Raw genomic sequence first — 56,448 nt, 5'->3', positions numbered from 1 at the left:
CGAGCGTGGAGCACGGTGGGATCGGGCGGCGGATGCCGCGGCGCTTCGTGCGTCCGCGCCCATTTACTGGATCAGTGGACCGAACGGCCCCTGATCAGTCCTGCCCCCCATCGTCCGGAGGCTGTCAGCTCATCAACGAACCCGCGGGCAGCGAGCATGGTCTGGAACCGTGCCTGCCGCTGTTCAGGAAAGGACTCCAGAATGTCTTCGGAGAGCTTGCCGTCGTGTCGGGCCGTCACTGTCACCAGCCACGACTCGTCAGCTTCGTGAGGTTCGTGGGGGTAGGAGATGTGAACGATGCAGGCACCATCGGCTGACATAGGACAACCGTAAGTGGCGGATTTTGCTAACTGCTGTTTGCAACCTGAGCTCGACCGGTCTCGGCTTCCGAACTGTGCATCTGGGGCATGCCCTAGATGCACATCCTGGGCCGGTCCGCAGCGCGCATCAAGAGTCCGATCGTCGGCTTTGTGACAGATCTGATCGAAGGTCTAAACATGTGGGAGCGCGTCGCGGGGTACGCGCGCGGGTGAGTTCGGTCGACCAAACCCCTCATCGCCAGCTGCACGGCAGTCGGCGACGTCGACGAGGCCCGAACCGATCGCGCCAGCGGCCGCAGCCGTGACGGCATGCGGTCACGCTCTCAGCTGGAGCGGGCGAATTTCTCAAGGCGGGCCGCGATGTCCTCCACGGCCACGAGGCGCCCTTCGGCCACGTCCATCGCGAGTTCGAACTTCTGGTCGTCATCAGCGGTGAACGTGTAGCCGTTGAGGGCGTAGAACAGCCGGAGCGCACCGAGCCCAAGTCGCTTGTTGCCGTCCACCAGAGCGTGGCCCTTCACCACCGAGTGCAGCAACGCCCCGGCTTTGAAGTGGATGTCGGGGTAGACGGGCTCGCCGAACACGACTGCCCGCGGACGGCCCGCGGCGGCTTCGAGGATGCCGTAGTCGCGCACCTGAGGACGGCGGCCTAGATACGCCGTGCCGACGGCGAGGATGTCCTCCAGGGTCAGGAACTCGGTCGGCTCGTCGTCTTTCACGCGTCCGCCAACCTCTCGATCACGGCGCGGTCCTCCGCCACGAGAGTGCTCAGCAGCTCGTCGCGCAGGCGCACGCGACGGGAGGTGTATTCCTCGATCGCTCGAACGGCGACAGCCTGCATCGACAGACCTTCCCGTTCGGAGGTCTGTCGTAGAGCTTCGGTCAGTTCGTCCGTCATCCTCAAGGTCATGGCCATGCCACCATGATACCGACCGATACCAAATGCAGGGGAAGACTTCGATCCCGCGCCAGGGTGCGAGCGGTCCAGAAGCCGCAAAGCGGTGCGCGCGCACTACTGCCGCCAGAGCGACCCCCTGACATGATGCCGACGCCACCGACCGCGTTCTTCACCCCCGGTCGGGTCATCGGTCGGTACTGACCATTAACGCCGGCGCGGCTGCGTCGTCTTAGTCGGCGGGTCGATCGTCGCGCAGGATGGTCACGGTGGGGAAAGCCTGGTGGCCAGCCGACTCCACTCGGCAGTGGTGGAGCCGACGCGGTCGAGGGCCATGTTCAGTTCTCCGGTCATGTCGGCATCGAGCCCGATTCCCTAGGAAAAGGTGACGGTATGTCGGGCATCGGGGGTGGTGCGGCTGACCTCAGACCGGCCGCCGCGCCGTTTGAGGGGCTGGCCCGTTCGAGCTTGCGCAGCTCGATGGAGGTCCATTCCGCTTGGGTCGCTTCCCTTCACGCGGCAGGGTGCCAGCGCACGCGGTCCGACGCGGCGGCGAGTGAGCGCGCAGGATGGGGTCGAACGCCGGGAGGGCGTACACCCGGGTAGAAATCGAAGGAGCAACAGGATGTGGGCGAAACGCTCGGACATGATCGTGCACGAGCAGGACCCCTACAACGCCGAACCGCCCCGTAGTGGCCTGGCCGAGGCGATCACGCCCCAGAATTCGTTCTACGTACGCAACCACGGTCCCGTGCCCGAGCCGGACCTCGCAGGGTGGCGGCTCAGCGTCGGCGGCATGGTCGAGCGGGCGCTGGAGATCTCGCTGACCGACCTGCAGCGGCGCTGGCCCCAGCACAGCGTCGTCGCCACCATGCAGTGCGCCGGGAATCGGCGCGCGGGTCTGATCGAGGTGCGTGACATACCTGGTGAGGACCCGTGGGGGCCGGGGGCGACGTCGACCGCCCTGTGGACGGGGGTACGGCTCCGCGACGTCCTGGCGGAGGCGGGCGTCCGCGAGGAGGCCCGGTATGTCGCGTTCGGCGCGCCCGACGTGTCGCAGCTCGCCGACCCGCCACAGCAGTACGGCGGATCGATCGACCTCGCGAAAGCGACCAGCGGCGAAGTGCTGCTGGCCTGGCAGATGAACGACGCACCACTCCCTCGGGTGCACGGCGCGCCGGTACGCGTCGTCGTACCCGGGTACATCGGTGCCCGCAGCGTGAAGTGGGTCGACCAGATCCTCGTTCAGGACGTCCCGTCGGCCAACTACTTTCAAGCAACCGCCTACCGACTATTACCCGCTGAGGCGGACCCCACGAACGCCGGCCCCGGTGACGGGCTGGCGCTGGCCGCGGTCGCCCTGAACGCCGACATCGTGTCGCCCGAGGACCATTCACAGGTCGCGGCCGGCCCGGTGCAGGTCAGCGGATACGCGTACGCCGGGCAGGACCGCACCGTCGCCCGTGTCGACGTCTCCGTCAACGACGGAGTGACGTGGGCGCAGGCCGAACTCGACGACGCGCAGTCGTCGTGGGCCTGGCAGCACTGGCGGGCGAGCATGGAACTGACGCCCGGACAGTGCGTGCTCACCGCCCGCGCCTGGGACAGCAGCGGCGCGAGCCAGCCCGAATCGCCGCGCCACCTGTGGAATCCCAAGGGCTACGTCAACAACTCATGGGCGCGCGTGGAGGTAGAGGTCGTCTGAGGCCGGCGCTCACCATCTCGGCCGGCGAGCGGTGACGATCCGGTGCGCTGATTGGATCTGCGGGCGGTGCAGGCGGGGGCTCGTCCCCGAGCTCGGATGTCGAGTTGGACTCGTTTTCTGGAACGTGGCCACCGAAGCCACTACCGCGGGCTTCGGACTGCTACACCTCAGGGATGGGGGAGCGATGGGGCAGCCAGGTACCGGCTGCTGCCGGTGGGGACATGGCCGCGTTCGCGCACATCTACGACCTGACGGCGACTCTGGTCTACGCCCAGCTGGTCGCGCTCCACGTCGATGGCGCCGAAGCGCGTTTGCAGGAGGCGTATCTGCAGTACTGGAGGCAGTTGCCCGGGCTGGTGCAACATCGGTCCTTGTCCAGCGTTGTGGTGTGGCTTGTGGGGGCCGCAACCCAGACGCAGCGAGGTCTACGGTCGGTCGACGACTGAAGAAGAGGCACCGTCACACGGGAGGCCATCGATCGCTCACAGGAGAGCTCATTGAGGCCCGTGCTTTCACGCGGTGGACCTGGATCCGACGTTCCGCAGATCTCGAGAGGAACACGCCAGGGCATTGACGTGCGCCGCGCGACGGCCGATCCGGGCACAGTCGATCGGCCGATACGTCGAACACCGTCGTCGCGCACCCGCGCCGGGTTCGGCGGTGCGAAAGGGCGTGTCGCGGGGCCGAGTGCGCGGGCGGCAGGATGGCCGGTATGACGATCTCTCACCCGTCCACACCGCCCCGCCGCGGCGTCCTAGTCACCGGAGCGTCGCGCGGAGTCGGCGCCGAAGTGGCCCGACTCTTCGCGGCCGCGTGTGGTGACCGAGTTGCCGTGCACTACCGCTCGTCTCGTGCTGAGGCCGAGGCCGTGGTGGCCGGACTCGAGGGCGACGGACACACCGTGGTGCAGGGCGACCTGGCCGACCCGCAGCAGGTCGAGCGGCTCGTCCGGGAGGCCGCCGCTGCTCTCGGGCGGATCGATGTGCTCGTCAACAATGCCGCGTTGTTCGCCGAGGACCCGGCCACGCAGGGGCGACGACTCGATCTGAGTGTCGAGCACTCGTCGTACGAGGATTGGGTGCAGGGATGGCGCCGCACGACCGACGTCAACCTGTTGGGCACGGCCAACGTCACCTATCTCGTGGCGCGGCACATGCTCCAGGTCGATCCTCCAGACGGCTTGCCCCGGGGACGTGTCGTGACGGTCGGGTCGCGGGGCGCCTACCGGGGTGAGCCGCAGGTGCCGGCCTACGGCGCGAGCAAGGCCGGAGTGCATGCGATGACCCAATCGCTCGCGGTCGCGTTGGCACCTCACGGGATCGGGTGCGTCGGCATTGCCCCCGGGTTCATCGCCACCGACATGGGGGCAGCTGTGCTCGACGGGCCGGAGGGCGATGCGGTGCGCGCCCAGAGTCCCTTCGGCCGGGTGGCCACACCCCAAGAGGTCGCCGCAGCGATCCTGGCGCTGGCTCAGCCGGGCGCCGAGTGGGCCTCGGGCGCGATCGTCGACTTCAACGGCGCCTCGTACCTGCGCTGACGCGCCGCCTCGCGCGAGTGCATGACCCCACCGTCTTCAGGCGACGAACGAAGGCGGGAGCGGCGCCCCGTCGTCAGGTGAGCAGCAAGCGCGCGTCGTGGAAGGCTTCGCCGAGTGAGGTCATCGTGAGCCCTTCGAGGGTGGGTCGAGTCACGACTCGTGTCTGTGTCGTGTCCCGGTCCGTGATTGCCAGTGTCGGCACACCGGCTGCGGTGGCTGAGCGAATCCCCGGTTCGGAGTCCTCGATCGCGAGGCAGTCAGCTGGGCGGAACCCAAGGCGTTTTGCCGCGGTGCGGTAGGGCTCGGGGTGGGGTTTGCCGTGTTGCACCGACTGCCCGTCGATCACCACGGTGAAGGTGTCGCGCGGCAGGTGACCGATCGCGGCCTCGATGAAGGCTGGCCACGCGCTGGTGACGAGAGCCTGAGGTATGCCGTGCGCGGTGAGGTGGTCCAGGAGGTCAGGTGCCCCGGCACACCAGGGGACGCGGTGCGTGAGCCGGGTGATGACCCCGTCGATGATGCGGTGACTGACCTCGTCGACGTCTGATGTCGGTGGTCGGGGGGAGCGGGACAGCAGATAGATGCTCGACTCGGTCATCGTCATACCTATCAGCGCGCGCCGGTCGGTCGCGGTCCAGATGCCGCCGGCCCGCTGGACGAATTGCTGCTCTTCCGCGTGCCAGAGCGGTTCGCTGTCGATGAGGGTTCCGTCCAGATCCCAAAGGACCGCCCGTGGCGTCTCGATCCGGCCGATCCTCACTGCGTCCACCCGGGACATCATGCCCAACCAGCACACCGCTCATCAGCCTTCTGAAAGCTTCCCGGCGGACGATCGGCTTAACGAACGCCTCTGCTACGCGGGCGGATTCGTCAGCCTTCGCTCATGATCTACGTCAACCGGCGGCCCTGGCGGCCGCCTCGATCTCCTCGCGCCGCTTCGTCCAGAAGACTGAATCGTGCCGCTTAGCGGCCATGGCCTCGGCGTCGATTCCCACCGCGCCATCGAGCTGTTCGCGCAGGATGTCGGCGTGGCCAGCGTGCCGACTGGTTTCGGCCAGCAGGTGCACGAGGATGTTGAACAAGGGCACCTCGGCGTTCTGCCACCAGGCCACCCGGCCCATGGAATCAGAGTGAGGGCATTCACCGTGGCGTCGCTGTGATCCCACACCCGTCGGTAGCGGTCGACGACGTCACTGCGGGACTCGTCCGCGGTCACCCACATGTCAGCCAATAGTTCGGCCTCGACATCCCACCGAGGCAAGCGTTCCGGAAAGGGACGGTCGAAGACATCGCCGAGGTACCTCGCCTCCCAAGTCGTCAGGTGTTTCACCAAGCCCAGCAGATTGGTCCCGGTGACGGTCAACGGACGACGAATCTCGTACTCGGACAACCCGTCGAGCTTGGCCAGCACCGCCGTGCGTTCGTACTGCAAGTAGCCATACAGGTTGGCCTTTGCGATGTCGTCGGTCATGGGACAGCACCCTGCCACGAGCGCTTCAGGCAGTCCGTTTCCTGCGACAGCTGCGCATTCGGGCCGGCTGCTCGATACTTCGCCTCATGATTCGTCGTGTGTGGTGGGTCCTTGGTCTCGTGCTGATGGGCGGTGGCGTTGCGATCGCGCTGTTGTCTCAAGCCCGCACGAGTGATGTCGGGTGGTTCGCCTACACGCCGCTGAACGACGGCTCCGGCGGGCATCTGGGTGGGATCGATTCACCGTGGGGCGGGTCGGCGTTCATCATCACCCGATGGCAGATCGTCGGTACTGCTGTTGCGGCCCTCGGACTGATGGTTTTGGCGGCCGGGATCGGTTTTCGACTGGGGTGGCGACGGGCAATTCCCAAGGAGCGGCTCTAATGCGTTTTGCCGCGAGCGACGGTCCCGACCGGGATCACCTGGTGAGGGCGAGCCTGATCGGGCGGCCGACAGAAGCACGCATTGGCCCCTGCGCCAGAAACGCGCAGGCATGATGCTTACTCGACAGCACACGGACGAGGAGCAATTCCATGCCCTGGGGCAAGAGCGACGAAGACAAGCAGGCTGAAGTCGAGCAGAAGAAACTGCAGGCCCAACAGAGAGAAGAACAGCAGGCTCAGCAGGCATACCTGCGTACGCCGGTGGGTCAGGCTGTCGCGGCCAAGGAACGCGGTGATCGTTTCTTCGAGGTGCAACTCGATGCGGCTCAATTGAAAGGTGCGGCCAGCGCGTTCGGGTCCTCTGACAACAAAGTGCACCGTAATGGCAGCGCTCCGGACGTGCTCGGTCAGATCGAGGAGATCGGTTGGCGGTTGGAACACGTCAGCCACGCCTTCATCGAGACTGGTGCGACCACGACCAACCGAGTGCTGGGAACCGGTCAGGGCATGGTGACCCGTGGCGTGGTCACCGGTTTCTACCTGTTCCGCAATGCCAACTGACTGACGAACTGCGCGTAGGACCGATGCCGTTTGCTGATCGGTCACCCGGCACCGGTGACTGATGCTTCGGTCGGTGCGTTCTCGGCTGCGGGGCGGTCGGTCAGCGGAGCAGGTGCAGCACCGCCTTGCCCGTGAAGCTCCGGTTCATCAGCCCATGCGCGATGTCGCCGATGTTGTTCCAGCCGCCTTCAGCTTCGATTGGGATGTGTAGCCGCTGGTCAGCGACCATCTCGGCGAGTAGCTGCAGGTCCTTGCTGGCGGGGCGAATCAGCAGTTCGTTGTACATCCGCAGGCCGTAGAGAGTGCCGCCGCCGACAGCGAGGAATTCTCGCAGGTCGAGCTCAACGTGCGCAGACGCCGACCAGCCGAAGGAGACGCACATGCCGCCGGGCACCAGCATCCCCATGGCTTGCGCGAGTGCGGCGCCGCCCAGCGACTCCACGACGAGGTCGTAGGGGCCGAAGGTACGTGCGGCGGTGAGGTCCTCACCTACGACGACCTCATCAGCGCCAAGATCCCGGACCGCTGCCTCGTGACGCGGCTGCCGGGAGGTTCCGACGACGAATGCGCCGCTGCTTGTGGCGAGTTGATGGGCGAACAGGCCGACACCGCCGGTCGAACCGGTGATCAGCACCCGCTTGCCCAGGAGCGATCCACCCTTCTCCACCGCGCGGTGGGCGGTGAGCCCGGCAGTTGGCAACGTCGACGCCTGCGCGAAGGACACGGCGTCGGGCAACTCGGCCAGTCGGTCGGTGGCGGCAGCCACCTGCTCGGCCCATGCTCCGGAGTCGAGCAGCCCGACGACCCGGCTGCCCGTTGTGGGTCCGGTGCCGTCTGCGGCCTCGGCGATCACCGTTCCCGCAATGTCGTGCCCGGGTCGCCAACCAGCCTCGGCAACTCGCGCGGCGAGCAGGTCCCCGCGGTTCAGCGAGGTCGCTTCGACCTGAATCAGAGCTTGCTTCGGGCCGGGTTCGGGCCGGTCCACCTCGCCAATGCCGAGCCCCTCCGGGAGGTTGGGGTCGACGACGATCGCGCGTATTGAACTCACAGCTGTTCCTCTTCCATGACGGCTTGACCACACGCTGTCGGTGGCCTGCGACGAGAGAGCACCGGAACCGGGTCTCACCGCGTACCCATCACGCTAGAATCTAGAGTGCGCTCTAAGTCAAGACCGGGCGGCACTCAGGAGCGGGAGACGGTGCCCGACCACACGTCGACACGCGGACGGGATGAACGTGGATCGTCAATCCGGGCAGGACCTTGATGCCCCCACTGCTGGGCCGGGCGACGGGGTGTCCATCGCCGAGGCTGCCCGCCTCAGCGGCGTCAGCGTGCACACTCTGCGTTACTACGAGCGCTCCGGAATGATGCCCACCACGCCGGCGCGTACCAGCGGGGGGACGCGGCGGTATCGCAAGGCCGAACTTGAGTGGATCCACACGTGTACGAAGCTGAGAAGCCTCGGTATGTCCACGGACCTCATCCGGCGCTACGTGGACCTCGTACGCGCCGGGCCGGGCAACGAGGCCGATCGACTGCATCTGCTCGAAGCGCAGCGCGAGCGCGTGCTGGCTCAACAAGCCCAGTTGTCGATGGACCTAGAGATGATCAACGGCAAGATCCAGACATATCGAGAACGCCTCGAGCAGGGATCGGCGGACGGGATCTGGTCCGTTCCACGCGAACCCTGAGCTGCGCGAGAATGACGTACGCCGGCCGCCTCGACCTCGTCGCCGTACCCGACATCGAGACCCGAACAGCCGATGACCCTCGATCAGGGTGAGCGCCTCGGGCCGGGCTGGGCGGTGCAGGCCTCAGATCAAGGGAGCATCCACGACAGCACGCTGGTGGACTGCAGATACACGAGAAGGCACATGAAGAGCAGGAACCCGACCGTCCACCCGAGGATCTTGCGCAGAATGACCCCCTCTTGTCCGGCCAGGCCCACGGAAGCGGCGGCGATGGCCAGGTTCTGCGGGGAGACCATCTTGCCGAGGACACCTCCGGAACTGTTCGCAGCCGTCATCAGGACGGGAGACAGGTGCGCCTGTTGCGCGGCGGAGACCTGCAGAGTGCCGAACAGCGCATTGGACGACGTGTCGGACCCGGTGACGGCGACTCCGAGCCACCCGAGGATGGGCGCCAGGAAGGCGAACACCCCGCCGGCCCCGGCCATCCACCGGCCGATCGTGATGGTCTGCCCGGACAGGTTCATCACATAGGCGAGGGCGAGCACCCCGGCGACGGTCAGAATGGCCCACTTGAGCTGATCCAGGGTCTTGAGATAGTCGCGCGCAGCCGTCGCGGGCTTCACCCCGAGCACGATCATGGTGATGACCCCGGAGATCAACAGCAGCGTGCCGGCGGCGGGAAGCCAGCCGAACGCGAACGTGACGGCGGACGGGGTCTTCCCGGCTGGTGTCTGGATGTGCAGACCAGGCCAGGCGAACTTGGTGGCGCCCTTGGCCAGCAGCTTCATGACGAACCCGACCTGGGCGAGGGAGAAGACCACGATGATGATCAGGTACGGCGCGTAGGCCCTGACGATGTCGCCGCGGGAATCGGGCGCCCTCTCAGCGGACGCACCCGTCGAGCCCGATCCATTGGCCGCGCCACCCGTCGAGGAGGCGGTCCGGCGCGCCCCGGCGCCCGTGGACGAAGAACCCCGGCTGCCGCCTAGCTCCACCGCGTGCGCGGATGCCGTGGCGGCCGCGAGGTGGGTCTGCACGTCGTCCTCGCTCAGGCTGTCCACATTGAGAACCTCCCTCGGGTGCCACACGCGCACGAACAGCACGACTGCCAACGCTGAACCGAGCGCCGCGACGATGTCGGTGAGGGGGATGGAGATGTAGTTGGAGCAGAGGAACTGCAGCACTCCGAAGACGGCACCGCCGAGGAGAGCGACCGGCCAGGTCTGTTTGAGTCCACGCTTGCCGTCCACCATGAAGACCAGGGCCAGGGGGACGAAGATCGCCAGAACGGGGGTCTGGCGCCCGACGACGGAGGCCAGGTCCTGCTCGGGCAGGTTGCTGATCTTCGCGAGAGTGGTGATCGGGACAGCGATGGCACCGAAGGCGACCGGAGCGGTGTTGGCGACCAGGGCCACCGTTGCTGCCTTGATCTTGGAGAAGCCGAGCGCCAGCAACATCACCGACGTGATGGCGACCGGCGTACCGAAACCGGCCAGCGCCTCCAGGAGGGCACCGAAGCAGAACGCGATGAGGATGGCCTGGATCCGCTGATCCGGGGACACGGAGGCGAAGGAACGCCGCAGCACATCGAAATGCCCACCCGTCACCGACATCGTGTAGACCCAGATCGCGTTGACCACGATCCACATGATCGGGAAGAGGCCGAACGCGGCCCCCTCCCCGGCAGCCGAGAAGGTCTGGCCGACCGGCATGGAGTACACGGCGATGGCAACGACGATGGACACGGCCAGAGCTATGAGGGCGGCCCACTGGGCGGCGAGCTTGAACACCGCGAGGAGGACGAACACGGTGAGCAGCGGCAGCGCCGCGAAGATCGCTGACAGGCCGAGGGAATGGTTGACGGGATCGAAGATCTGGTCGTACAAGGCGACACCTCCGGGTGCGAGAAACCAGGTGAGAAGAGCAGCGGCGTACCGGTCGGTGGTCTAGGGCACGAGGGGGTTGATTCCGCGAATGGAGAAGTCCACGAGCTGCACCGGGTGGTAGAGCTTGACCTCGGGGTCGAGATACCGCCGGATCTGCAGCAGACACCCGGGATTGGCGGTGGCGATCATGTCCGGCTCGACACTGACGATGTTCGCCACCTTGCGGCGACCCAACTCCTCGGCCGGCTCGGGTTCGACGAGGTTGTAGATCCCCGCGGATCCGCAGCACAGGTCCGTCTCGGGAATGTCGACGACCTCCAGTTGCGGGATCTTGCCCAGCACGGCGCGCGGTTGCGACCGGATCTGTTGGGCGTGTGAGAGGTGGCACGCGTCGTGGTAGGCGACACGGCCCGGGATCGGATGACGCGGCGCGACCGGGCCCAGCTCGTCCAGCAGTTCGTTGACGTCTCGCACCTTGGCGGAGAACCGCGCGGCCTTGTCGGCGTACTGCGGGTCGTCGCGCAACAGCGTGCCGTAGTCCTTCATGGTCGAGCCGCAACCGGCGACGTTGACCACGATGCTGTCGATCTCGAGTGTGAGGAACCGGTCGATCAGGGCACGGGCACGGTCGAGCGCCTCGGGCTCGCGGCCCGCGTGGACCGACAGGGCACCGCAGCACTTCTGGTCCGCCGGCGCGACGACGTCGCAGCCCTCTGCTGCCAGCACGCGCGCCGTGGCGGCGTTGACCTCTGAGAAGAACACCTGCTGCGCGCACCCGGTGAGCATCGCTACGCGGTGCCGGGTCGGACCGACCGCCGGAGTGTGCTCATCGAGGCGGGTCCGGATGTCCCGCAGAGCCATCGGCGGTAACAGCGCCTCGAGGGCCCGCAGCCGCCCGGGCAACTTGTCCAGGAGCCCCGACCTGTGCAGTGGTTTGCGGAGGGAGCGTTGATACAGCGTGCCGAACACCGCTGCGGCCCGCAGCCGGTTCGGGTAGGGGAAGAGGGAGAAGATCGCGGCCCGGAACATCCGGTCGCCCCGGTCGCGGGTGTAGTTGCGCTCGATCTGGGGCCGCACCGCCTCCAGCAGCTGGTCGTACTGCACGCCGCTGGGGCATGCGCTGACGCACGCCATACAGCCCAGGCAGGCGTCGAAGTGGCTGGTGAAGGTCTCGTCCATCTCGACCGTGCCCTCACGGCCGGCCTTCATCAGGTAGATGCGACCGCGCGGAGAGTCCATCTCCTCCCCCCACAAGGTGTACGTCGGACAGGCGGGCAGGCAGAACCCGCAGTGCACGCAGTCCGAGATCATCTCGTCGGTGGGTGGATGGAAGGCGTCGAAGACTCCCGTGTCCCCGTGGTCCTGCACCTGGAGAGCGGTGTCGGGCAGCTGGTTCGCAGGTGCGGGGGTGGTGTCGTGCGACGACGTCGTCTGATCGCTCATGCCAAGGTCCGTTCGGGCCGGTCGGGGTGGTGTCGGGCGAAGATCGAGGGTTCAGTACCAGCCGCGGAACCGCCCCGGTGCGCATCGTTCGAACGGGTCCAGCTGGAGCTTGACAGCGCGCAGCAGCGCCGCGGTGGATGGTGGCGTGCCGAACGGGGCGAGTTGGTCGGCGACCGCCGCGGGGCGAGATCGCAGCGAGCAGCTGCCGCCGACGGCTTCGACGCTGTGGCGCCATTGCCGTGCGACGTCCGCCTGTGCCTTCGCGGGGCCGCGCAGGACCGCGGTGTGCAGCCCGAGCCCGATGCTGCTCGCGACTGCCGCGGACACTCCGTGCTCGTCGGCGAGGGTGTGCAGCGACTCGACGAGTTGCGCTGACCTGTCGGGCAACGCCCCACCCCGTACGACGCTGTCGTCCGGTCCGCCGGTGGCCGCCTCCGCCACTGCGGCCCATCGACGGTCGGCTTCGTCCTGGTCGAGGAGGTGGGGTGACAGGCCTTGGTCGGTCAGGAGTTTCGCGACCCGGGCCGACCCTGCGGCCGTGCCGTGGGCTCTGCCGTCGAGCCGGACGAGCAGCGTCGGGTCGTCGTCGGGACCGGCAGGATCGAGCCATTCCACAGCTGTGGGCTCCACGCCGGATCGGCTCAGCTCAAGTGCGGCGACGGTGGCCTGAGGTGCGGTGGCGCCGGCCACCACCGTCGCGCTCGACGCCGGCAGGGGATGGAGCCGCAGGATGACTTCGCCGATGAGTCCGAGGCTCCCGAGGGAGCCGTAGAACAACTTGGTGAGGTCGTATCCGGCGACGTTCTTGATGACATGACTTCCGCTGTGCACGGTGGTCCCGTCGGCCAGCAGCAGAGTCGCGCCGATGGCGAGGTCGCGCATCGTCCCGAACCGCAGTCGACGGGGGCCGGCATCGCCGGTCGCGAGCAGCCCGCCGATGGTCGCGCTGTGTCGTTCGGTGGCCGGGTCGAGGGCGAGCCACTGGCCTTGTTCCGCGAGCTGGGTCTGCAGGGTCTGCAGAGGCATCCCGGCGCCGACCGCGGCCGTCATCTCCCCAGGGTGGTGGCTGATGAGGGCGTGCAACCTCTCGGTGCTGATCTGGACGTCGGTCGGGTCTGCGATCCCACCCCACTGCGCCTTGGTGCCACCGCCGCCGAACAGCAAGGTGCGCCCGTCGGATGCACTGTCGCGCAGGACTCTGCTGGCCTCTTCCAGATCGCTGGGCGCAACTCTCTGAGTGGTGTCACTCACCGACGGTCACCCGCGTCCGATGACGCCGGCGGTCTCCAACGGATGCGGGCGGTAGGGCCCGGGCAGTTCCCCGCACAGCCGAGGAGTCGGGAAGATCTTTCCGGGATTGCAGATGCCGTCGGGGTCAAATGCATCGCGCACTCGTTTCATGACGGCAAGGTCGTCCGGGGTGAACATCTTCATCATCGAGCAGGCCTTGTCGGCGCCGATTCCGTGCTCGCCACTGATCGAGCCGCCGGTGCGTACACACAGTTCGACGATCGCGGTCGCGAGGTGCTCCGCCTTGTCGGCCTCCCCCTCGTGGCGGGCGTCGTACAACACCAACGGGTGCAGGTTGCCGTCGCCGGCGTGGAAGACGTTGGCCACCCGTAGTCCGGCCTCGCGGGCCATCTCGTCCATCTGGGTCAGGACCGGGCCCAGTTTGCTGCGCGGGATCACCCCGTCCTGGACGAAGTAGTCCGGGCTGATCCGGCCCATCGCCGCGAACGCCGCTTTGCGTCCCTTCCAGATCAGCGCCCGTTCGCTGTCGCTGGTGGGTATCCGGATCTGCGTCGAGCCGTTGGACTCACACACCCGCCGGGCCGTGTCGAAGTCGGCTTCGCACTCGGTGTCGAACCCGTCCACCTCGACGATGAGGGCCGCGGCGGCGTCACGGGAGAAACCGGCACCGGTGGCTTCCTCGCAGGCCTCTATCGCGAGATTGTCCAACATCTCCACAGCGGCCGGGATGACACCGGCGGCGACCAGGTCGCCGACGGCGTGACCGGCCTCCTCGACCGAGGCGAAGTCGGCGACCAGGGTGCGCACCGACTCGGGACGATGCAGCAACCGGACCGTGACCTCGGTGACGATGCCCATCGTGCCCTCCGAGCCGACGATCACCCCGAGGAGATCGGGCCCGATGGAGTCCCTGTTGTCGCCGCCGAGGTGCACGATGCTGCCGTCGGGGGTCACGAACGTCACCCCCAGCACGTGATTGGAGGTGAAGCCGTACTTGAGACAGTGCGCGCCGCCGCTGTTCTCGGCGACATTCCCTCCGACGGTGCAGACGATCTGACTCGACGGGTCGGGAGCGAAGTAGAGACCGTGCGGGGAGGCAAGCACCGAGATGCCGGCGTTGGTGACGCCGGGCTGCACCGTCATCCGCGCGTTGTCCGGGTCGATACCGATGACCTCGCGCATCCGGGACAGGCCGATCACGATGCCGTCGCTCACCGGGAGCGCTCCTCCGGACAGCCCTGTCCCGGCTCCGCGAGCGACGAACGGCACACCATGCTCTGCGCACAGCTTCACGGCCGCGGCGACCTGCTGGGTGGAGCGCGGCAGGAGGACCATGGCAGGAGTGGTGCGGTAGCCGGTGAGGCCGTCGCACTCGTAGGTCCGTAGTTCACCAGGATCGGTGATCACTCCCGACTCCCCGATGGCGGTCACGAATTGCGACCGCAGGGTGCTGGCGATCTGCTGGGACCGCTGCGTCAGGGTGGTGACACTCATCGAGCGACTCCTCGGATGTTTCCGCTGTACGGGAAGTCGTTCCCGGAAATCGAACACTATGCGGTGACGTAGGTCACGTCAATGGGGTGCGATGCACCACGGCGCACCTCGCGGTGGGCAGGGTGAACGTTGCGAATCCGTGTCGGATCAGGTCGGTCGACCGCACCCGCGGTCACCGCGGGGACGACGTCGGGCCTGGCTTCAGAGCACCGCCGCGCGGTCACCCACCCGCGCCTCCGAGAGATCCTGGCTCAGTTCGGTGGCGACGCGGTGCAGGGCCGGGACGATCTGTTCGATGCGAGCCCGGGTGAGCCGCCCGGACGGTCCGGACACCGAGATGGCGAGGTTGCCCGGGGCATCGTGGAGTGGGACGGCGACACATCGCACGCCCAGTTCGTGCTCGTCCTCGTCGACTCCGTAGCCGAGTTGCCGGATCCGGCCCAGTTCGAGAATGAGCTCGGCGAGGTTGCCGATGGTGTGCTCCGTACTGGCCGGCATCCCCGTGCGCTGCACCAACCGACGTACGTCGTCGTCGCCGAGCTGGGCCAGCAGCACCTTGCCGACTCCGGTGGAGTGGGCAGAGACGCGGCGGCCCACCTCGGTGAACATCCGAACCGCGTACGGGGACGGCGCTTGCGCCACGTAGACGACGGCATCGCCCTCGAGACCGGCAAGATTCGCCGTCTCGCCGATCTCGTCCACCAGCGCCTGCAACCTGGGTTGAGCCCAGACGCTGTGCGCTTGGCGAGCGACGTCTCCGAGCCGGATCAGCCGGGAGCCCAGTGCATACCGATGCGAAGGGTCCTGGCGCACATACCCCTCATCGACGAGCGATCGCAGCAGCCGATGAATGGTGGCGAGCGGAATCCGGGTGGTGCTGGCCAGCTGCGAAATGGTCGCGAATCCGCCGGCCTGAGCGAGAGTCTCGAGGATGACGAACGCGCGGCTGACCGACTGCACTCCGCTTGACTCATTGTTCTGAGGCACCCAGCCACCTCTCCCCGTCGCCGTGCGCGCGGCGGCCTGCCACCTGGAACAATGTTCCCGATCTGCGGAAACCCTAGCGGATCACCCCTCGCGTCGAGGGGTGTGCGAGATCCTTCTCAGCAGGTCGATCTCGGTCGCCGACACGTCTCTCACCCGTCGTGCGCCTCCCGGCCCTCCCACGTGGTCAGACAGGCGCGGTTGCCCTGCGGGTCGGCCAGCACCCAGAACGCCGGCGCGGCAGTGTCGTCGACCAGCTCGCCGCCGGCTTCGATCGCGGCAGCGATGCGGCCCTGCACCACCTCGGGCGGGATGCGCAGGTCGAGGTGCCAACGCTGCCGCGGAACGTCGTGGGCCCCGGTGGGCTGGAACCAGATCGACGCCCGACGTCCGGTGGCGTCGCGGAGCTGGAACTCCCCCCAGGCCTGCACCGTGTCGTAGTCGAGCAGGGCCGCCCAGAACGGCCTGATCTGCGCCTCGTCGGCCGAATCGAGGCCCAGTTCGAGGACGCTGGTGCGCTCCGGATGCGAGGTGGCCCCGGCTGCTCGGGCCAGCTCGCTGATGGCCCTGGCCAGCGCCACGTCGCGCGAGGTCACCCCGCCGACGTCGTGGCTGATCAGCCGGACGTCGAGCCGCCCGTAGGCCAGGTCGAGGTCGGGATGATGATTCATCTCCTCAGCGACCAGCGTGACGGCGTCCACGAGTTCGACCGCGGTGCGGAAATCACCGGTGTCGAAGCTGGCGTGCAGCCGGTCGATCAGCATCCGCCAGTCGGCCAGCTGTTCGCCGACCACCTCCAACTCCGTCAAGGTGTGCTTCGGGTCGGGCGGGCTGTCCATGTGGTCGCTCACTGGCGTCACCTTCTGTCCGATCGGCTGGGACCGTATGGGACGTCCCAGGGCAGCTGTCCGGATCGCCGATCCTGGCACGGCCCACCGACACACCGTGTCGCTCCGACGTTCCGAGGTCGCTCCCACGCCGGGAGGGTTGTCGCGGCGATCGAGCCATACGGTGAGGGCATGTCAGACGAGCCGAGGTCGAGCAGCCATGACGGTCTCACTCCTGGTCCTGTGGTGATCCGTCCCGCTGCCCCCGATGACGATCGTGTGTTGGCCGTCCTGGACGCCGAGTCGTGGCCGCCGGAACTGTGGGTCACCCCACCCCAGGATGCGTCGCTGCCGTTCTTCACACAATGGCGCAGACCCGAAGATGTCGTCGTCGCGGAGGTCGACGGCCACGTCGTCGGATATGCCCGAGTAGCGCGCCACATGCGGGTGGTCTCCAACGAGCACGTGCTGCACTTCGATGCCCTCGCCGTCTCACCGTCCGCTCGAGGCCGAGGCATCGCGTCACTCCTGATCGAAGCCGCGATCGAGGAAGCCCGTCGACGTGGAGTGCGCAAGCTGGGGCTGCGCGCGTTGTCGACCAATTCCGTTGCGCTGACGCTGTATGACAGACACGGGTTCGTCGAAGAAGGTCGCCTGATCGACGAGATCAGGCTGCCGGACGGTTCCTACGTGGACGATGTCTGGATGGCGCTGTTCTTCCGCTAGACGGTCGATGGGCGCTTCGTGCCGGTGCTGCCGTGCCGTTGGCCCGTCACGGCAGCGAGGACTGCGGCCGCTGAGCACTGGATCCCTGCGCCACGACGGTCGCGAGCTCGTCGAAACGCTTCGCGACCGCGTGCTTGGCGGCGTCGTTGCCGGGCAGCCGCATCGCCGTCGCGAAGGCGTCCAGCGCCTCGGCGTCGCGGCCGGCCCGGGCGAGAAGCTCGGCGCGGGCCGCGACGGCCGGCAGGTAGCCGTCCAGGTAGGAGATCCGCTCCAGTTCGGCGAGGGCCGCGACGGGGCCGCGCAGTTCACCGATGGCGATGGCCCGGTTGAGGCGCACGACGGGGGTGTGAGTGATGGCGACCAGCACGTCGTACCAGCTGACGATGGCCGCCCAGTTGGTGCGTTCCCAGGACGGCGCCAGGTCGTGGCACGCCGCGATCGCCGCCTGAACGGTGTACTGGTTCGGCCGGTCGGTGACGTGTCGCAGGCACTGGCCGAGCAGGGACAGCCCGAGCCGGATCTGGCCGGTATCCCAAGCGGTCCGGTCCTGATCGCGAAGCAGCACGAGGTCACCGTGTGCGTCGACCCGCGCGGGAGCGCGCGCATCCTGCAGGTGGAGCAAAGCCCGCAGTCCGAGCACCTCGATCCGGCCTGGCAGCAGCTCGTCGACCAGGGTGGCGAGTCGGATGGCTTCGGCGGTGAGCTGCCGGCGCATCGCGCTGGTGCCCCCGGTTGCGTGGTACCCCTCGTTGAAGAGCAGGTAGATGGTGGCCGCCACGCCGGCCAGGCGGGTCGGCAGTTCGTCACCCGTCGGGGCTCGGTAAGGGATGGCTGCGACGGTGATCTTGCGTTTCGCCCGGGTCAGGCGTTTGGCCATGGTCGGCTCGGGCACGAGCAACGCGCTGGCGACCTCGGCAGTGGTCAGTCCGCACAATGTGCGCAGGGCCAACGCGGCCTGCGCCTGCACCGGCAGGCACGGATGGCAGCACGTGAAGAGCAGCCGCAGCATGTCGTCGCGCATCATCCATGAGGGCTCGACGACGTCGTGCGCAGCGTCGGTCCGCAGGTCCTCCAGGAGCGACAGCGAGCGGCTCGCCTCGGCCTCCTTGCCCGCACGCGCCGTCTCTCGTCGGAGGGCGTCGATGGCGCAGCGGCGTGCGGTCAGGGTCAGCCAGGCGCGTGGCTGGGCCGGCACGCCGTCACGCGCCCAGGTCCGTAGGGCCCGCTCGGCAGCGTCCTGCACGGCGTCTTCGGCGAGCTGCCACGAACCGGTGGTGCGGATGAGCGTGGCCAGCACACGCGGACCCTCGTCGCGCAGCAGGCGCGAGAGGGCCGCGTGCTCGCTCCGGTCAGCCGTTCGGGGAGCCAAAGTCGATCACCGGACGCAGCTCCACTTGTCCGGTCCGCGCCGCGGGGATCTGCGCGGCCCAGCGCACCGCCTCGTCCAGGTCGGCGCACTCCATCAGGTAGAACCCGGTGAGGACCTCTTTGGACTCCGCGAACGGCCCGTCACTGGTGATCACCTCACCACCCGGGCCGCCGGCTCCACCCTCGACGCGGACGGTGGTCGCCGTCGTCGTCGGGTAGAGGGCGGCGCCGCCCCTCATCACGGCAGCCGCCGTGGCGCCGAACGCGCCGTAGTCGGCCATGGTCCGCTGCTTCTCCGGCGTGTCCAGATTCGACCAGTCCGGGTCGCCCTGCTCATAGATCAGCGCTGCGTATTGCGGCATGACGTGCCTCCTTGGATTCCTCGCCGGCGCCGGTTGTGCCGACATCAACAGAACGAACGGCCGTCATCGAATTGGACACCCGGAGCGGGGCAGCCCGCACCCCGTACATGGCAAACGCGGCCGGCGGCTACCAGCGGGACCCGCGCGCCAGGCGTACCGGGCCGACTGCCGTGGCCAGGTCCACGTCCGCGCCGCGCTGGCGCACGACGACCACGCCCTGCTCGGCCAGCTCGGCCGCGACCGATCGCGCGGTGTCCATCAGGTCCCGCCACGACGCGCCACCGACGACCCGGGCGGCGTCACTCGGGCAGATGGTCGCCTCGGCGTCGCGGTGCCGGAGCAAGGTGCGCATGGTCGCGGCGAGCCTCGTACGGCGGCCGTCGATCGTCGGGTCCCACCACGGGTCACCGCGCTCGCCGAGCGCGACCTTCGCGTCCTGGACCCGCGGCCGGGCCGACGCGGCGTCGGTGCGCACGTCGCGGCGGGCGCTCATGAGTTCGGCGACCAGTTCCTTGCGCAGGGCATCGGGGATGTCGGGGTCCGTCGCGCGCCATTTGCGACCGTTCACGACGATGTGGTGTCCGTCGTCGGTCAGCGGGGGAGGGTCCTGATCCGGCACGGTGTCATTGTGCGTCGTTCCCATCGGGTGTCCGGCGTCTGCGGCTGATAGGACTGGACGGTGGCCCAGCGCAAGATCACCGAGGACAACCTCGGCGCCTGGGTGATCAAGTGCGACCCGCAGCAACACCCGCGCTTACGCCATGCCCTCCTCGCGCACCGGCCGCACGTCGTGCGCGACTGGTGCGTGGCCGACAACTACCGCAGCCGGATGATGCAACCAGGTCACAGGGCGATCCTGTGGGTGTCCGCGGGAGGCGGCACGGTGACGCGCGGGATCGCCGGCGTGGGGTGGGTGACGAGTGAGGCGCAGGGTGACGTGAGCCTGCACCTTCCTCTTCTGCACGACACGCTGTCGGACGACGAGCTGCGCGCGACGGGGATCGACGACCTGGAGGTGCAGAGGCTGCCGGTCGGCTCCAACCCCTCGTGGGTCTCCACGGTGCAGTTGGCCGATATCGAGAAGCTCCTCGACGGGTGGCCCGAGCCGCAGGGATGAACGGTTTCTCCGGGTGTCCGCACTTCCGTGTGTACGGGTGCGCGGGAGTGCGGACACTCGCGGGGGTGGCTGACGGCTGACGTCCGTCGGTGGACGGTGGCAGGGTCGCCGTATGAATGATTTCAAGGAGTTCAGCGACGCGGACCTGGGCGGTTCGCAGTTCACGAGAGTCGATCTGTCCGGGTCGTCCTTCGAGCAGGTCGACCTGACCGGGGTGCGGATGCGCAACGTCTACCTGGCCGGAGCGAGGCTTCGGGGCGCCGATCTGACGGATCTCGAGCTGGACGGCATGGTGCGCAATCTGATCGTCAACGGCGTCGACGTCACGCCGTTCGTCGAGGCCGAGTTGGACCGGCGGTATCCCGAACGCGTGAAGCTGCGGCCCACCGATGCCGACGGTTTTCGGGAGGCGTGGCGGGTCATCGAGGCCTCCTGGCCGCCGACCGTCGCCCTGGCGCAGACGCTCCCACCGGACGCGCTGCACGAGCGGGTCGACGGCGAGTGGTCGTTCATCGAGACCCTGCGGCACCTGGTCTTCGTGGTGGACGCATGGGCGAAACGCGCTGTCCTGCATGACCCTTCGCCGTACGACGCCCTCGGGCTGCCGCATGACGAGCACGACCCGAACGACCACGATGTGCCGAACGATCGTTCCGCCCGCCCGACGCTGGAGCAGCTGCTCGAGCTGCGCAACGACCGGACCGCCGTCGTGCGGAAGCTGCTCGCCGACCTCACCGACGAACAGCTCGCGGGCGAGACGCACCTGAGTGGGCCGGGATATCCGACGCCCGGTCGCTACCCCGTGCGCCGGTGTCTGCAGGCGGTCGTCAACGAGGAGTGGGAGCACCGCCTCATCGCCGAGCGAGACCTGAGGGGCCTGCGCAGCCGACGTTGAGCTGCGGGCGCCTCATAATCACGGGTACACAGGAAACAGTCAGGAAAAGGTCAACTCTCTGTCAGTTTCCGACGCAGAACGCGCCGAGACCCTTCTGAAACTCCGGTCGGTGAGCCGACACTGACGGCGCCCGCCGCCACATCCCGCGGCCGGCGACATCCAGGAGGAAACGTGAAGCGAACCGTGCTCATGACGGGCGCCCTGGCCGCGACGGCCATGGCGCTCGCACCGGGAGTGACCTACGCGGCGTCGACCGGAGGCGCACCGACATCGGGTGGTGGCACATCGCCCAGCACCGTCGTCCGTCCCGACAACAAGCCGGACCCGCTGCAGAGCAAGCAGGCCGAGCTGCGGCGTACCGCGGTCGACAAGCTCATCAAGGGCGAGGCCAAGACCGCCACGATCAATGGCAAGCGGGTGATCGTCGTCGACGACGGCAAGCGGACGGTCGCCCAGCAGAAGGCGCGCGGCAAGAACGCGAAGGCTGCCAAGCCCAAGTACGTCGAGTACGACCCCGAGCAGACGGCGAACATCTTCACGGTCCTCACCGACTTCGGCTCCAAGGTCGACCCGACCGCCGGTGGTGCAGCAGGCCCGCAGCACAACCAGATCCCCGAGCCGGACCGCACCATCGACGGCACCGCGTCCGACGACAACTCGACGTACTGGGAGAAGGACTTCAACCAGGCGCACTACAAGAACATGATGTTCGGGACCACCGGCGAGAGCTTCTCGAACTTCTACAAGTCCCAGTCGCAGGGTCGGTACAAGGCCCAGGGCGACGTCTCGGACTGGGTGACGGTCCCGTACAACGAGGCGCGGTACGGCTCGAACACCGGCTCGGAGGCCGACCGCTACTGGTCCTATATCGGCGACACGGCGACGGGTTGGTACAACGCCCAGAAGTCGGCCGGGAAGACGGCCGCGCAGATCAAGACCGAGCTGAAGAAGTACGACGTCTGGGACCGCTACGACTACGACCACGACGGCAACTTCAACGAGCCGGACGGTTACATCGACCACTTCCAGGCCATCCACGCCGGCGAGGGCGAAGAGGCCGGCGGCGGCGCGCAGGGCGCCGACGCCATCTGGTCGCACCGCTGGGCCGTGCAGACCGGCGCCGGCAAGGCCGGCCCAACGGGCAACCTCAACGGGGGCACCCAGATCGGCGACACCGGCATCTGGATCCGCGACTACACCACCGAGCCGGAGAACGGCGGCCTCGGCGTCTTCGCGCACGAGTACGGCCACGACCTGGGCCTGCCCGACCTCTACGACACCACCAACACCAGCACCAACAGCGTGTCGTTCTGGAGCCTGATGAACAGCGGCTCGTGGCTGAACCACGGCGGCAACGCCATCGGCACCACCCCGGGCTACATGGGCGCGTGGGAGAAGACCCAGCTCGGCTGGTCCGACACCCAGACGGTGCGCTACGGCAACTCCGGCAAGGTCTCGCTCGGCCCGGCCGACCAGGACAGCGCCACCAAGCCGCAGACCCTCGCGGTCTCCTTGCCGGACAAGACGATCGCGACGAAGTACAACACCCCGAAGACCGGTTCGTACGAGTGGTGGTCGGGGCGCGACGACGACCTCAACAACAGCCTGACGCGGTCGGTCGACCTGACCGGGGCGACGTCCGGGAGGATCTCGGCGTCGGCCTGGTACGACATCGAGGCCGACTACGACTACCTCTACGGCCAGGTGTCCACCGACGGTGGCGCCGCCTGGACCAACGTGGGGACGCCGGTGACCGGCACCAGCACGGGGTGGAGCACGGTGTCCTACGACCTCACGCCGTACGCCGGGAAGAAGGTCACCTTCCGCTTCCTCTACCAGACCGACGGCGGCACGAACGGCGCCGGAGCGTTCCTCGACGACATCGCCACCACGGTCGGCGATACGACGACCACGGACGGCGCGGAGTCGGCGAGCTCGGTCTGGACACCCGCGGGGTTCAGCCGGATGAACGGCACCGACACCCGCGTCGCGTCCAACTACTACCTGGCCGAGTCGCGTCGCTACAACGGATACGACACGACGCTGAAGCAGGGCCCGTACAACTTCGGTTTCGGACCCCGCCGCCCCGACGTGGTCGAGCACTTCCCCTACCAGGACGGCGTGCTCATCTGGTACGTGAACAACGAGTTCAAGGACAACAACACCTCCGCCCACCCCGGTGGGGGACTGGTGCTGCCCGTCGACGCGCACGCTACGCCGATGGTGTGGCCGGACGGGGTCGCGGTGAGCAACCGGATCCAGCCGTACGACGCGACGTTCGGCCTGGATCGCACCGACGCCTTCACCCTGCACAAGCAGGGCCTGGCGGCGCAGGTGCCGTCGCGGCCGGCCGTGTCGACATTCGACGACACGAACCCCAACGCCTACTACTACGCGGCCAACCCGGCCGGGTCGGTGAAGGTCGCGGGGTCGGGCACCCGGATCAAGGTGGCGTCGAAGCAGGGTGACGGCTACTCCCTGCAGGTGTCGTTCCCGACCAGCACGATGCGCACCCAGTAACCGGACATCGGCCGGTTGTCAGCCGTTTCGTGGCGCATTCGCCGCAAACTCGCTGACAACCGGTCGATCATGGGTGGATGGCATCTCGTACGCCGTTCCGAGCCTCCTCAGAGAGTGCGCGACCGGCCGTCATCCCGATCCTGCGCAGCTTCGACGAGGCCAAGGCGTACGAATTCTACCGCGACTTCCTCGGCTTCGAGGTGGTGTGGGAGCACCGCTTCGAGCCGGACCTGCCGTTGTACGCCGAGGTGGCGCGCGACGGCGTACGGCTGCACCTGTCCGGGCATCACGGTGACGCCAGCCCGGGAGGGTCGGTGCTCATCGAGATCGCCGACGCACGGGCCTACCAGCGCGAACTAGCCGACAGGAACTACGGTTTCGCGCGGCCCGGGGTGGAGAAGCAACCGTGGGGGCTGGAGCTGGTCGTCGTTGATCCGTTCCACAACCAGCTCAGATGCCTGCAGCGCACGTGACGCGTCAGGCCTTCTCGCAGGCGATGCCGTCCTTGTCGCGATCGCGGCCGGTGTTCTTGTTGTAGACCGCCGTGTTCACGGTGAAGTTCGTCACTGGTTTGCCCGCGGTCTTGTCCCGGGCGCCCTTCCGGCCGACCCCGTGCTTGTAGACCTTGTTCAGGGCTGTGCAGTTGGCGTAGGCCTTGGGTGCCGTGGCCGCGTGAGCCGGTGCGACGACTGCGAATCCGGCTCCGCTTAGCAACGTGGCAGCAGTGAGGAGTGCAGGGATCTTCGCGAGAGGCATGAGCGAAGTGTGCCCGACGGCGGGTGTCCGGAGTGCTGAAACGCATCCGCGGTCTCGGTCCGCTCGATTCTGGGGGAGCACCCACTCGCAGGTAACGTCGAATGTTGCCTATGTGAGAGGACCAGATGATTCAGCTGGGCGACGAACAGCAGTGGACCGCCGACGAGGTCACGGTGACCGACAACTCGACGGTCCGCCGGGCCATCGGTGCGGCGGCCATCGGCAACATCACCGAGTGGTACGACTTCGGCGTCTACGCCTACTTCGAGCCCACCATCCAGAAGGTCTTCTTCGACGGCCTCCCCAAGACCACGGGGACCATCCTCACCTTCGGCCTGTTCGCGGTGGCCTTCCTGGTGCGGCCGTTCGGCGGCCTGTTCTTCGGCCCGCTCGCCGACCGGATCGGTCGCAACAAGGTCCTCGCCACGACGATGATCCTGATGGCCGCCGGCACGTTCGTCATCGGCATCATCCCCAGCGAGAGCTCGATCGGGCTGTGGGCGCCGTTCATGCTCCTGGTCGCCCGGCTCATCCAGGGCTTCTCCACCGGCGGTGAGTACGGGAACGCCATGACCTTCATCGCCGAGTACGCGCCGGACCGCAAGCGCGGGTTCCTCGGCAGCTGGCTGGAGTTCGGCACCTTCACCGGGTACCTGCTCGGCGCGACGCTCGTGACGGTGGCGGGCGGCGTGCTCTCCGAGCACCAACTCCTGACGTGGGGCTGGCGGATCCCGTTCTTCGTGGCGCTGCCGCTAGGCCTCATCGGCGTCTATCTGCGCTCCCGGCTCGCCGACACCCCGGCGTACGCCGCGATGGAGGCCAAGGCGGACCAGGACGAGAAGGAGCGCAGCACCGGCGGCGAGCTCGGTGCGATCTTCAAGCTGTGGCCGTCGCTGCTCGTGTGCGTGGCGCTGGTGCTGGCGTGGAACATCCCCAACTACATGCTGACGTCGTACATGCCGACCTACCTGACGACGACGGTGCCCGACAAGACCGGTGGCGGCGTCTCCGATCTGACCTCGCAGATCCTGCAGATCCTCGTGATCGCGGTGCTGCTCGTCCTCATCCCGATGTTCGGCCGGTTGTCGGACCGGATCGGCCGCAAACCCATCGCCCTGACCGGCGCGATCGGCCTGATCGTGCTGTCGCTGCCGGCAGTGGTGCTGGCGCGCGCCGGCTCGTCCGTGACGTCGTTCTTCGGGCTCCTCATCATGGGGCTACTCCTCATCTGCTTCAGTTCCACCATGCCGTCCACGCTGCCGTCGCTCTTCCCGACGCCGTTGCGTGCCGGCGGACTGTCCATCGGGTTCAACGTCGCCATCTCGCTCTTCGGCGGCACCACGGCCCTGGTGGTGGGTGCGCTGGTGAGTGCGACCGGCGATCTCGACTGGCCCGCGTACTACCTGATCGCCACCGGGATCATCGGAGCGATTGCCGTCTACCTGCTGCCGGAGTCCAACGCCCGCCATCTCTGGGGCTCCGCGCCCGCGGTCGAGGAGCGCTCCGAGATCAAGGGCCTCGTCGAGGATGACGACGTACCGGTCCTCGCGACGAGCGGCAGCTCGCGGCGCGGTGGTTCCGGGGCATGACCAACCTCACCGACGCCGCCCGCGCCGCCCTCAGGAACCCCTGGCTGCCCGAGGACCCGGATGTCGACGTCGACGACGACGGGCGTCCGGTCCATCTGCGGGCGACATACGCGGCGTACGTCGGCCTCGGGGGTTTCGTCGGGACGGGAGTCCGCGAGGCGCTGAGCCTGTGGTTCCCGACCCCGGCCGACCGGGTCAACTGGACGATCCTGATGGTGAACGTGTCCGGTGCGTTCCTGCTCGGTGTCCTGGTGCAGCTGCTTGCCGGGCGAGGCCCCGACCACGGGCGGCGGCGCACGGTGCGGTTGCTCCTCGGCACCGGGGTGCTCGGCGGTTTCACGACCTACAGCACCTTCGCCAACGGCGCGGCCCAACTGATCCGCGACCACGAGCCGGGCATGGCGATCGGCTACTGCGGTCTCACCGTCGGGGTGGGTCTGTTCGCCTCCTTCGCGGGGATGTCCGTGGCCCAGCGGCTGCACCGGGCGGCCGGATGAGCGCGGGCACGTACCTGCTGCTGTGCGTGGGTGGTGGTGTCGGAGCGGTGTTGCGGTTCGTGCTCGACGGCCTGGTCAAGGCGCGGGTCAGCACGCACATCCCGGTCGGCACCATCCTCATCAACCTCACCGGTTGCCTCGCTCTCGGAGTGCTCGCCGGTCTCGCGCAACGTGGCGCGCTCGGCTCCGACGCGCTCGCCGTCCTCGGCACCGGGGTCCTGGGCGGCTACACCACCTTCAGCACCGCGAGCTTCGAGACCGCGCGACTGCTGCAGAACGGCCGGCGTGGACCGGCCGCGTGGAGCGGGGTCGGGACGCTGCTCGGCGGTGTCGCGCTCGCGTCAGTCGGCCTGTGGCTGGGCCTGCAGTGACCGCTCGATCACCGTGGTCACGATCGTGGTCACCGCCGGCCGGGCCGGCGCCGACCCGAAGCCGAACGACACCGCGGGGCTGACCGGCGCGAGCTCGCCCAGGTCCTGGCCGGCGTACTCACCGGATGCGCGCACGAGTGCGTGCATGTCGCGGGCGCCGTAGAACTCCCGCCGGCCGGCGCGCGCGGTGCCGGCTGTGCGGACCCCGCGCATCACGACGCGGGCCACCGGATCGATCAGGCGGCTCCAGGCCGGTGCGGTGGCGAGGCGCGCGGGCACGGCGCGCAGCAGCCCGCCGACAGCCGTGCGCCGGCCGATGGTCCAGGTGACCGACAGGTCGTCGGCGGTGAGCCGTCGCGTCCGGCCGTCGGTGACGATCGTCACGGGAGTGATGCTCACCTGGTCGAATTCGTAGGTCTGCTCGATGAACTCGGCGACCTGCTCGGTCGGCGCGAGCAGCCGGCGGTGCCCCTCGCGCGTCTGCAGCATCACGTCGTCGAAGCTGCCGTACGGCGTGTCCCGCCACTGACCGACGACCACCCGCACGCCGCTGGTCGTGCCGATGCCGGTGATGGTCCCGTGGAAACGCGCTGTCGTCATGGTGACCTCAACTATGACCGTGCGCCCGACCCCGGACGGCCGATGGGGGCGGTTCGGGGACAATCGACGGTATGCAGCGCACGATGATGAAGTCCAAGATCCACCGCGCGACGGTGACGCACGCCGACCTGCACTACGTCGGTTCGTTGACCGTTTCGGCCGACCTGATGCGCGCGGCCGACCTCCTCGAGGGGGAGAAGGTCGACATCGTGGACGTCGACAACGGCAACCGGCTCTCGACGTACGTCATCGAGGGCCCGGCCGGTGAGGGACGGATCGGGATCAACGGGGCCGCGGCCCGATTGGTGAGCCCCGGCGACCTGGTGATCGTGATCGGCTACGGGCAGTACGACGATGCCGAGGCGGCCGTCATGACTCCCAGCGTGGTCTTCGTCGACGAGACCAATCGAATCGTCGACCTCGGCACGGACCCGGCCTGGGCGCCGCAGGACGCGGGACTGCTCGACCCGCGGAGTTGACTCACCGGGTCTGTCTGCCCGGCAGCGGCGGTCAGACCACTCCGCCCACCAGGTGGCCCACCACGTACGTGATGACCATGGCGATCGCTCCGCCGCCGACGTTGCGCAGGATGGCGGCCCGCCGTGGGGCCCCGCCCAGATCGGCGCTGACCTTGCCGGTGACCGCCAGCGCGAGCAGGACCGCGACGAAGGTCACGGGCACCCGCCACGAGGGGCCGGGTATCAGGATTGCGATGAAGGGGAGAAGAGCGCCGACGAAGAACGCCGCCAGCGACGCGAATGCGGCGTGCCACGGGTTGGTGAGCTCGTCGGGATCGATCCCCAGCTCGACCTCGGCGTGCGCGCCGAGCGCGTCGTGCTCGGTGAGGTGGTGAGCGACCTGCTCAGCGAGAGGCCGGGGCAGTCCCTTGCTCTCGTACATGCCGGTCAGCTCCTCGAGCTCCTCCTCCGGCATCTCGCGCAGCTCGGTGCGTTCCTTCTCCAGCAGCGCCTGCTCGGTGTCGCGTTGGGTGCTGACCGAGACGTACTCGCCCGCCGCCATGCTGAGCGCACCGGCGACCAGTCCGGCGACGCCCGCGACGACGATGGGCTGCCGGCCTGCCGTCGCGCCCGCAACTCCTACGACGATGCCCGCGACGCTGACGATGCCGTCGTTCGCGCCCAGCACTCCGGCCCGCAACCAGTTCAGCCGGCCGGCCATGCTCGCGTCGTGCGGTTCGGCGGCGTGCGGTGCGTACGTCGAAGGGTCGCTCGCGCTGGCGTCGTCGGGCGCGTGCGCACCGTCGGTCGAGGTCACGCGTTCGGCGTCGGTCATGGTCGGATCCTCCTGGGATCGAGTGCGTCCTACCCCACGGTGCCCTCGCCGGCCGCGCATGTCCACGCAGGTGAGGCTGCTCTTGCCTGGCGACCGCGGAGCGGGTGCGCCCGTCGGAGAGAATATTCTGGGTCGAGCGCCGTACGGCGGCCCGCACCGCCCGCCACGACGTACCGCATCGACCGCACACGAAGGAGCGGCCCGTGGCAGACCAGATCGCGTTGACCAAGAGCCAGACCCGTCGCCAGGCCGACGCCGAGGGGTTCAGCCCCTGGCCGGCGCTCATCGCCCTGTGCGTCGGCTTCTTCATGATCCTGGTCGACTCCACGATCGTCTCGGTGGCGACGCCCGACATCATCAGCAGCCTGCACAGCGACATCAACGACGTGGTGTGGGTGACGAGCGCGTACCTGCTGGCGTACGCCGTGCCGCTGCTCATCACCGGCCGCCTGGGCGACCGCTTCGGGCCCAAGAACGTCTATCTGGTCGGCCTGACCATCTTCACGCTGGCCTCCCTGTGGTGCGGACTCACCGCCAGCATCGGCGCGCTGATCGTGGCGCGGGTCTTCCAGGGGTTGGGTGCGGCCCTGCTCGCACCGCAGACGATGTCGGTCATCACGCGGATCTTCCCCGCCGAACGTCGCGGCCAGGCCATGGGTTTCTGGGGTGCGGTCGCCGGCGTCGCGACACTCGCGGGCCCGATCCTGGGCGGTGTGCTGGTCGACCAGTTGAGCTGGGAGTGGATCTTCTTCATCAACGTCCCGGTCGGGATCATCGGGTTCGGGCTGGCCGTGTGGCTGGTGCCGAGCCTGCCCGTGCACAGTCACCGGTTCGACTGGCTCGGCGTGGGCCTGTCGGGGGTCGGCATGTTCCTGCTGGTCTTCGGCATCCAGGAGGGTCACCAGTACCACTGGGGCACCATCACCGGCATCGTCTCGGTGCCCCTGCTGATCGTCCTCGGGGTGCTCGTGCTCGCCGCCTTCGTGGTGTGGCAGCGCTTCAACCGCGCCGAGCCGCTCGTGCCGCTGGCGCTCTTCACCGATCGCAACTTCACCCTGGCCAACGTGGGGATCTCGATCGTCGGATTCGTCATCACCGCCATGGTCTTCCCGTTCATGCTCTACGCGCAGGCCGTCCGCGGTCTGACGCCGACGCGGGCCGCGCTGCTCCTCGTCCCGATGGCCGTGGTGACCCTGCTGCTCTCGCCGGTCGTGGGGCGGCTGGTCGACAGGTACCACCCGAGCCTGATCGCGGGCTTCGGGCTGTCCTGTCTGTGCGTGGCGGTCGCGTGGCTGGGATTCATCCTGCGACCGGGCACACACGTCTGGGCCCTGCTCATCCCGATGGTCGTCCTCGGATTGGCCAACGCCTTCATGTGGGCACCCCTGTCAGTGACGGCGACCCGCATGCTGCCCCCGGAGAACGCCGGGGCCGGTGCGGGCGTCTACAACACCACCCGGCAGGTGGGCGCGGTCCTGGGCAGCGCCGCCATCGCCTCGTTGATGGAGTCCCGGCTGACCTCGCACTTCGGGGCCAGGGGTGGCGCGCTGTCGGGCGGCGCGCAGGCTCCCGGCAGGTCGCTGCCAGCGGCGGTGCAATCGGGTTTCGCCCGTGCGATGGGCGAATCGCTCTATCTGCCAGCACTGTTGGCGGTGGTGGCGATCATCGCTGTGGCGTTCTTCACCAACCCGCACGCGCGTCGTGGCGCGCACTCGCCGCGGAACGCCGCCGCCGCGTCGGGCTCGGACTCCGACTCGATCGCCGCAAGCTCCCCGGACCGCACCCCCGCGCACCCCGCGACGTGACCGGCGAAGCGGCCGCGGCGTGACCCGGCTGGTCGTCGGTGCAGCGATCGTGGACGATCTGAGCCGCCCCACGGTGCTGTTGGCGGCCCGGCGTACGGCGCCCAGCGCGCTCGCGGGCGGGTGGGAGTTTCCCGGCGGCAAGGTGGAACAGGGCGAGACGCTGGAGGCCGCGTTGCACCGGGAGCTCGCCGAGGAGCTCGACGTCACGGTCGAACTCGGCACGCAGGTGCCCGGTCCGGTCGAGCTGGACCACTGTGCCGGTTGGCCGCTCAAGCCGGGTTTCGCGATGCAGGTCCGCTTCGCGCGGATCACCGGCGGCACACCCCGACTGGTCGACCATGACGAGGTGCGCTGGCTGTCACGGACCGAGCTGTACGACGTCCCCTGGCTGCCCGCGGACCTGCCGATCGTGGCGGCGATCGAGGCACAGCTGCACTGACTCCGAGCCCCAGCTGTGCGTCGGTGTGGGGGTTTTGCGTTTGCGGCCAGGGCTGCAGCACTGGCCGCGGACGCAAAACCCGCACCTGGACGACGACGGCGGGGTCGTGCCGGGTCAGTCGCGCAGGTAGGTCAGGACGGCCAGGACACGCCGGTTGTCGTCCGCATCGATGGGCAGATCGAGCTTGGTGAAGATCGAGTTCGTGTGTTTACTGACCGATCGTTCGGTCACGAAGAGCGCACCGGCGATCGCTGCGTTGGAACGGCCCTGGGCCATCAACTCCAGGACGTCGCGCTCCCGGGCGGTGAGCCGGTCGATCGGGGTGCCCGCGCGCTGACGGGTCAGGAGGCGACGCACGACGTCGGGGTCGAGCACGGTCCCTCCGCCGGCCACCCGTCGTACGGTGTCGATGAACCCAGCAACGTCCGAGACGCGGTCCTTCAGCAGATATCCGACCCCGCCCGACCCGGAGTCGAGCAACTCCTGCGCGTAGAGCTGCTCCACGTACTGCGAGAGCACGAGGACCGGCAGGCCGGGCAGCTGAGCCCGGGCCTCGATCGCGACGCGCAGCCCGTCGTCGGTGAAGGTCGGCGGCATCCGCACGTCGACGATGGCGATGTCCGGGCGCTCGGCCAACAGCGCCCGGGACAGCGCCGGCGCGTTGTCGACGGCACGGATGACCTCGATGTCGTACGCCGCCAGGATGCGGCTCAGTCCGTCGCGGAGGAGCGCGTTGTCCTCCCCGACGACGGCTCGCACGGCACCTCCAACGCGATCCTGGTGCCCGCACCGGGCGGGCTGGTCACGCTCATCATGCCGTCGAACGCCGCGAGTCGCCGCGCGACACCGCGCAGCCCCGCCCCGTCGGCTGCGGCACCTCCGACCCCGTCGTCGCCGACCTCGATGCGGACGGATCCGGGAGGGCGACGCACGCACACCCATGCCTGCGTGGCGCGCGCGTGCTTGAGGATGTTGGCCAGGCACTCGCTCGTGGCGAAGTACAACGCGGACTCGAGGGGCGCCTCGAGCCGCTCACCCGGTTCCAGGTCCAGGGCGACCGTCAGGGGCAGGTCCGCGACGAGGGCGCGGACGGCGCTCTCGTAACCGCGGTCGGCGAGTACGGGCGGGTAGATGCCCCGCACCACGGCGCGGATGTCGGCCAGGGCCGTGCTCGCGTTCGCGCGGGCCTCGGCGATGAGGCCGGCGGCTGCCGCGGGATCGCACAGCGCGAGCTGCTCGGCCAAGCCGAGCTCCATGCCGAGCGCGGCCAGCCGGGCCTGCGGACCGTCGTGCAGGTCGCGCTCGATGCGGCGCAGCTCGGCCGCTGCGGCGTCGACCGTGCTGGTGCGTGCGGCGGTCACCTGCTCGACCCGTTCCTCGAGAGCAGTGGTGCGCGAGTCGGCGATGATCGAGGCATCCATCAGAAGGCGCCACCGGGTGAGCGCCGGTGTCAGCCAACGGATCCCGGCGATCCCGGCCACCACGCTCAGCACGGTGAACACCGCTCCTCGGGTCGGGTCGGCGACGTGCAGGAAGTGGTACGGCTGCGGCAGTTGCGCCGGGAGCGACCGCCACAGGAAGTACCAGCTGATGCTCCAGGCCGGATAGAGCACGACGGCCAGCGCGACGACCGAGACGACTGCCCCGAACGTGCAGGTGAACAGCGCCCAGCCGACGTCCGCCCACCGTGCACGGTCGGTGATCCAACGGCGGAGTCGGGGGATCGGTGCCAGGCCGCGGGTGTCGGCGTACGCCCGCGTGACGGGTTCCCCCAGGCCTGCGCTGACCAGGCTGCGCTGCACCCCGGCGAGCCGTCGCAACAGCACCAGGGTCACGGCCAGGATGAACAGGCCGACGACCGCCACGGACGATGCCACGCCCGCCACCGTGAGGCCCAAGAGCGCCATGGCCGGCAGCGTGATCAGCAGGCTCGCCAGGTTGAGCCCGATCGCCGCGAGGGGACCCGGTCGTCGGTGCATCTGCCCATCGTGACCGAATCCCGGCTCGACGGCGGTGCACTCAAGTCACCGACCTGGGACCACCGGGGGTGTACCCAGCTACACCCCCGTCGGGGTGGTGGCTCTCCTGACGCCACGGCTGATCGGCGGAAGCCTGTGAGCACAACACGTTTCGACGACAGGAGGAGTCATGGCACGTATAGGTGCTGCGCAACGACTGGGCCGCTGGAGTGCGGGGCATCCGTGGCGCGCCGTCGGCGTCTGGGCGCTCATGGTGGTGATCGCGGTGGGCCTCGGCTCGGCCATGAGCACCCACCAGACCAAGGACGCCGACTATCGCGTCGGGCAGTCCGGCAGGGCGTCGGCGATGATCGCGGCGGCCGGTCTGGACGCGCCCGATCAGGAGTTCGTGCTGATCGGCTCCGCGCGCGGTGCCCTCGACAAGGCTGTCGCCGAGCGGGCCGCGTCCGACGTACGCGCGCGGCTCGCGACCCAGCCCGTCGTCGCGTCGGTGGCGCCGCCGGTCCCCTCCAAGGACGGCACGGCGCTGCTGGTGGCGGCGACCGTCCGCGGCGGCCACGACGCCGACGTGAGCGGTATCGCGCAGGTCGCGAAGTCGGCCCGCACGGCGTACCCGGGTCTGCGCATCGACGAGGCGGGGGACGTCTCGGTGAACAAGGCCGTGAACGACCGGGTCGGCAAGGATCTGGGGTCGGCGGAGCTCATCAGCCTGCCGATCACGCTGGTGATCATGGTGATCGTCTTCGCCGCGTTGATCGCGGCGGGGCTGCCGGTCGTCCTGGCGATCACGAGCGTCTTCGCCACGATGGGTCTGATGGCGCCAATCTCGCTGATCATCCCGATGGAGTCGACGGTCTCCAGCATGATCCTGCTCATCGGGATGGCGGTCGGTGTCGACTACTCGCTCTTCTATCTCAAACGCGAACGCGCCGAACGCGACAAGGGCGCGACCCGGGCCGACGCGATCCGCATCGCGGGGGAGACCTCGGGCCACTCGATCGTGGTCTCGGGCCTGGCGGTCGCGATCAGCATGGGTGGGCTCTACGCGGCGCGCGACACGACGTTCGACAGCCTCGGCACCGGCGCGCTGCTGGTCGTGGTGATCGCGGTGCTTGGCTCGCTCACGGTGCTCCCAGCCATGCTGACCCTCCTCGGCAAGTGGGTGGACCGTCCGCGGATCCCGTTGTGGTGGAGGGTCTCCCGGCGTATCCCGACCGGCGCGGTGAGCGGGCGACTGCTGCGTCCCGTGCTGCGCCGTCCGACGGTCGCGTTGCTGGGCGGTGGGGCGTTGATGGTGGCGCTCGCCGCTCCGGCCCTGGGGATGCACCTGCAGACCGACTCGCTGGAGGCTCTCCCGCACAGCATCACCCAGGTGCGCACCATGCAGCAGATCCAGGCGAAGTACCCGAGCCACGGCAACCTCGCGCGGGTCGTCGTGACCGGTGCGAATGCGAGCGGCACGGCGCAGGCCGTCGAACGCCGGGCCGTCTCGAGTGGGGACTGGTCGCCTGCCGGGGTCGTGGTCTCGGCCGATCGTCGTACGGCGGTCGCGACCGTCGCGACCTCGGCGGCACCGGGGAGTGCGCGCGCGGGGGAGCAGGTGACCCGGCTGCGGGACACGGTGGTGCCGTCAGCGATCCGGCCGAGTAGTGCCCGCTGGGCGGTCGGCGGTGATGTAGCGCAGTCCTACGACACGATCCAGCATGCGAACACCGCTCTCTGGCGGGTGCTGATCGTCGTGCTCGGGCTGGTGCTGGTGATGATGGGCGTGGTCTTCCGCAACGTGGTGCTCGCGCTGCTCACCACGGTCCTCAACCTGGTGTCGGTGGGCGCGGCGTTCGGTGTCGTGACGCTGGTCTTCCAGCACGGCTGGGGCGCGGGTCCGTTGGACTTCCACTCCACCGGCGGCATCATCACCTGGATCCCGACGTTCCTGCTCGCGGTGCTGACCGGCCTGTCGATGGACTACCACGTCTTCGTGCTGAGCCGGGTCCGCGAACACGTGAGGGCGGGTATGCCGATCCGCCTCGCCGTGCGGATGGGGCTGGAGCAGACGGCGGGCGTGGTCACCAGCGCCGCGGTGGTGATGGTGTCGGTCTTCTCGGTGTTCGCGTTCTCCGGGCTGGTGGAGATGAAGGAGATCGGCGTCGGCCTGTCGGTCGCGATCCTCGTGGACGCCACGATCGTGCGGCTGGTGCTGCTGCCCGCGGCGCTCAGCCTGCTCGGAGAGCGCGCCTGGAGCCGGGGCGACCGCCGTACCGGACAGCGTGACCCGGCGGCAGCGACACCGGTCCTCGCTCGGTGAAACCGAGCTGAGACACCGGTGGGGGTTTTGCGTCGGTGGCCAGGGCCGCAGCCCTGGCCACCGACGCAAACCGTCGGCCTCGTCGGGCCGTCAGACCTGGGGACCCTTGGCCCGCAGGTCATCGACCGTGGTCATCGCCTCCCGCAGCTGCGCCAACCACTCCTGGCTGTGCTCGCCGACGAGCTTGACGGCCCAGGAGAGGGCGTCCGCGCGGGAGCGTGCCACCCCGGCGTCCACCAGGGTGTCGAGCACGCGGCGCTCGTCCTGCCGCAGCCTGGTCATCACCGGGACGGCGATGTTGGTGAAGACGACCTCGGTGTCGCCGATCCGGGCGCCCCAGGCGACGGAGCGCTGGTACCGGGCCTGCGCCTCGTCCGCGAGCGCCATCCGTGCGGTCCGGGTCTCCTCCCGGAAGCGGGTGATCCGACCGGAGACGGCCGCCTCCGTTGCTGCCGCATCCGTGCCCTCGGGCAGGTCGGGGGCATCGATGTCGCCGACGACCACGATCTCGTCGCGGTCGACGGTGACGGTCGGGGCCCCGGTGTAGAGGTCGTTCGGCAGGCGTCCGGCGAACCAGCCGGCCGCGTCGTCGGCCGGCGGCAGATCGGCCTGCTGCCAGCCGCCGGAGCGACCGCGGCCACGTCCGCCCGTACGAGAGTGGTTCATGGTGTCCTCCTCGGTGATGATTACTTGATTACATCATTACACCGTTGCGGAAGAATGGAAACCATCCTCCCGGCGCAATGCCGTTGGGAGGAACGCCGCGCCGGGCGCGCGGGCGTCGGACGCGGCGGCGTCGCGTGGGTTGGACATCCGGCAGGTCCCGAGGGAGAGGCACCCGCAGCCGATGCAGGAGTCCAGGCCATCGCGCAGCTTCTCCAGGGCTTCGATCCGTTCGTCGAGCCGGGCGCGCCAGTGGCGGGAGATGCGATGCCAGTCGGCCTTGTTGGGCGTGCGGCCACTCGGCAGCCGATCGAGTTCCTCGCGGATCTCCTGCAGGGAGCACCCGACGTTGCTCGCGGCCCGGATGAACGCCAGGCGGCGCAGCACCGTACGCCGGAAACGCCGCCGCCCGCCGGCGTCCCGCGAGGACTCCAGCAGACCCTCCGACTCGTAGTAGCGCACAGCCGAGGCAGTGAATCCGCTGCGTTCGGCGACCTGCCCGATGCTCAGTTCGTCCCGTGCGTCCACGCGAGACTGCCGGTCACGGCAGGTGGCCTGGCGATGGTGACGCTCGCCGCGTACGCCGACCGGGCCACCGGCACGGTGCTGCCCGCGGCCTCGGCCGAGCTGCACGGCCTGGCGCTCTTCGGCGCGGCCGGCGCGGCGCCGATGGTGGCCTACATCGCCGCGGTGGCGTTCTTCGGCGTGATCGTGGACCGCCGCGGACCCTCCTGGCTGTTGCGCCGGTGCGCGGCGCTCTTCGTCGTCGGGCAGCTGGGCTCGGCGCTGGCCCCCACGATGCTGGCGCTGGTGGCCACGCGGTGGGTATCAGGAGTCTCCGAGGCCGGTCTGGACATCGGCGTCACGGTGCTGCTGGCGCAGGCGCTGCCGGCAGCCCTGCGCCCCCGGATGTTCGGCGCGATGGCCGTCGCGTGGGTCCTTCCGTCCGTGGTGGGACCTCCGGTGTCCGGCCTGATCGCCCAATCCCTCGGGTGGCGGTGGGCGTTCACCGTCACCGCGCTGCTCCTGGTGCCTGCGTACGCGCTGCTGTCACCCGCCCTGCGGGGTGCCGCATCGGGCTCGTCGGGCGCGTGGTCGGCCGATCGGCGCCGTCTGGTGCGAGCGGGGGCAGGTTGCTCGCTGGCTGCCGCGGTCCTGGTGCTGGCCGGGGCCCTGCTCGGCGGCCCGGCCGCGTGGTTCGGGGGCGCGCTGATGCTGGTGTCGGTGCCCGCCCTGCTGCTCCTCGCCCGTCGGGCGCTTCCGGTGGGCACGTTCCGCGCGGCGCGCGGGATGCCGGCGGTGGTGGCGCTCCGTGCCCTGACGAATGCGGGGTTCGGGATGTCCGGCGGATTCCTGCCGTTGACCCTGACGCGGGTGCGCGGCTTCGGGCCGGCGACGACCGGCGTCACCCTGACCATCACCGGCGTCTGCTGGGCGGCGGGGTCGTGGCTGCACGGCCGAGACGTCGTGCAGGCACAGACCTCGCCCACGCTGCGGCTGCGCGCAGGTTTCGTCGCGTTCGCCGTGGGTCTCGCCGGCACGGTCGGGCTCGCGATCCCGGGGGTACCGGTCGTGCTGCCCCTCACCGCGTGGGCCGTGGCGGGCGCGGGCATCGGCACGATCATGCCCGCGCTCTCCGTGGCGTCGCTCGCGCTGGCGCCGGCCCAGGAGCAGGGCCGCTACCAGTCCGCGATCTACCTGGCGTCCTCGCTCGCGGGCAGTGTCGTCACGGCGCTGGGGGGCGCCTGGATCGCGGCGTACCGCGCGCAGTTGCGGCCTGCGACCTTCGTCACGCTGCTGAGCGTGCCCGTGCTGCTGGCCGTGCTGGGGCTGCTGCTCGCCGGCAGGATCGCTGGTGGCCAGGGGCGGCCCCGGATGGCGCGTGGTCGGAAACGCCCCGTTTCCCTGAGATAATCGACATCATGCCCATGAAAACTCGGGACGACGTACGCAACGTCGCCATCGTCGCTCACGTCGACCACGGCAAGACCACCCTGGTAGACAAGATGCTCTGGCAGACGGGTGCCTTCAGCGATCGCCAGACCGTCGAGACCACCGGTGAGCGGGTGATGGACTCCGGCGACCTCGAGCGCGAGAAGGGCATCACGATCCTCGCGAAGAACACCGCGATCTCCTATGACGGCCCCGCCGCGGACGGCCGCCCGGTCACCATCAACATCATCGACACCCCCGGTCACGCCGACTTCGGCGGCGAGGTCGAGCGCGGCCTGTCCATGGTGGACGGCGTCGTCCTGCTCGTCGACGCGTCCGAGGGCCCGCTGCCGCAGACCCGCTTCGTGCTGCGCAAGGCGCTGGCCGCGAAGATGCCGGTCATCCTGTGCATCAACAAGGTCGACCGCCCCGACAGCCGCATCGAAGAGGTCGAGGAGGAGACCTACGAGCTCTTCATGGACCTGCTCGACGACGCCGACGGCCACGCCGACCAGTTGGACTTCCCGGTCGTCTTCGCCTCGGCCCGCGCGGGCATCGCCTCCCTGACGCGTCCCGCCAACGGTGAGATGCCCGAGGGCAGCGACCTCGAGCCGCTCTTCGCCACCATCCTGAAGACGATCCCGGCTCCGTCGTACGACGACGAGGCGCCGCTGCAGGCGCACGTCACCAACCTCGACTCCAGCAACTTCCTCGGCCGCCTCGCGCTGCTGCGGGTGCGCAACGGCGTGATCCGCAAGGGCCAGCAGGCCATGTGGTGCCGCCACGACGGCACCCAGCAGCGCGTGAAGATCACCGAGTTGCTGATGACCGACGGTCTGGAGCGGCAGTCCGCTGAAGAGGCCGGGCCCGGCGACATCATCGCCGTCGCCGGCATCCCCGAGATCACCATCGGCGAGACGTTGGCCGACCCGGAGAACCCGATCGCGCTGCCGCTCATCACCGTCGACGAGCCGGCCATCTCGATGACCATCGGCACCAACACCTCGCCGCTGGTCGGCAAGGTGCGCGGCAGCAAGGTCACCGCCCGGATGGTCAAGGACCGTCTCGACCGGGAACTGATCGGCAACGTGTCGTTGCGGGTGCTGCCCACCGAGCGTCCGGACGCTTGGGAGGTGCAGGGCCGCGGTGAGTTGGCGCTGGCCATCCTGGTCGAGCAGATGCGCCGCGAGGGCTACGAGCTGACCGTCGGCAAGCCGCAGGTCGTCACCCGCGAGGTCGACGGCAAGCTGCAGGAGCCGGTCGAGCGCCTCACGATCGACACCCCCGAGGAGTACCTCGGCGCGATCACCCAGATCCTGGCCTCGCGCAAGGGCCGCATGGAGCAGATGACCAACCACGGCACCGGCTGGATCCGGATGGAGTTCAAGGTGCCGTCGCGCGGCCTGATCGGCTTCCGCACCGAGTTCCTCACCGAGACCCGCGGCACCGGCATCGCCAACCACGTCTTCGACGGGTACGAGCCGTGGTTCGGCCAGATCATCACCCGTACGTCGGGTTCGCTGGTCGCCGACCGCCCCGGTTCCGTGACGTCCTTCGCGATGGTCAACCTGCAGGAGCGCGGCACCCTCTTCGTCGACCCGACCACCGAGGTCTACGAGGGCATGATCGTCGGGGAGAACTCCCGCGCCGACGACATGGACGTCAACATCACCAAGGAGAAGAAGCTCAGCAACGTGCGAGCTTCGAGCGCCGACAACTTCGAGAAGATCTTCCCGCCGCGCAAGCTGTCCCTGGAGCAGAGCCTGGAGTTCTGCCGCGAGGACGAGTGCGTGGAGGTGACGCCCGAGTCGGTGCGCATCCGCAAGCTGATCCTCGACCAGAGCGAGCGCGGTCGCGCGCTGTCCCGGGCGCGCCGCTAGGCCGCGATGGCACGCCTGCTCTTCGTGCACGCGCATCCCGACGACGAGACGCTCGCCAACGGGATCGCGATCGCGCACCACGTGCGGGCGGGTGACGAGGTGCATGTGCTCACCGCGACGCTGGGCGAGGAGGGCGAGGTCATCCCGGCCGAGCTTGCTCACCTGGAGCTGCCGGCAGGGCAACTCCGCCCGGACGACGTCGCCGACCCGTTGGCCGACGTACGGCGGGCGGAGCTGGCGTGCGCGATGAAAACGCTCGGTGTCACTTCGTCACAGCTTCTCCCCGGCGGGTGGCGTGACTCCGGGATGGCCGGATCACCGGCGTCCCGGCATCCGCGGGCCTTCGCCGCAGCGCCGGTCGAGGTCGTGGGTGCGGCCGTCGCCGGCGTCGTACGAGAGTTGGCGCCGGATGTCGTGGTGACGTACGACCGGCACGGCGGTTACGGCCACCCCGACCACATCCAGGTGCACCGGGCAGTCGTCTCCGCTGTCGGGTCGCTGCCCGCGCAGGCACGCCCGCGCCTCTTCGCCACCTTGATCCCACGGTCGTGGGCGCAGGAGGACCGGTCCTGGCTGCAGGCACACGTCCCGAGCGACTCAGAGGTGCAGGTGCCCGGTGACGGCGCGGCGTACGCACCGTCCGTCGTGCCCGACGAGCAGGTCACCCACGAGGTGCTGGACCCCTCCGTGGCGGGTGTCCAGGCGGACGCGCTGCGCTGCCACCGCACGCAGGTGAGCGTGCACGACGGCTTCTACGCGCTGTCCAACGCCATCGCGGCACGGCTCTCGGGGCGTGAGGGTTTCGCCGAGATCGATTCCGCGACAGGTGAACTGATCGCGTTGCAGGGATCCTCGCGCCGGGGTCTGCTGGGATGACCGCGGAGCAGCCGGGCGCCGGCGCCGTGCAGGGCGTCGACCCCGACGACTACCGGCGGGTGATCGGGCGGCTGGTCACCGGGGTCACCGTGCTCACGACGTACGCCGGCGGGCTGGACCACGCGATGACCGCCAGTGCGGTCATGTCGGTGTCCCTCGACCCGGTGCTCGTGGTGGCCAGCGTCGAGCAGGAGGCGCGGTTCCACGACGCGATCCTCGAGGCGGGCGTGTGGGGGATCAGCATCCTGCCGGCCGGTGCGCGCGGCACTGCCGCATGGCTCGCGACCCGCGGGCGCCCGCTCCACGATCAGCTCGAACGGGTGCCGCATACTCGTGGCGGGGCGACGGGGGTCGCCCTGGTGGACGACGCCTTGGCGCAGCTGGAGTGCCGCACGGTCGACACGCATGCAGCCGGTGATCACACCCTGGTCGTCGGGGCGGTCGTGGCCATGCGGGACGCGGAGCGGCCGCAGGATGCGCTCACCTACTACCGAGGCCGGTTTGGAGCACATCCGTGAGTGAGCGTTCGGGGCGATCCCGCAAGGGCTGGGGAGTGGTCGCCGGGGTCGGCGTCGTCGTGGTGGCGCTCGCGGCGTACGGCGGGGTCGCGGTCCTGAACACCGACCGGGTGCCGAGCGGCACCACCGTGGACGGAGTGGTCGTCGGGGGTCAGAGCAAGGCCGCCGCGCAGCAGCGACTGGCCGGTCACGTCGCGGCCGCCGAGCGTAAGCCGGTGACGTTCACCGCGGCCGGCCACACCCTGCACATCACTCCCGCGAGCGCGGGCCTGACGTACGACACCACCGGCGCGCTCGACAACCTCACCGGCTTCACGCTGGCCCCCAGCGCACTGTGGGAGCGCTACACCGGTGGTCCCACCCGCGCGATACGCACCACCGTCGACAAGGCCAAGCTCCAGGAGGCGATCGCCGCGGCCGGTGCCTCCATCAAGGGTGCGCCGACGCCCGGGACGGTGAAGCTCGTGAACGGCAAGGTCGTGGTCACCCATGCCACGCCGGGCCGCGGGATCGACGCGGCCGCGCTCGCCAGCAGCATCGCCGCGGGCTGGCCGGAGCGCTCGGAGTACGCCGGCACCCTCACTCAGCAGTCGCCGGTGCTGACCGACAAGACCGTCGACGCGTTCGCCGCGGGACCCGCGACCGCCGCCCTCTCCGGACCCGTGACGCTCGTGAACGGCTCGCAGCAGTTGAGCATCACCCCGCTACAGCTGTCCGGGGTGTTGAGGTCGGTGCCGAGCGGCAACTCGTTGAAGCTGGCGATCATCCCCTCCGCGATGGCGACCCTGATGACCACGCTGGGTCCTCAGCTGGCGACGCCCGCGCGCAACGCGAGGGTCGCGATGAAGGGCATCGTGCCGACCACGAAGGTGATCGCCGGTGAGAACGGGACCGCCGTCGAGCCGGTCAAGACAGGGACCGCGCTGCTCGCGGCGCTGCAGGCCGGGCGACGTACCGTCACGGCCTCGGTCGTCCCGCAGAAGGGCGTGACGGTCGACCCGTCGCAGATCAGCACCACCGTGATCAGCGAGTTCCGGTCGCGCTACCCGCTCGGCGCGCAGAACGCCGCCCGCACGACCAACATCAAGAACGGGCTCTCCAAACTCAACGGCACGTACGTCGCGCCCGGCGAGCAGTTCAGCCTCCTGGCCGCGTTGTCGCCGATCACGAAGGCCAACGGATACGTCGACGCGCCGGTGCTGCAGGACGGTCGCGACGTACTCGGCACGGGCGGCGGGCTGTCGCAGGTGTCGACCACCATGTACAACGCGACCTTCTTCGCGGGAGTGCAGGAGGACACCCACCAGGCGCACTCCTACTGGATCCCGCGCTACCCGATGGGCCGTGAGGCGACGCTGTCGGTGCCGACCATCGACAACAAGTGGACCAACGACACCGGTCACGGCATCGTGATCGAGGCCCGGACCGAGTCCAACTACTCGGTCATGCGCCTCTACGGCACCTCGGTCTTCTCGGTCACGAGCACCACCGGTCCGCAGTTCGCCATCAAGAAGCCCGGTGTGCAGCACATCAAGACGGCCGGCTGCCTCCCCCAGCCCGCGATGGAGGGTTTCAAGGTCACGGTGACCCGGGTCGTCAAGCGCGGCGGCAAGGTGGTCAAGAACGAGTCGCTGACCACGACGTACAACCCGGCCGACCTGGTCGTCTGCGGCTAGCGGCCGACCGGGCCGCCACCGCCCGCGGAACACATCGCGATCCGATGTGGTTGCGCAAGGCGATGAGAGCCTTCGAGCGCCAGGAGCCGGACCGTGTCCACCGCCGCCCCCGCTGACGCGGTCACCACCGACGGCTCGCGCCTGTCGCGTCCGTTGGTGTTGCTGATGGCCGTCGCCGCCGGGGTGTCGGCGGCGAACCTCTACTACTGCCAGCCGTTGCTCGATCTGATCGGGCGCGACCTGCACATCTCGCCCTCCGCCACCGGGATCCTGGTGACCGTCACCCAGCTCGGGTACGCCGCGGGACTGCTGTTCGTGCTGCCGCTGGGTGACCTGCTCGAGCGACGTCGGCTCATCGTCGGGATGGCACTGGCGACCGCCGGGGCTCTCGTCCTCACCGCGTTCGCCCAGAACGAGGCGTGGCTGCTCGTGATGCTGCTGATCGTGGGGCTGCTCTCGGTCGTGGCGCAGGTGGTGGTGCCGCTCGCGGCCGCCCTCGCCTCCGACGACGACCGCGGATCGGTCGTCGGCACCGTGATGAGCGGGCTGCTGATCGGCATCCTGCTGGCCCGCACCCTGGCCGGCCTGCTCGCCCAGGTCGGCGGCTGGCGCTCGGTCTACCTCGTGGCCGCAGCCCTGGTCCTCGTGCTCGCCGCCGGCCTCTGGCGCGGGCTTCCCGTCAGCCCACCGACGGTGCGCACGTCGTACGCCGGCCTGCTCGGATCGGTCGCTCGACTGGTGCGGACCGAGCCCGTGCTGCGACGTCGGATGCTCTACGGCGCGCTGACGTTCGCGCAGTTCAGCGTCCTGTGGACTGCCATCACCGGGCTGCTGTCGGATGCGCCGTACCACTACTCCGAAGGGATCATCGGCCTCTTCGGGCTGGCCGGTGCCGCGGGCGCGCTCGCCGCGCCCCTGATCGGCCGGCTGGCCGACGGCGGACACCAGCTCTACGCATCGGTGGGCGCCGGGTTGCTCTTCCTGGTGTCCTGGGCGCTATTGGCCGGTGGGCGGGCCTCCGTCATCGCGCTGCTCGCCGGCGTCGTGCTGCTGGACCTCGCCTGCCAGTCGCTGCAGGTGACCAATCAAAGCCGCATCTACACGCTCGCCGGTGACGCCCGGGCACGGGTCAACGCGGCGTACATGACGGCGTACTTCCTCGGTGGCGCCGCCGGCTCGTGGGTCTCGACGCGAGTCGCCTCCAGCTATCACTGGTCGGGGGTGTGCGTGCTCGGCGCAGCACTCGGGGTGGTGCTGCTCGCGTCGGTCGTGGTCGGCGAGTCCTCCCTGCGCCGCCTCGCCCCCCGCCCCACCTGACCCCGACGCAGTAGTGCACGAGTGACGCAGCTAGACCTGCGTCACTCGTGCAGGACTGCGTCAGGGGCCGGCACCCATGGGGTGCGCGGCGAGTCGGGAAGAATGCCGGCTGCCTCCAGGATCCGGGCCATCGGCCGGGTACGCAACGCGTCATCCCAGGTCCATCTGGCCACGCTTGCGTGCCTGCGGATGCGGTCCTCGCGTACTTTCTCCCGCCAGAGCACGTCCTGTATCGCCCCGTCCCCGGCGTGGTCCACGCCGTATTTCAATCTGCCGTCGAATTCGCCGATCACCCCGTCCCAGCCGAAGTCGGCGCGTCCGTACGCGCCGTGCTCGTCGCGTAACGGCACCTGCAACTCAGGTTGGGGCAGGCCGAGCTCCCACATCCGAGCCCGGCTGAGCGACTCGCCGGGGGACTCCGCGCGTCCGTCCGCCAGGAGTACGACAGTCACCGCAGCACCACGCCCCCGTTCGCGCGGTGCCACATCCCCCAGTTCGCGGGCGAGGTCGGCACGGGTACACAACCTGGCCCGTAGTGCGGCATCGGCAGCGGCGAGTGCGCAGATCAGCGGGGTGGTGCGCCCGAGGTCCACCACGGTCCGAGCGGGTCCGGTCACCGCGATGCCGTTCACATTGTGCGCGAGAGGCAGCGATCGCAGCCGGTGCCGGCGTACGTTGCCGCTGGACCCGCCACCGTTCGGACCGACCACGACGTCGACGGTCGACGGCCAGGCACCGATGATCGGCAGACGCCAGAGTGCAGCAGCGGCCGGGCCGCACAGGATGGCGTGGGAGCCACGCATGCACTGCGCACTCGCCATGACGAACGCCCGATACCGGTCCGCGGCGGACGACGCTTCCCAACCGTCCCGCTCGGCGTACACACCGCGCCGCACCCGGACGATGCGAGCTTCGGCCTGCGCGGCCGCTCGGTCGGGGCGTACGCCCCGTCGGCGTAGATAGTCCGATTGCAGGAGCTCATGGGAAGGATCCATGACGGGACTTTTGCAGCACAGTGCGACCGGCACCCCTGCTCATCCACAGGGGCGTGGCGAGTCGGCGGGCAGTGACGCAAGTGTGCGCGAGTGACGCAGGTCTACCTGCGTCACTCGTCCCTAGCTGCGTCAGCGTGCGCGAGGGGCGGGCGCGGGGCGCGGAGGTACCAGTACTCATGGTGGATCGCGAAGCCCAACGACTCGTAGAGCCGCACGGCAGCCGCGTTGTCCTGCGAGACCTGCAGGTACATCGACCGGATGCCGCGTGCCCGGGCCTGCTGCGCCGCGAGCACCATCACCTGGCGCGCCAGTCCACGGCGCCGGTACGCCGGCGGCACGTGTACCGAGAACACCCCGGCCCACGCCTGTGCGAAGGCCACCCGCCCGACCGCGGTGACCTCGCCGGAGGGACCGGCCCGGAGCGTGAGGTACGTCGCCTCCGGGATCCGGTCGAAGATCGCCTGCGCCGTGGCGCGGTGCTCCTGCTCGCGAGGTGCCGCGCCGGACCACCAGGCATCGTCCGGCCGGTCCGCGACCGAGGCGGAAGTGTCTCCCGGGCCTGCGGCCAGCGCGTCCACCGACGCCGACATCACCAGCGTCCGCTGGAACGCCGTCCACTCGGCCTCGAGGGCGGCGCCCCCGACCGCATCGTCGGCAACGGAGAAGCCGGACGGGCCGTAGACCTGCAGCAGCGGTACGCCATCGCGGGCGGCGTACCAGGAGGCGACGAAAGCCAACGCATCGGACAGTGGGACCCCCGGATCGCCAAGCGGGAGAGTCGAATTCGCGCGACCGGTGTAGCCCGAGGCCTCGCGCAGCAGCCATCGACCGAGCCACTCCGACCGCAGCGGCGGCATCCCCGCGACCATGAGCTCCTGCAGGTCCGCCATCGACGGCGCGAGGTGCGGTGCACCCCGTCGGGACGGCGCGGGAGGCACCTCCTTGGCGGCGACCACCGCGTCGCGCGGCACCGCCACCGGCCCGCGCCGGGTCTGTACGACGAGCGTCGCCTCGTCGGCGGACACGAGGGGACCCAGCGCGTCGGTGAGCCCGCCGTCGATCCGGTGCCGCAACACCACCCGCATCCCCACCGTCAGGGTGCGGGTCAGGTCGGGCTGGTTGGGAGGCTCAGGCATGGGGCCGTCATACTAAGTCGAGCCGAAGGACGCGCCCGATGGCGTCCGCGCCCCACCACATGCAGGAAGGGTCTGCCCGCAATGACCTACGTGATCGCTCAGCCGTGCGTCGACCTGAAGGACAAGGCGTGCATCGAAGAGTGTCCCGTCGACTGCATCTACGAGGGTGAACGCTCCCTCTACATCCACCCCGACGAGTGCGTCGACTGCGGTGCCTGCGAACCGGTGTGCCCCGTCGAGGCCATCTACTACGAGGACGACACCCCCGAGCAGTGGGCCGACTACTACAAGGCCAACGTCGAGTTCTTCGACGACCTCGGTAGCCCCGGCGGCGCCGCCAAGATGGGCATGATCGCCAAGGACCACCCGCTGATCTCGGCCCTGCCGCCGCAAGAGCACGACGAGTAAAGATCGCGTGAGCATCGCCTCGCTGCCCGACTTCCCCTGGGACTCGCTCGCCGAGGCCAAGGCAACCGCCGCCGCTCACCCCGGCGGCATCGTGGACCTCTCGGTCGGTACGCCGATCGACCCCACCCCGGAGCCGGTCCAGCAGGCGCTGCGCGACGCCGCGAACGCGCCCGGCTACCCGCAGGTATGGGGCACCCCCGACCTGCGGGAGGCCGTCGCGGCGTGGTTCGCCGCACGTCGGCACGCCTCCGGCGTCGATCCCGACGGGGTGCTGCCGACCATCGGGAGCAAGGAACTCGTCGCGTGGCTGCCCACCTTGCTGGGCCTCGGCGCTGGCGACGTGGTCGGCATCCCGCGGATCGCGTACCCGACGTACGACGTGGGCGCCCGCCTCGCCGGCGCGACTCCGGTCGCGTCGGACAGCACGGTGGGCTTCGGCCCCAGGCCTCCGAAGCTGTTGTGGCTCAACACTCCCGGCAACCCCGACGGCCGCGTGCTCCCTGTCGAGCACCTGGCGAAGGTCGTCGCGTGGGCGCGCGAGCACGACGTGGTGGTCGCCAGTGACGAGTGCTACGCCGAGCTGGACTGGCGTGAGGACGCCGAGGGACCGACGACCCCGAGCATCCTGGACGACCGGGTGTGTGGCGGAGATCACTCCGGACTCCTGGCGGTCTATTCGCTGTCCAAGCAGAGCAATCTGGCGGGCTACCGCGCGGCGTTCGCGGCCGGCGATCCACGCCTCGTCGCGCGCCTGGTGCAGGTGCGCAAGCACGCCGGGATGATCGTCCCGTGGCCGATCCAGCGGGCCCTGATCGCTGGTCTGGCAGCCCACGACGAGGTGGCTGCGCAGAAGCGGGTGTACGCCGCACGGCGTACCTCGCTGCGCACCGCACTGCAGGGCGCGGGATGGCGAATCGACAGCTCTGAGGCGGGTCTTTACCTGTGGGCGACGCAGGACCGGCCCTGTCGCGACAGCATCCGGGACCTCGCTCAGCGGGGGATCCTCGCGGCGCCGGGCGACTTCTACGGCGCGGCAGGCGAGCGGCACGTGCGGATCGCCCTCACCGCGACCGACGAGCGGATCGCCGCCGCGGTGGCGCGCCTGACCACGGGTTGACAGGGCCTCAAACAACGCGGTTTTTGCGGCCGGGGGTCGGTCCGGGGGTGTTCTCGACCTGAGGTACCGTCCAAGATGCCTCAATTTCGGGTGCGTTCGACGCGCCCAGATGCGCGTACGACGCGCCCCGGAACAACAAGGACGGATGGCACATGACGGATCAGGGCACGGCCACTTTCTCGGCCGGTGACACCAAGCTGGACTTCAAGCTCGTCCCGGCGAAAGAAGGCAGCTCCGGATACGACATCGCCGCTCTGCTGAAGGAGACCGGCAACGTCACGCTCGACGTCGGCTTCGTCAACACCGCGTCCTGCCAGTCCGAGATCACCTACATCGACGGCGACGAGGGCATCCTGCGCTACCGCGGGTACCCGATCGACGAGCTCGCGGAGAAGTCGACCTTCATCGAGGTCTCCTACCTGCTCATCTACGGCGAGCTGCCGACGGCCGAGCAGCTGGACGCGTTCCGCTCGCGCATCTCGCGGCACACGATGCTGCACGAGGACCTCAAGGACCTGCTCGCGGCGTTCCCGCGTGACGCGCACCCGATGTCGGTGCTCTCGGCGGCGGTCTCCGCGCTCGGCACCTTCTACCAGGACAGCCTCTCGATCAAGGACCCCGACCAGATCGAGCTGTCGACGATCCGGCTGATGGCCAAGCTGCCGACGATCGCGGCGTACGCGCACAAGAAGAGCCAGGGCCAGCCGCTGCTCTACCCGGACAACAGCCTCAACCTGGTCGAGAACTTCCTGCGGATGACGTTCGGCTTCCCTGCAGAGCCGTACGACGTGGACCCCACCGTCGCCAAGGCGCTGGACATGCTCTTCATCCTGCACGCGGACCACGAGCAGAACTGCTCCACCTCGACCGTGCGACTGGTCGGTTCGGCGCAGGCGCACCTCTTCGCGTCCATCTCGGCCGGCATCCACGCGCTGTCCGGTCCGCTGCACGGTGGCGCGAACTCGGCCGTCCTGGAGATGCTCGGCAAGATCCACGAGAGCGGCGACGACGTCGAGACCTTCATGAACAAGGTCAAGAACAAGGAAGACGGTGTGAAGCTCATGGGCTTCGGGCACCGCGTCTACAAGAACTACGACCCGCGCGCCGCGATCGCCAAGAAGTTCGCGCACGAGGTCATGGAGAAGATGGGCGTCGACGACCCGCTGCTCGACATCGCCCTCCGCCTGGAGGAGATCGCCCTGAAGGACGACTACTTCGTGTCGCGCAAGCTCTACCCGAACGTCGACTTCTACACCGGCCTGATCTACAAGGCGATGGGCTTCCCGACCGAGATGTTCACGGTGCTCTTCGCCATCGGTCGCCTGCCGGGCTGGATCGCCCAGTGGCGCGAGATGATCGAGGACCCGGCCACCAAGATCGGCCGCCCGCGCCAGATCTACGTCGGCGAGACCGAGCGCCACTTCGTCGAGATGGACGCCCGCTAGTCACAACGGTTTTCACGGAGGGCGAGCGACGCAGGGTCACCTGCGTCGCTCGTTCCATGTCCGGACGCAACCCCGGTGAGCGAACTCGTTCCGGACCGGAGCGGAGTGAGCTCGGCGCGCCGCACCGATCGGACGCCCGCGAGCGGCGAGCATAGGTCCACCATGAGTGTGCTCCAACGCGACCGCAACGTCACCGTCCTGCGCCCGGCGGGCCGTTTCAACCGCCGCCTCGGCGGTCTGGCCCTGGTGTACGGCGCGGTCGCGGCGGTCGCCCTGGCTCTCGTGCTGCTCGTGCCCTCCCTCGTCGCCTGGACCGCCGACTCGCGCAGCAGCGTGAGCTGGCTGTCCGCGATGTCCTTCGCCGGCGACGGGTGGGTGCTGGCGCACCACGGATCGCTGCGCGCGCCGGCCGGCAACGTCTCGCACGTCGTGACCTTCGCCCCGCTCATCTTCACCGCGGTGGCCGTGTGGTGTGCTCGCGCCGGCGCCAAGGCCCTGCTGCGCGAGGTCGAGCACGAGGGCCGCGACGCCGGTCGCTGGTGGCACCCCGTCGTCCTCTTCCTCGGCGGCTACGTCGTCGCCGGGATGCTGCTGGCGCTGCTCGGCGCGACCGGCACCGCGACGCCCCGCATCCTGACCATCATCCCCGGCGCCATCGTGGTGGCAGCGCTCGGTTTCGGCTGGGCGTTGCGTGCCGAGCCGGAGTCCCCGGCGTACGCCGTGTGCGCCGGCTGGTGGGAGCGGGTGCCGGACGGCGTACGACGTGGCGTACGCCCCGCGTGCGAGGCCGCGCTCGCGCTCTTCGCGGTGGCGACGCTGGTGCTGGTGCTGCTCGTCGCGACCCACACGGCCCGCATCGGCCAGGTCAACGGGCTGCTCGGCCCCGGCACGGTCGGCACGGTGGTGCTCGGGCTGGCGCAGCTGGCGAGCGTGCCGAACATGGTCGTGCTGATCAGCGGATGGACCAGCGGTGCGAGTGTGCACGTCGGCACGGCGACCATCTCCTCCAGCGCGGTCCACACCGGTCTGCTGCCGAGCGTCCCGGTGCTGGGCGCCATCCCCGACCCGGGATCGTTCCCGGCGTGGATGCGGGTGGTGCCGATCGTCGTCGTTCTGGCCGGTGGTCTCGCGGGCGGCCGCGCCGCAGCTGGACTCAGCACCCTGTCGGGGCTGCGTACGAAGCTCACGGCGGCGGCGAGCGCGGCGGGACTGCTGACGGTCGGGCTGTCACTGCTCGTCTGGGTCGCCGGCGCCCACGTCAGCGGTGCTCCGCTCGCGCGGGTGCAGGTGGCGCTGACCGTCGTACCGCTCTTCGCCCTCGAGTTCGTGGTGGGCGCGCTCGTCGCGGCTGCCGCGCTGCACTACGTCAAGGTGCGTCGCTCGCACGTCTGAGGCCGGCGCGCACCCCCGCCAGTCCGACTCCTCGGCCGGGAGGAGCGGAGCACCCGGTCGGTAGGATCTGACCGTGAGACACCTCGTTTCCCGCAAGCCCACCGCTGCCCAGGTGGTCCAGATCGTCCTGGTCGCGGTCCTGTTCCTCATCGCACTCGGCGTGAGGTGGAGCCTGCGGGGATTCGTCTCACACGACCTGCGCAAGAACAATCTGTCGCTGCTGGCGTGGGCCGACTACCTCCGGGTGCACGGTTTCTCCGGTCTCGGCGACAACTTCGCGGTCTACAACCCGCCGTACCTCTACGTGCTGTGGGCGGTCAGCCACACCGGCCAGCACATCGTGCTCGCGGTCAAGACGGTGTCGTTCGCCTTCGACATCGTCCTCGCGGTGGGCGCCGCGCTGCTGACCCGGCGACTGCGCCCCGACCGTGGATGGTGGACACCCGCCGTCATCGGCGTCATCACGCTCTATCTGCCCGTGGTGTTCCTCAACTCCGGGATGTGGGGTCAGAGCGACTCGATCTACGGTGCGGCGATCATCTGGGCCCTGTGGGCCATGGTGGGCAACCGTCACCTGCTCACCTGGTCGTTCTTCGCCATCGGGTTCGCCTTCAAGGCGCAGATCGCGTTCGCCGCACCCGCCCTGGTGGCGTGGTGGCTGTGCACGCTGGTCACCTCGATCGACGTACGCCGCACCGTCCCCTGGCGCGCGGTCCTCGCCCCGCTCGTCGTGCCGGTGATCTTCCTCATCGGGCTGCTGCCGGCATGGATCGCCGGTCGGCCGATGGGTGATCTGCTGCGCATCTACATCGACCAGGCCAACCTCGAGCCGCATCTCAACATGGCCGCCCCGAACATGTGGAACTTCTTCAACAACGACCGCTTCGAGATGATGAAACACGTCGGGATCCTGCTCGGGCTGGCCGCCGCCATCGCCGTGATCGCGATCGGCGTGCGGGTGCAGTCGGTCCCCGGGCGTTCCCCGCAGCAGACGTCGCGGTTCTGGGCGCAGCTGACCTTGCTGTCGAGTCTGTGGCTGCCGTTCGTGCTGCCGATGATGCACGAGCGCTACTTCTACATGTCGAGCGTGCTCATGCTGGTCGCGGCCACGGTGAGCCGTCCGATCGTCGCGGCGGCCGTGGTGCTCAGCCAGCTCGTGCAGATGGTGACCTACCTGTCCTACCTGGAGAACTCGCGCCCGTTCCCGCCCCCCTACCTCAGCGTCGGGATGCTGCTGGCCATCGTCGCCGTCAGCTGGGAGGCCTATCGGCAGGTGACGACGGACGTGCTCGACACCGATGCCGGCGGCGCCCTGTCCCACCGTCGTACGCCGGACGGCGTGCCCGCCCGGTCGCACGAAGGACCGCTGCCCTCAGCCGCCACCACCGGATCCCGCCGCTGATGCGCGCGTCGGGTGGCCCACGCGTCACCCGGTAGCCTGCTCACCGTGTCTGAAGCCGCCGAACCGGTGCCCGTCGTGGTGCTCGTATCCGGGTCCGGCACCCTCCTGCAGGCGCTGATCGACGCGGCCGTCGACCCGGCGTACGGGGTGCGGATCGCGGCGGTCGGTGCCGACCGGGCCGACATCGAAGGGCTGGCCAGGGCCGAGCGCGCCGGCATCGCGACGTTCGTCTGCCGCGTGCGCGATTTCCCCGACCGGCCGTCCTGGGACGCCGAGCTGGCCGAGCTGGTCGCGGCGTACGACCCGGCACTGGTGGTGTCCGCGGGCTTCCTGAAACTGGTGGGCGAGCGGTTCCTGGCGCGGTACGGCGGTCGCTACCTCAACAGCCACAACGCCCTGCTGCCGAGCTTCCCCGGTATCCACGGCCCCGCCGACGCGCTGGAGTACGGCGTGAAGGTCTCTGGCGCAACGCTCTTCGTGGTCGACGAAGGCGTCGACACCGGCGCCATCGTGGCGCAGGCGACCGTGCCGGTGCACGACGACGACACCGTCGACGCCCTCACCGAACGCATCAAGTCCGTCGAGCGTCCCCAGCTCGTGGACTACGTGGGCCGGATGGCCCGCCAAGGTTTCACCGTCAACGGACGAAAGGTCCAGATCCCGTGACACAGCACGTGAACGACCGCCGTCGCCCCATCCATCGGGCGCTGGTGTCGGTCTATGACAAGACCGGTCTCGAGGCCCTGGTCCGCGGACTGCACGAGGCGGGCGTCGCCCTGGTCTCGACCGGCGGCTCCGCACGACTCATCGCGGATCTCGGCGTGCCGGTGACGGCGGTCGAGGACCTGACGGGCTTCCCCGAGTGCCTCGACGGACGGGTCAAGACGCTGCACCCCAAAGTGCATGCCGGGCTGCTCGCCGACACCGAGAACCCCTCGCACGTCGCGCAACTGGCCGACCTGGAGGTCGAGCCGTTCGACCTGCTGATCTCCAACCTCTACCCGTTCACCGACACGGTCGGCTCCGGCGCGAGCGAGGCCGAATGCGTCGAGCAGATCGACATCGGCGGCCCGTCGATGGTGCGCGGTGCCGCCAAGAACCACCGCTCCGTCGCCGTGGTGACCGACCCGACGTCGTACGACGAGGTGCTGGCGAGCGTCCGGGCGGGCGGGTTCACTCTCGCCGACCGCAAGCGGCTCGCGGCGGAGGCGTTCGTGCACACCGCGACCTACGACGTGGCCGTGGCGTCGTGGATGGGCAACGTGCTGACCGACACCAGCGACGGCGAGGGCTTCCCGGCGTGGGTCGGGGCGACGTACGACAAGGCGCGCGCGCTGCGGTACGGCGAGAACCCCCACCAGGCGGCGGCGCTCTACTACGACGGTTTCCTGCCGTCGCCGGGCCTGGCGCAGGGGGAGCTGCTGCACGGCAAGGAGATGTCGTTCAACAACTACGTCGACGCCGACGCGGCCCATCGGGCCGCGTACGACCACGGGGGCGCCCCCACGGTCGCGATCATCAAGCACGCCAACCCGTGCGGGATCGCGGTCGGCAGCGACATCGCCGACGCGCACCGCCGCGCGCACGACTGCGACCCGACGTCGGCGTTCGGCGGCGTCATCGCGACCAACCGCGACGTCACCGTCGAGATGGCACAGACCGTGAAGGACATCTTCACCGAGGTCGTCGTCGCGCCCGGCTTCGATCCCGAGGCGCTCGAGATCCTGCAGGGCAAGAAGAACATCCGCCTGCTGCTTGCCGACCCGCGCGAGCAGGTGGGCGAGATTCGGCACATCTCCGGCGGCATGCTCATGCAGCAGGCCGACAAGGTCGACGCCGTCCTGCACGACGAGACCGGTGCGGTCGTCGGTGGCGACCAGTTCGCCTCGTGGCGCCTGGTGTCCGGCGATCCGGTCGAGGAGGACGTGGCCCGCGACCTGCAGTTCGCCTGGCGCGCGATCCGTGCGGTCAAGTCCAACGCGATCCTGCTGGCCCGCGACGGCGCATCGGTCGGGATCGGGATGGGCCAGGTCAACCGGGTGGACTCCTGCCACCTCGCGGTGACCCGCGCGGGGGTGGAGCGGGCCCGTGGCGCGGTGGCCGCGTCGGACGCGTTCTTCCCCTTCCCCGACGGCCTGCAGGTGCTCATCGACGCCGGTGTGCGCGCGGTCGTCGCGCCGGGCGGGTCGATGCGCGACCAGTCGGTCATCGACGCGGCGCAGGAGGCGGGCATCTCGATGTACTTCACGGGCACCCGCCACTTCGCGCACTGAGCCTGCTCAGCGCACCCTGACGGCGTTCGCGTCCGGTGACGGCGTTCGCGTCCGGTGACGGCGTTCGAACGCCGTCAACGGTGCCTAACGCCGTCACCGCGGCGTCGCGGGAGGATGGGTTGATGCAGACCGAGACGATCGACATCAGGACGGGCGACCGCGAGGTCGTTCTCGACATCACCCGGCAGTGCGAAGGGGTCCTCGGAGAGGTGGACTCGGGGCTGCTGCACGTGTTCGTTCCGCACGCCACGGCCGGTATCGCGATCCTGGAGACGGGCGCGGGAAGCGACGAGGACCTGCTGCACGCGTTGCGGGACCTGCTGCCCGCCGACAACCGGTGGATCCACCAGCACGGCAGCAGGGGGCACGGCCGGTCCCACGTGATGCCGGCGCTGATCCCGCCGTACGCGACCGTCCCGATCGTCGACGGCCGGCTGGCGCTCGGCACCTGGCAGAGCGTCTGCCTGGTCGACCTCAACGTCGACAACCCGGTGCGTCAGGTGCGCTTGTCGGTCCTTCCCGGCTGATCAGGTGAGGCGTTTGGCGTAGCAGCGGGAGAGCGGCTCGTCCTTGTAGAAGCCGAAGCCCGGGATCGCGTCGTACCCGCAGCGTTCGTAGAGCGCCATCGCCTCCGGCTGCGCCGTCCCGGTCTCGAGGATCAGTCGAGCGAACCCGAGAGCCCGCGACCGTTCCTCGAGTACGCCGAGCAGGCGCGCCGCGTGCCCCTCGCGGCGGCGCGACGCGCGCACGTACATCCGCTTCAGCTCCACGTCGCCGGCGGTCGCCGCGCGCAGCCCGGCGCACCCGATCAGCCCACGATCGTCCGCGGCCACCACGAACGTTCCGGCCGGCGACGCGAACTCGTCCGGTGCCACGGGCGTGGCGTCGACGCCGCCGTACCGCGTGGTCATGTCCTCGTCGAGCTCGCGGATGAGGGTCTGCGCGTCGGGATCGGTGTAGGCCACGGTGCGGACGGTCCAGCTCACGTCCGAGACGTTACCGGCCGCCCGTGTGCACGACCCGGACGCCTAGGAGCCCGTGCGAGGATGTGCGCCGTGACGGCGATCGTGATGGACGGCAAGGCAACCCTGGCAGCGATCATGGACGAGCTGCGGGTGCGCGTCGAGGCCCTGAAGGCACGCGGCGTCATCCCCGGCCTCGGCACGGTCCTCGTCGGCGACGACCCCGGCAGCCACTGGTACGTCGGTGCCAAGCACCGCGACTGCGCCAAGATCGGCATCAACTCCATCCGGCGCGACCTGCCCGCCGGGGCCACCCAGGCCGAGGCCGAGGCGGTCATTGACGAGCTCAACGCCGACCCCGACTGCACCGGCTTCCTCGTCCAACAGCCCACCGGACTCGACGAATTCGCACTGTTGTCGCGTGTCGACCCCGACAAGGACATCGACGGGCTGCACCCGTTCAACCTCGGCAAGCTCGTCCTCGGTGAGAGCGGCCCGCTACCGTGCACCCCCATCGGTGTCATCGAGCTGCTGCGCCGGTACGACGTGCCGCTCGCCGGAGCGCACGTGGTGGTCATCGGTCGCGGGCTGACGGTCGGCCGGCCGCTCGGGCTGCTGCTGACCCGTCGTACCGAGAACGCCACGGCCACGCTGTGCCACACCGGCACCCGCGACCTGCCCACGATCGTGCGCACCGCCGACGTCGTGGTGGCCGCCGCCGGCGTCCCGGGTCTGGTCACCGCCGACATGGTGAAGCCGGGCGCGGCCGTGCTGGACGTCGGCGTCTCGCGGGTCGACGGCAAGATCACCGGCGATGTCGCTGCGGACGTCGCCGAGGTCGCGGGTCACGTGTCGCCCAACCCCGGCGGGGTCGGCCCGATGACCCGGGCGATGCTGCTGGTCAACGTCGTCGAGGCGGCCGAGCGCCGGCTTCGATGAGACCCGCGCGACTCGGTCCGGCCTGGTGGATCATCGCGCTGAGCAGCGTCGGGGCGTTGCTGATCGCCTGCTTCGGATCGTTGCGCGCCGGTGGGTACGCGCTCGCGATCGTCCTCGTACTGGCCGCGCTGCTGCGTCTCATGCCCGCCCAGATCACCGACGGCCTCGCCGTGCGCTCGCGGATGGTCGACGTGATCACGCTGCTCGGTTTCGCGCTGGCGATCGTCGTGATCTTCGCCGTCGTCAAGATCTGAGACCGCATGCACGAAGGCCCGGCGCGATCGCTCGCGCCGGGCCTTCGTGCATGCGGAGAGGTCAGATCAGGCCGAGACCCTTGACCGCGTCACGCTCCTCGCCGAGCTCCTTGACGGAGGCGTCGATCCTGCCGCGGGAGAAGTCGTCGATCTCCAGACCCTGAACGATCGACCACGCGCCGTCGGCGCGTGTG

General features: G+C 69.3%; 57 protein-coding genes and 2 pseudogenes. 34 read left to right on the top strand and 25 right to left on the bottom strand.

All coding sequences use genetic code 11. The features are described 5' to 3' along the window. Nucleotides 1–643: 643 nt before the first annotated feature. Both J4030_RS14605 and J4030_RS14600 read right to left on the bottom strand, forming a co-directional pair. Nucleotides 644–1,039, bottom strand: coding sequence for a type II toxin-antitoxin system death-on-curing family toxin (locus tag J4030_RS14605; protein WP_208049961.1), 396 nt, complete (start codon nt 1,037–1,039; stop codon nt 644–646). Further along, nucleotides 1,036–1,236: a hypothetical protein gene (locus tag J4030_RS14600; protein WP_208049960.1), complete on the bottom strand. Its 201-nt coding sequence runs from the start codon at nt 1,234–1,236 to the stop codon at nt 1,036–1,038. Before J4030_RS14600 ends, J4030_RS14605 begins: the two co-directional genes overlap by 4 nt. 604 nt (nt 1,237–1,840) lie before the next feature. Between J4030_RS14600 and J4030_RS14595 the strand changes: the two genes are divergently transcribed. The 3 genes from J4030_RS14595 (at nt 1,841) to J4030_RS14585 (ending at nt 4,457) form a co-directional block, all read left to right on the top strand. Continuing rightward, entirely contained in the window at nt 1,841–2,920 is a 1,080-nt protein-coding gene (locus tag J4030_RS14595; protein WP_208049959.1) for a sulfite oxidase, read from the top strand. A gap of 173 nt (nt 2,921–3,093) precedes the next feature. Further along, nucleotides 3,094–3,366 carry a hypothetical protein gene (locus tag J4030_RS14590; RefSeq protein ID WP_208049958.1) on the top strand — a complete coding sequence of 91 codons (273 nt, stop codon included), beginning with the start codon at nt 3,094–3,096 and terminating at the stop codon, nt 3,364–3,366. A gap of 266 nt (nt 3,367–3,632) precedes the next feature. Continuing rightward, a complete protein-coding gene (locus J4030_RS14585) occupies nt 3,633–4,457 on the top strand; it encodes an SDR family NAD(P)-dependent oxidoreductase (RefSeq protein ID WP_208049957.1) in 825 nt (274 codons plus the stop codon). A gap of 73 nt (nt 4,458–4,530) precedes the next feature. On the opposite strand, the gene J4030_RS14580 is transcribed toward J4030_RS14585, so the two are convergent. Both J4030_RS14580 and J4030_RS14575 read right to left on the bottom strand, forming a co-directional pair. Next, nucleotides 4,531–5,226, bottom strand: coding sequence for an HAD family phosphatase (locus J4030_RS14580; RefSeq protein ID WP_208049956.1), 696 nt, complete (start codon nt 5,224–5,226; stop codon nt 4,531–4,533). Between the two features lie 124 nt (nt 5,227–5,350). After that, a pseudogene (locus J4030_RS14575) lies at nt 5,351–5,928 on the bottom strand (DinB family protein). Between the two features lie 86 nt (nt 5,929–6,014). Between J4030_RS14575 and J4030_RS14570 the strand changes: the two are divergent. Both J4030_RS14570 and J4030_RS14565 read left to right on the top strand, forming a co-directional pair. Further along, a complete protein-coding gene (locus tag J4030_RS14570) occupies nt 6,015–6,311 on the top strand; it encodes a hypothetical protein (protein WP_208049954.1) in 297 nt (98 codons plus the stop codon). 149 nt (nt 6,312–6,460) lie between these two features. Continuing rightward, complete coding sequence (locus J4030_RS14565) at nt 6,461–6,871, top strand: hypothetical protein (protein WP_208049953.1); 411 nt, start codon at nt 6,461–6,463, stop codon at nt 6,869–6,871. Between the two features lie 100 nt (nt 6,872–6,971). Here J4030_RS14565 and J4030_RS18585 read toward each other — a convergent pair whose 3' ends face one another. Continuing rightward, nucleotides 6,972–7,919 carry a zinc-binding dehydrogenase gene (locus J4030_RS18585; RefSeq protein WP_208049952.1) on the bottom strand — a complete coding sequence of 316 codons (948 nt, stop codon included), beginning with the start codon at nt 7,917–7,919 and terminating at the stop codon, nt 6,972–6,974. Between the two features lie 244 nt (nt 7,920–8,163). On the opposite strand from J4030_RS18585, the gene J4030_RS14555 reads away from it, so the two are divergent. After that, a complete protein-coding gene (locus tag J4030_RS14555; protein ID WP_307864714.1) occupies nt 8,164–8,562 on the top strand; it encodes a MerR family transcriptional regulator in 399 nt (132 codons plus the stop codon). A gap of 128 nt (nt 8,563–8,690) precedes the next feature. Here the strand turns inward: J4030_RS14555 and J4030_RS14550 are convergent, their stop codons facing one another. The 6 genes from J4030_RS14550 to J4030_RS14525 all read right to left on the bottom strand — a co-directional run bounded on the left by J4030_RS14550 (nt 8,691) and on the right by J4030_RS14525 (nt 16,471). After that, a complete protein-coding gene (locus J4030_RS14550) occupies nt 8,691–10,448 on the bottom strand; it encodes an L-lactate permease (protein ID WP_208049950.1) in 1,758 nt (585 codons plus the stop codon). A gap of 60 nt (nt 10,449–10,508) precedes the next feature. Continuing rightward, nucleotides 10,509–11,891 (bottom strand): (Fe-S)-binding protein, encoded by a 1,383-nt coding sequence (locus J4030_RS14545; protein ID WP_208049949.1) that lies wholly within the window; start codon nt 11,889–11,891, stop codon nt 10,509–10,511. Between the two features lie 51 nt (nt 11,892–11,942). Further along, nucleotides 11,943–13,142 (bottom strand): FAD-binding oxidoreductase, encoded by a 1,200-nt coding sequence (locus J4030_RS14540; RefSeq protein WP_208049948.1) that lies wholly within the window; start codon nt 13,140–13,142, stop codon nt 11,943–11,945. A 6-nt stretch (nt 13,143–13,148) separates the two neighbouring features. Beyond that, complete coding sequence (locus J4030_RS14535) at nt 13,149–14,636, bottom strand: FAD-linked oxidase C-terminal domain-containing protein (RefSeq protein WP_208049947.1); 1,488 nt, start codon at nt 14,634–14,636, stop codon at nt 13,149–13,151. 201 nt (nt 14,637–14,837) lie between these two features. After that, on the bottom strand, nt 14,838–15,623 hold the full coding sequence (locus J4030_RS18580) for an IclR family transcriptional regulator (RefSeq protein WP_208049946.1): 786 nt from the start codon (nt 15,621–15,623) through the stop codon (nt 14,838–14,840). Between the two features lie 149 nt (nt 15,624–15,772). Then, on the bottom strand, nt 15,773–16,471 hold the full coding sequence (locus J4030_RS14525) for a 4a-hydroxytetrahydrobiopterin dehydratase (RefSeq protein WP_208049945.1): 699 nt from the start codon (nt 16,469–16,471) through the stop codon (nt 15,773–15,775). Between the two features lie 168 nt (nt 16,472–16,639). Here J4030_RS14525 and J4030_RS14520 point away from each other — a divergent pair, with 168 nt between their 5' ends. Then, a complete protein-coding gene (locus J4030_RS14520) occupies nt 16,640–17,173 on the top strand; it encodes a GNAT family N-acetyltransferase (protein WP_208049944.1) in 534 nt (177 codons plus the stop codon). 46 nt (nt 17,174–17,219) lie between these two features. Here the strand turns inward: J4030_RS14520 and J4030_RS14515 are convergent, their stop codons facing one another. The 3 genes from J4030_RS14515 to J4030_RS14505 form a co-directional block, all read right to left on the bottom strand. Next, entirely contained in the window at nt 17,220–18,542 is a 1,323-nt protein-coding gene (locus J4030_RS14515; protein ID WP_279538180.1) for a sigma-70 family RNA polymerase sigma factor, read from the bottom strand. After that, nucleotides 18,523–18,903, bottom strand: a complete 381-nt coding sequence (locus tag J4030_RS14510; protein WP_208049942.1) for a YciI family protein — start codon at nt 18,901–18,903, stop codon at nt 18,523–18,525. Before J4030_RS14510 ends, J4030_RS14515 begins: the two co-directional genes overlap by 20 nt. A 127-nt stretch (nt 18,904–19,030) precedes the next feature. Continuing rightward, entirely contained in the window at nt 19,031–19,522 is a 492-nt protein-coding gene (locus tag J4030_RS14505) for a DUF3253 domain-containing protein (protein WP_307864713.1), read from the bottom strand. A 60-nt stretch (nt 19,523–19,582) separates the two neighbouring features. On the opposite strand from J4030_RS14505, the gene J4030_RS14500 reads away from it, so the two are divergent. From J4030_RS14500 to J4030_RS14485, 4 genes are all read left to right on the top strand, one after another. Continuing rightward, nucleotides 19,583–20,020: a hypothetical protein gene (locus tag J4030_RS14500; protein WP_208049940.1), complete on the top strand. Its 438-nt coding sequence runs from the start codon at nt 19,583–19,585 to the stop codon at nt 20,018–20,020. A gap of 112 nt (nt 20,021–20,132) precedes the next feature. Next, on the top strand, nt 20,133–20,915 hold the full coding sequence (locus J4030_RS14495; protein WP_208049939.1) for a DinB family protein: 783 nt from the start codon (nt 20,133–20,135) through the stop codon (nt 20,913–20,915). Between the two features lie 171 nt (nt 20,916–21,086). After that, nucleotides 21,087–23,435: an immune inhibitor A domain-containing protein gene (locus J4030_RS14490; protein ID WP_307864712.1), complete on the top strand. Its 2,349-nt coding sequence runs from the start codon at nt 21,087–21,089 to the stop codon at nt 23,433–23,435. A 77-nt stretch (nt 23,436–23,512) separates the two neighbouring features. Next, nucleotides 23,513–23,908: a glyoxalase superfamily protein gene (locus J4030_RS14485; RefSeq protein ID WP_208049938.1), complete on the top strand. Its 396-nt coding sequence runs from the start codon at nt 23,513–23,515 to the stop codon at nt 23,906–23,908. Nucleotides 23,909–23,912: 4 nt separating this feature from the next. Here J4030_RS14485 and J4030_RS14480 read toward each other — a convergent pair whose 3' ends face one another. Continuing rightward, nucleotides 23,913–24,191 (bottom strand): excalibur calcium-binding domain-containing protein, encoded by a 279-nt coding sequence (locus J4030_RS14480; protein ID WP_208049937.1) that lies wholly within the window; start codon nt 24,189–24,191, stop codon nt 23,913–23,915. Nucleotides 24,192–24,316: 125 nt separating this feature from the next. On the opposite strand from J4030_RS14480, the gene J4030_RS14475 reads away from it, so the two are divergent. Genes J4030_RS14475 through crcB form a run of 3 tightly spaced genes read left to right on the top strand, consistent with a single transcriptional unit; the run spans nt 24,317 to nt 26,648 of the window. Then, nucleotides 24,317–25,780, top strand: coding sequence for an MFS transporter (locus J4030_RS14475; protein ID WP_208049936.1), 1,464 nt, complete (start codon nt 24,317–24,319; stop codon nt 25,778–25,780). Beyond that, nucleotides 25,777–26,277, top strand: coding sequence for a CrcB family protein (locus J4030_RS14470; RefSeq protein ID WP_208049935.1), 501 nt, complete (start codon nt 25,777–25,779; stop codon nt 26,275–26,277). The genes J4030_RS14475 and J4030_RS14470 overlap by 4 nt, the downstream gene beginning before the upstream one ends. Further along, entirely contained in the window at nt 26,274–26,648 is a 375-nt protein-coding gene (gene crcB, locus J4030_RS14465) for a fluoride efflux transporter CrcB (RefSeq protein WP_208049934.1), read from the top strand. Before J4030_RS14470 ends, crcB begins: the two co-directional genes overlap by 4 nt. Here the strand turns inward: crcB and J4030_RS14460 are convergent. Continuing rightward, nucleotides 26,619–27,248 (bottom strand): hypothetical protein, encoded by a 630-nt coding sequence (locus J4030_RS14460; RefSeq protein ID WP_208049933.1) that lies wholly within the window; start codon nt 27,246–27,248, stop codon nt 26,619–26,621. The two genes, crcB and J4030_RS14460, sit on opposite strands and share 30 nt — an antisense overlap. Nucleotides 27,249–27,319: 71 nt before the next feature. On the opposite strand from J4030_RS14460, the gene panD reads away from it, so the two are divergent. After that, complete coding sequence (gene panD, locus J4030_RS14455; protein WP_208049932.1) at nt 27,320–27,727, top strand: aspartate 1-decarboxylase; 408 nt, start codon at nt 27,320–27,322, stop codon at nt 27,725–27,727. Nucleotides 27,728–27,758: 31 nt separating this feature from the next. Here the strand turns inward: panD and J4030_RS14450 are convergent, their stop codons facing one another. After that, nucleotides 27,759–28,541: a VIT family protein gene (locus tag J4030_RS14450; RefSeq protein ID WP_208049931.1), complete on the bottom strand. Its 783-nt coding sequence runs from the start codon at nt 28,539–28,541 to the stop codon at nt 27,759–27,761. A gap of 221 nt (nt 28,542–28,762) precedes the next feature. Between J4030_RS14450 and J4030_RS14445 the strand changes: the two genes are divergently transcribed. Next, nucleotides 28,763–30,346, top strand: coding sequence for a DHA2 family efflux MFS transporter permease subunit (locus tag J4030_RS14445; RefSeq protein ID WP_374222001.1), 1,584 nt, complete (start codon nt 28,763–28,765; stop codon nt 30,344–30,346). 19 nt (nt 30,347–30,365) lie between these two features. After that, nucleotides 30,366–30,785, top strand: coding sequence for a (deoxy)nucleoside triphosphate pyrophosphohydrolase (locus J4030_RS14440; protein ID WP_208049930.1), 420 nt, complete (start codon nt 30,366–30,368; stop codon nt 30,783–30,785). Nucleotides 30,786–30,899: 114 nt separating this feature from the next. On the opposite strand, the gene J4030_RS14435 is transcribed toward J4030_RS14440, so the two are convergent. Both J4030_RS14435 and J4030_RS14430 read right to left on the bottom strand, forming a co-directional pair. After that, entirely contained in the window at nt 30,900–31,544 is a 645-nt protein-coding gene (locus J4030_RS14435; protein ID WP_208049929.1) for a response regulator transcription factor, read from the bottom strand. Continuing rightward, nucleotides 31,496–32,764 carry a sensor histidine kinase gene (locus J4030_RS14430; protein WP_208049928.1) on the bottom strand — a complete coding sequence of 423 codons (1,269 nt, stop codon included), beginning with the start codon at nt 32,762–32,764 and terminating at the stop codon, nt 31,496–31,498. Before J4030_RS14430 ends, J4030_RS14435 begins: the two co-directional genes overlap by 49 nt. Before the next feature lie 169 nt (nt 32,765–32,933). On the opposite strand from J4030_RS14430, the gene J4030_RS14425 reads away from it, so the two are divergent. Beyond that, the gene (locus J4030_RS14425; RefSeq protein WP_208049927.1) at nt 32,934–35,069 is read left to right on the top strand and encodes an MMPL family transporter; all 2,136 of its coding nucleotides are present in this window, start codon (nt 32,934–32,936) and stop codon (nt 35,067–35,069) included. A 90-nt stretch (nt 35,070–35,159) separates the two neighbouring features. Here the strand turns inward: J4030_RS14425 and J4030_RS14420 are convergent, their stop codons facing one another. After that, entirely contained in the window at nt 35,160–35,735 is a 576-nt protein-coding gene (locus J4030_RS14420; RefSeq protein WP_208049926.1) for a hypothetical protein, read from the bottom strand. A gap of 36 nt (nt 35,736–35,771) precedes the next feature. Then, nucleotides 35,772–36,260, bottom strand: coding sequence for a redox-sensitive transcriptional activator SoxR (gene soxR / locus J4030_RS14415; RefSeq protein ID WP_208049925.1), 489 nt, complete (start codon nt 36,258–36,260; stop codon nt 35,772–35,774). Nucleotides 36,261–36,293: 33 nt separating this feature from the next. Between soxR and J4030_RS14410 the strand changes: the two genes are divergently transcribed. From J4030_RS14410 to J4030_RS14385, 6 genes are all read left to right on the top strand, one after another. After that, nucleotides 36,294–37,646, top strand: coding sequence for an MFS transporter (locus tag J4030_RS14410; RefSeq protein ID WP_208049924.1), 1,353 nt, complete (start codon nt 36,294–36,296; stop codon nt 37,644–37,646). An 8-nt stretch (nt 37,647–37,654) separates the two neighbouring features. Next, on the top strand, nt 37,655–39,544 hold the full coding sequence (gene typA, locus J4030_RS14405; RefSeq protein WP_208049923.1) for a translational GTPase TypA: 1,890 nt from the start codon (nt 37,655–37,657) through the stop codon (nt 39,542–39,544). A 6-nt stretch (nt 39,545–39,550) separates the two neighbouring features. Further along, nucleotides 39,551–40,420 carry a PIG-L family deacetylase gene (locus J4030_RS14400; protein ID WP_208049922.1) on the top strand — a complete coding sequence of 290 codons (870 nt, stop codon included), beginning with the start codon at nt 39,551–39,553 and terminating at the stop codon, nt 40,418–40,420. Beyond that, nucleotides 40,417–40,938: a flavin reductase family protein gene (locus J4030_RS14395; protein WP_208049921.1), complete on the top strand. Its 522-nt coding sequence runs from the start codon at nt 40,417–40,419 to the stop codon at nt 40,936–40,938. The genes J4030_RS14400 and J4030_RS14395 overlap by 4 nt, the downstream gene beginning before the upstream one ends. Further along, nucleotides 40,935–42,614: a VanW family protein gene (locus tag J4030_RS14390; RefSeq protein WP_208049920.1), complete on the top strand. Its 1,680-nt coding sequence runs from the start codon at nt 40,935–40,937 to the stop codon at nt 42,612–42,614. Before J4030_RS14395 ends, J4030_RS14390 begins: the two co-directional genes overlap by 4 nt. 93 nt (nt 42,615–42,707) lie before the next feature. Then, nucleotides 42,708–43,931 (top strand): MFS transporter, encoded by a 1,224-nt coding sequence (locus J4030_RS14385; RefSeq protein ID WP_307864711.1) that lies wholly within the window; start codon nt 42,708–42,710, stop codon nt 43,929–43,931. Nucleotides 43,932–43,972: 41 nt separating this feature from the next. Here the strand turns inward: J4030_RS14385 and J4030_RS14380 are convergent, their stop codons facing one another. Further along, a complete protein-coding gene (locus tag J4030_RS14380) occupies nt 43,973–44,926 on the bottom strand; it encodes a hypothetical protein (RefSeq protein WP_208049919.1) in 954 nt (317 codons plus the stop codon). A gap of 110 nt (nt 44,927–45,036) precedes the next feature. Next, nucleotides 45,037–46,062, bottom strand: a complete 1,026-nt coding sequence (locus tag J4030_RS14375) for a GNAT family N-acetyltransferase (protein WP_208049918.1) — start codon at nt 46,060–46,062, stop codon at nt 45,037–45,039. 81 nt (nt 46,063–46,143) lie between these two features. Between J4030_RS14375 and fdxA the strand changes: the two genes are divergently transcribed. The 8 genes from fdxA (at nt 46,144) to J4030_RS14335 (ending at nt 54,626) form a co-directional block, all read left to right on the top strand. Continuing rightward, nucleotides 46,144–46,470 carry a ferredoxin gene (fdxA, locus tag J4030_RS14370; protein WP_208049917.1) on the top strand — a complete coding sequence of 109 codons (327 nt, stop codon included), beginning with the start codon at nt 46,144–46,146 and terminating at the stop codon, nt 46,468–46,470. 7 nt (nt 46,471–46,477) lie between these two features. Then, a complete protein-coding gene (gene dapC / locus J4030_RS14365; protein WP_307864710.1) occupies nt 46,478–47,587 on the top strand; it encodes a succinyldiaminopimelate transaminase in 1,110 nt (369 codons plus the stop codon). Nucleotides 47,588–47,739: 152 nt separating this feature from the next. Continuing rightward, entirely contained in the window at nt 47,740–49,032 is a 1,293-nt protein-coding gene (locus J4030_RS14360) for a citrate synthase (protein ID WP_208049916.1), read from the top strand. Between the two features lie 162 nt (nt 49,033–49,194). After that, nucleotides 49,195–50,424 (top strand): DUF6350 family protein, encoded by a 1,230-nt coding sequence (locus J4030_RS14355; RefSeq protein WP_208049915.1) that lies wholly within the window; start codon nt 49,195–49,197, stop codon nt 50,422–50,424. Nucleotides 50,425–50,497: 73 nt separating this feature from the next. After that, nucleotides 50,498–51,826 carry a hypothetical protein gene (locus J4030_RS14350; RefSeq protein WP_208049914.1) on the top strand — a complete coding sequence of 443 codons (1,329 nt, stop codon included), beginning with the start codon at nt 50,498–50,500 and terminating at the stop codon, nt 51,824–51,826. A gap of 45 nt (nt 51,827–51,871) precedes the next feature. Beyond that, the gene (gene purN / locus J4030_RS14345; protein ID WP_307864709.1) at nt 51,872–52,492 is read left to right on the top strand and encodes a phosphoribosylglycinamide formyltransferase; all 621 of its coding nucleotides are present in this window, start codon (nt 51,872–51,874) and stop codon (nt 52,490–52,492) included. Continuing rightward, a complete protein-coding gene (gene purH / locus J4030_RS14340) occupies nt 52,489–54,099 on the top strand; it encodes a bifunctional phosphoribosylaminoimidazolecarboxamide formyltransferase/IMP cyclohydrolase (protein ID WP_374222000.1) in 1,611 nt (536 codons plus the stop codon). The genes purN and purH overlap by 4 nt, the downstream gene beginning before the upstream one ends. Nucleotides 54,100–54,221: 122 nt before the next feature. Continuing rightward, nucleotides 54,222–54,626: a secondary thiamine-phosphate synthase enzyme YjbQ gene (locus tag J4030_RS14335; protein ID WP_208049913.1), complete on the top strand. Its 405-nt coding sequence runs from the start codon at nt 54,222–54,224 to the stop codon at nt 54,624–54,626. On the opposite strand, the gene J4030_RS14330 is transcribed toward J4030_RS14335, so the two are convergent. Further along, nucleotides 54,627–55,085, bottom strand: a complete 459-nt coding sequence (locus J4030_RS14330) for a GNAT family N-acetyltransferase (protein ID WP_208049912.1) — start codon at nt 55,083–55,085, stop codon at nt 54,627–54,629. Nucleotides 55,086–55,154: 69 nt separating this feature from the next. Here J4030_RS14330 and J4030_RS14325 point away from each other — a divergent pair, with 69 nt between their 5' ends. Together J4030_RS14325 and J4030_RS14320 are read left to right on the top strand one after the other, a co-directional pair. Continuing rightward, nucleotides 55,155–56,000: a bifunctional methylenetetrahydrofolate dehydrogenase/methenyltetrahydrofolate cyclohydrolase gene (locus J4030_RS14325; RefSeq protein ID WP_208049911.1), complete on the top strand. Its 846-nt coding sequence runs from the start codon at nt 55,155–55,157 to the stop codon at nt 55,998–56,000. Then, complete coding sequence (locus J4030_RS14320) at nt 55,997–56,254, top strand: DUF3017 domain-containing protein (protein WP_208049910.1); 258 nt, start codon at nt 55,997–55,999, stop codon at nt 56,252–56,254. The genes J4030_RS14325 and J4030_RS14320 overlap by 4 nt, the downstream gene beginning before the upstream one ends. A 61-nt stretch (nt 56,255–56,315) precedes the next feature. On the opposite strand, the pseudogene J4030_RS18085 reads toward J4030_RS14320, so the two are convergent. Then, a pseudogene (locus tag J4030_RS18085) lies at nt 56,316–56,448 on the bottom strand (malate dehydrogenase); the annotation flags it as partial.

Origin of the sequence: Allobranchiibius sp. CTAmp26 (assembly GCF_017565405.1) — a bacterium.
Classification (GTDB): Bacteria; Actinomycetota; Actinomycetes; order Actinomycetales; family Dermatophilaceae; genus Allobranchiibius.
The sequence above is the reverse complement of the archived record's forward strand: the minus strand, read 5'-3'. Positions and strand labels throughout refer to the sequence as shown.

What these genes read in the sequence shown, in the direction of transcription:
- J4030_RS14360 (WP_208049916.1), top strand. Translation starts at nt 47,740, where the DNA reads ATGACGGATCAGGGCACGGCCACTTTCTCGGCCGGTGACACCAAGCTG.
- J4030_RS14595 (WP_208049959.1), top strand. Translation starts at nt 1,841, where the DNA reads ATGTGGGCGAAACGCTCGGACATGATCGTGCACGAGCAGGACCCCTAC.
- J4030_RS14375 (WP_208049918.1), bottom strand. Translation starts at nt 46,062, where the DNA reads ATGCCTGAGCCTCCCAACCAGCCCGACCTGACCCGCACCCTGACGGTG.
- J4030_RS14460 (WP_208049933.1), bottom strand. Translation starts at nt 27,248, where the DNA reads ATGACGACAGCGCGTTTCCACGGGACCATCACCGGCATCGGCACGACC.
- J4030_RS14430 (WP_208049928.1), bottom strand. Translation starts at nt 32,764, where the DNA reads ATGCACCGACGACCGGGTCCCCTCGCGGCGATCGGGCTCAACCTGGCG.
- panD (WP_208049932.1), top strand. Translation starts at nt 27,320, where the DNA reads ATGCAGCGCACGATGATGAAGTCCAAGATCCACCGCGCGACGGTGACG.
- J4030_RS14410 (WP_208049924.1), top strand. Translation starts at nt 36,294, where the DNA reads ATGGTGACGCTCGCCGCGTACGCCGACCGGGCCACCGGCACGGTGCTG.
- J4030_RS14400 (WP_208049922.1), top strand. Translation starts at nt 39,551, where the DNA reads ATGGCACGCCTGCTCTTCGTGCACGCGCATCCCGACGACGAGACGCTC.
- crcB (WP_208049934.1), top strand. Translation starts at nt 26,274, where the DNA reads ATGAGCGCGGGCACGTACCTGCTGCTGTGCGTGGGTGGTGGTGTCGGA.
- J4030_RS14335 (WP_208049913.1), top strand. Translation starts at nt 54,222, where the DNA reads ATGCAGACCGAGACGATCGACATCAGGACGGGCGACCGCGAGGTCGTT.
- J4030_RS14495 (WP_208049939.1), top strand. Translation starts at nt 20,133, where the DNA reads ATGAATGATTTCAAGGAGTTCAGCGACGCGGACCTGGGCGGTTCGCAG.
- J4030_RS14425 (WP_208049927.1), top strand. Translation starts at nt 32,934, where the DNA reads ATGGCACGTATAGGTGCTGCGCAACGACTGGGCCGCTGGAGTGCGGGG.
- J4030_RS14570 (WP_208049954.1), top strand. Translation starts at nt 6,015, where the DNA reads ATGATTCGTCGTGTGTGGTGGGTCCTTGGTCTCGTGCTGATGGGCGGT.
- J4030_RS14380 (WP_208049919.1), bottom strand. Translation starts at nt 44,926, where the DNA reads ATGGATCCTTCCCATGAGCTCCTGCAATCGGACTATCTACGCCGACGG.
- J4030_RS14420 (WP_208049926.1), bottom strand. Translation starts at nt 35,735, where the DNA reads ATGAACCACTCTCGTACGGGCGGACGTGGCCGCGGTCGCTCCGGCGGC.
- J4030_RS14510 (WP_208049942.1), bottom strand. Translation starts at nt 18,903, where the DNA reads ATGCCGCAATACGCAGCGCTGATCTATGAGCAGGGCGACCCGGACTGG.
- J4030_RS14590 (WP_208049958.1), top strand. Translation starts at nt 3,094, where the DNA reads ATGGGGGAGCGATGGGGCAGCCAGGTACCGGCTGCTGCCGGTGGGGAC.
- J4030_RS14355 (WP_208049915.1), top strand. Translation starts at nt 49,195, where the DNA reads ATGAGTGTGCTCCAACGCGACCGCAACGTCACCGTCCTGCGCCCGGCG.
- J4030_RS14395 (WP_208049921.1), top strand. Translation starts at nt 40,417, where the DNA reads ATGACCGCGGAGCAGCCGGGCGCCGGCGCCGTGCAGGGCGTCGACCCC.
- J4030_RS14475 (WP_208049936.1), top strand. Translation starts at nt 24,317, where the DNA reads ATGATTCAGCTGGGCGACGAACAGCAGTGGACCGCCGACGAGGTCACG.
- J4030_RS14565 (WP_208049953.1), top strand. Translation starts at nt 6,461, where the DNA reads ATGCCCTGGGGCAAGAGCGACGAAGACAAGCAGGCTGAAGTCGAGCAG.
- J4030_RS14585 (WP_208049957.1), top strand. Translation starts at nt 3,633, where the DNA reads ATGACGATCTCTCACCCGTCCACACCGCCCCGCCGCGGCGTCCTAGTC.
- fdxA (WP_208049917.1), top strand. Translation starts at nt 46,144, where the DNA reads ATGACCTACGTGATCGCTCAGCCGTGCGTCGACCTGAAGGACAAGGCG.
- J4030_RS14470 (WP_208049935.1), top strand. Translation starts at nt 25,777, where the DNA reads ATGACCAACCTCACCGACGCCGCCCGCGCCGCCCTCAGGAACCCCTGG.
- J4030_RS14480 (WP_208049937.1), bottom strand. Translation starts at nt 24,191, where the DNA reads ATGCCTCTCGCGAAGATCCCTGCACTCCTCACTGCTGCCACGTTGCTA.
- J4030_RS14600 (WP_208049960.1), bottom strand. Translation starts at nt 1,236, where the DNA reads ATGGCCATGACCTTGAGGATGACGGACGAACTGACCGAAGCTCTACGA.
- J4030_RS14520 (WP_208049944.1), top strand. Translation starts at nt 16,640, where the DNA reads ATGTCAGACGAGCCGAGGTCGAGCAGCCATGACGGTCTCACTCCTGGT.
- J4030_RS14450 (WP_208049931.1), bottom strand. Translation starts at nt 28,541, where the DNA reads ATGACCGACGCCGAACGCGTGACCTCGACCGACGGTGCGCACGCGCCC.
- J4030_RS14320 (WP_208049910.1), top strand. Translation starts at nt 55,997, where the DNA reads ATGAGACCCGCGCGACTCGGTCCGGCCTGGTGGATCATCGCGCTGAGC.
- J4030_RS14535 (WP_208049947.1), bottom strand. Translation starts at nt 14,636, where the DNA reads ATGAGTGTCACCACCCTGACGCAGCGGTCCCAGCAGATCGCCAGCACC.
- J4030_RS14545 (WP_208049949.1), bottom strand. Translation starts at nt 11,891, where the DNA reads ATGAGCGATCAGACGACGTCGTCGCACGACACCACCCCCGCACCTGCG.
- typA (WP_208049923.1), top strand. Translation starts at nt 37,655, where the DNA reads ATGCCCATGAAAACTCGGGACGACGTACGCAACGTCGCCATCGTCGCT.
- J4030_RS14485 (WP_208049938.1), top strand. Translation starts at nt 23,513, where the DNA reads ATGGCATCTCGTACGCCGTTCCGAGCCTCCTCAGAGAGTGCGCGACCG.